The organism is Streptomyces sp. NPDC006174, assembly GCF_040614075.1.
GTDB lineage: Bacteria > Actinomycetota > Actinomycetes > Streptomycetales > Streptomycetaceae > Streptomyces.
On record NZ_JBEXTJ010000016.1, the window covers coordinates 113,097 to 170,767 of the forward strand.

General features: G+C 70.9%; 47 protein-coding genes (1 of these 47 only partly in view). 32 read left to right on the forward strand and 15 right to left on the reverse strand.

The annotated features are described in order from the left end of the window. The 6 genes from dxr to ABZ267_RS29705 form a co-directional block, all read left to right on the forward strand. Positions 1 to 336 carry the 3' end of a 1-deoxy-D-xylulose-5-phosphate reductoisomerase gene (gene dxr, locus ABZ267_RS29680; RefSeq protein ID WP_356752806.1) on the forward strand. The gene continues 918 nt to the left of window position 1, outside the view, so 336 of the gene's 1,254 nt are visible here — the last part of the coding sequence; its start codon lies off the left edge, out of view; the stop codon is at positions 334 to 336. Beyond that, positions 333 to 1,643, forward strand: coding sequence for a site-2 protease family protein (locus tag ABZ267_RS29685; protein WP_356752808.1), 1,311 nt, complete (start codon positions 333 to 335; stop codon positions 1,641 to 1,643). Before dxr ends, ABZ267_RS29685 begins: the two co-directional genes overlap by 4 nt. 175 nt (positions 1,644 to 1,818) lie before the next feature. Beyond that, a complete protein-coding gene (gene ispG, locus ABZ267_RS29690) occupies positions 1,819 to 2,973 on the forward strand; it encodes a flavodoxin-dependent (E)-4-hydroxy-3-methylbut-2-enyl-diphosphate synthase (protein ID WP_356752810.1) in 1,155 nt (384 codons plus the stop codon). A 166-nt stretch (positions 2,974 to 3,139) separates the two neighbouring features. Further along, positions 3,140 to 3,982 (forward strand): GNAT family N-acetyltransferase, encoded by an 843-nt coding sequence (locus tag ABZ267_RS29695; protein WP_356752900.1) that lies wholly within the window; start codon positions 3,140 to 3,142, stop codon positions 3,980 to 3,982. 73 nt (positions 3,983 to 4,055) lie between these two features. Next, a complete protein-coding gene (locus ABZ267_RS29700) occupies positions 4,056 to 4,628 on the forward strand; it encodes a GNAT family N-acetyltransferase (protein ID WP_356752812.1) in 573 nt (190 codons plus the stop codon). Between the two features lie 69 nt (positions 4,629 to 4,697). Then, complete coding sequence (locus ABZ267_RS29705) at positions 4,698 to 6,401, forward strand: proline--tRNA ligase (protein WP_356752814.1); 1,704 nt, start codon at positions 4,698 to 4,700, stop codon at positions 6,399 to 6,401. 61 nt (positions 6,402 to 6,462) lie between these two features. On the opposite strand, the gene ABZ267_RS29710 is transcribed toward ABZ267_RS29705, so the two are convergent. Genes ABZ267_RS29710 through ABZ267_RS29720 form a run of 3 tightly spaced genes read right to left on the reverse strand, consistent with a single transcriptional unit; the run spans position 6,463 to position 8,438 of the window. Beyond that, complete coding sequence (locus ABZ267_RS29710) at positions 6,463 to 7,380, reverse strand: aminoglycoside phosphotransferase family protein (protein WP_356752816.1); 918 nt, start codon at positions 7,378 to 7,380, stop codon at positions 6,463 to 6,465. A 30-nt stretch (positions 7,381 to 7,410) separates the two neighbouring features. Beyond that, positions 7,411 to 7,923 (reverse strand): ferritin-like domain-containing protein, encoded by a 513-nt coding sequence (locus ABZ267_RS29715; protein ID WP_356752818.1) that lies wholly within the window; start codon positions 7,921 to 7,923, stop codon positions 7,411 to 7,413. After that, entirely contained in the window at positions 7,920 to 8,438 is a 519-nt protein-coding gene (locus ABZ267_RS29720) for a hypothetical protein (RefSeq protein ID WP_356752819.1), read from the reverse strand. Before ABZ267_RS29720 ends, ABZ267_RS29715 begins: the two co-directional genes overlap by 4 nt. 176 nt (positions 8,439 to 8,614) lie before the next feature. On the opposite strand from ABZ267_RS29720, the gene rimP reads away from it, so the two are divergent. From rimP to ABZ267_RS29770, 10 genes are all read left to right on the forward strand, one after another. Further along, the gene (rimP, locus tag ABZ267_RS29725) at positions 8,615 to 9,118 is read left to right on the forward strand and encodes a ribosome maturation factor RimP (RefSeq protein ID WP_356752821.1); all 504 of its coding nucleotides are present in this window, start codon (positions 8,615 to 8,617) and stop codon (positions 9,116 to 9,118) included. Between the two features lie 2 nt (positions 9,119 to 9,120). Then, the gene (gene nusA, locus ABZ267_RS29730; RefSeq protein WP_356752823.1) at positions 9,121 to 10,161 is read left to right on the forward strand and encodes a transcription termination factor NusA; all 1,041 of its coding nucleotides are present in this window, start codon (positions 9,121 to 9,123) and stop codon (positions 10,159 to 10,161) included. 113 nt (positions 10,162 to 10,274) lie between these two features. Next, positions 10,275 to 10,553, forward strand: coding sequence for a YlxR family protein (locus ABZ267_RS29735; protein ID WP_356752825.1), 279 nt, complete (start codon positions 10,275 to 10,277; stop codon positions 10,551 to 10,553). 148 nt (positions 10,554 to 10,701) lie between these two features. After that, the gene (infB, locus tag ABZ267_RS29740) at positions 10,702 to 13,842 is read left to right on the forward strand and encodes a translation initiation factor IF-2 (RefSeq protein WP_356752827.1); all 3,141 of its coding nucleotides are present in this window, start codon (positions 10,702 to 10,704) and stop codon (positions 13,840 to 13,842) included. 177 nt (positions 13,843 to 14,019) lie between these two features. Further along, on the forward strand, positions 14,020 to 14,313 hold the full coding sequence (locus ABZ267_RS29745) for a DUF503 domain-containing protein (RefSeq protein WP_015611818.1): 294 nt from the start codon (positions 14,020 to 14,022) through the stop codon (positions 14,311 to 14,313). Positions 14,314 to 14,349: 36 nt separating this feature from the next. After that, a complete protein-coding gene (gene rbfA / locus ABZ267_RS29750; RefSeq protein WP_356752829.1) occupies positions 14,350 to 14,820 on the forward strand; it encodes a 30S ribosome-binding factor RbfA in 471 nt (156 codons plus the stop codon). After that, entirely contained in the window at positions 14,817 to 15,716 is a 900-nt protein-coding gene (gene truB / locus ABZ267_RS29755) for a tRNA pseudouridine(55) synthase TruB (protein ID WP_356752831.1), read from the forward strand. The genes rbfA and truB overlap by 4 nt, the downstream gene beginning before the upstream one ends. Positions 15,717 to 15,936: 220 nt before the next feature. Next, positions 15,937 to 19,566: a serine protease gene (locus ABZ267_RS29760; RefSeq protein WP_356752833.1), complete on the forward strand. Its 3,630-nt coding sequence runs from the start codon at positions 15,937 to 15,939 to the stop codon at positions 19,564 to 19,566. Positions 19,567 to 19,613: 47 nt separating this feature from the next. After that, positions 19,614 to 20,570 (forward strand): bifunctional riboflavin kinase/FAD synthetase, encoded by a 957-nt coding sequence (locus tag ABZ267_RS29765; protein WP_356752835.1) that lies wholly within the window; start codon positions 19,614 to 19,616, stop codon positions 20,568 to 20,570. Positions 20,571 to 20,619: 49 nt separating this feature from the next. Then, positions 20,620 to 21,729: an XdhC/CoxI family protein gene (locus ABZ267_RS29770; RefSeq protein WP_356752837.1), complete on the forward strand. Its 1,110-nt coding sequence runs from the start codon at positions 20,620 to 20,622 to the stop codon at positions 21,727 to 21,729. Here ABZ267_RS29770 and ABZ267_RS29775 read toward each other — a convergent pair. The 9 genes from ABZ267_RS29775 to eccE all read right to left on the reverse strand — a co-directional run bounded on the left by ABZ267_RS29775 (position 21,719) and on the right by eccE (position 33,552). Continuing rightward, on the reverse strand, positions 21,719 to 22,708 hold the full coding sequence (locus ABZ267_RS29775) for an ABC transporter ATP-binding protein (RefSeq protein WP_356752839.1): 990 nt from the start codon (positions 22,706 to 22,708) through the stop codon (positions 21,719 to 21,721). The genes ABZ267_RS29770 and ABZ267_RS29775 overlap by 11 nt on opposite strands. Beyond that, a complete protein-coding gene (locus ABZ267_RS29780) occupies positions 22,705 to 23,757 on the reverse strand; it encodes an ABC transporter ATP-binding protein (protein WP_356752841.1) in 1,053 nt (350 codons plus the stop codon). The genes ABZ267_RS29775 and ABZ267_RS29780 overlap by 4 nt, the downstream gene beginning before the upstream one ends. Then, positions 23,754 to 24,683 carry an ABC transporter permease gene (locus tag ABZ267_RS29785; protein WP_356752843.1) on the reverse strand — a complete coding sequence of 310 codons (930 nt, stop codon included), beginning with the start codon at positions 24,681 to 24,683 and terminating at the stop codon, positions 23,754 to 23,756. Before ABZ267_RS29785 ends, ABZ267_RS29780 begins: the two co-directional genes overlap by 4 nt. Further along, positions 24,680 to 25,771: an ABC transporter permease gene (locus tag ABZ267_RS29790; protein ID WP_356752845.1), complete on the reverse strand. Its 1,092-nt coding sequence runs from the start codon at positions 25,769 to 25,771 to the stop codon at positions 24,680 to 24,682. The genes ABZ267_RS29785 and ABZ267_RS29790 overlap by 4 nt, the downstream gene beginning before the upstream one ends. A 3-nt stretch (positions 25,772 to 25,774) precedes the next feature. Further along, complete coding sequence (locus tag ABZ267_RS29795) at positions 25,775 to 27,652, reverse strand: ABC transporter substrate-binding protein (RefSeq protein WP_356752847.1); 1,878 nt, start codon at positions 27,650 to 27,652, stop codon at positions 25,775 to 25,777. Between the two features lie 196 nt (positions 27,653 to 27,848). Continuing rightward, positions 27,849 to 30,878 carry an SCO5717 family growth-regulating ATPase gene (locus tag ABZ267_RS29800; RefSeq protein WP_356752849.1) on the reverse strand — a complete coding sequence of 1,010 codons (3,030 nt, stop codon included), beginning with the start codon at positions 30,876 to 30,878 and terminating at the stop codon, positions 27,849 to 27,851. A gap of 243 nt (positions 30,879 to 31,121) precedes the next feature. Then, positions 31,122 to 31,355, reverse strand: a complete 234-nt coding sequence (locus ABZ267_RS29805) for a DUF397 domain-containing protein (protein ID WP_356752851.1) — start codon at positions 31,353 to 31,355, stop codon at positions 31,122 to 31,124. Between the two features lie 95 nt (positions 31,356 to 31,450). Next, on the reverse strand, positions 31,451 to 32,161 hold the full coding sequence (locus ABZ267_RS29810; RefSeq protein WP_356752901.1) for a hypothetical protein: 711 nt from the start codon (positions 32,159 to 32,161) through the stop codon (positions 31,451 to 31,453). Between the two features lie 50 nt (positions 32,162 to 32,211). Then, a complete protein-coding gene (gene eccE / locus ABZ267_RS29815; RefSeq protein WP_356752853.1) occupies positions 32,212 to 33,552 on the reverse strand; it encodes a type VII secretion protein EccE in 1,341 nt (446 codons plus the stop codon). A gap of 184 nt (positions 33,553 to 33,736) precedes the next feature. Here eccE and eccB point away from each other — a divergent pair, with 184 nt between their 5' ends. The 7 genes from eccB to ABZ267_RS29850 all read left to right on the forward strand — a co-directional run bounded on the left by eccB (position 33,737) and on the right by ABZ267_RS29850 (position 40,907). Further along, positions 33,737 to 35,263: a type VII secretion protein EccB gene (eccB, locus tag ABZ267_RS29820; protein ID WP_356752855.1), complete on the forward strand. Its 1,527-nt coding sequence runs from the start codon at positions 33,737 to 33,739 to the stop codon at positions 35,261 to 35,263. 14 nt (positions 35,264 to 35,277) lie between these two features. Then, a complete protein-coding gene (gene mycP, locus ABZ267_RS29825) occupies positions 35,278 to 36,537 on the forward strand; it encodes a type VII secretion-associated serine protease mycosin (protein ID WP_356752857.1) in 1,260 nt (419 codons plus the stop codon). A 191-nt stretch (positions 36,538 to 36,728) separates the two neighbouring features. Next, the gene (locus ABZ267_RS29830) at positions 36,729 to 37,178 is read left to right on the forward strand and encodes a hypothetical protein (protein WP_356752859.1); all 450 of its coding nucleotides are present in this window, start codon (positions 36,729 to 36,731) and stop codon (positions 37,176 to 37,178) included. After that, positions 37,175 to 38,854: a hypothetical protein gene (locus tag ABZ267_RS29835; RefSeq protein WP_356752861.1), complete on the forward strand. Its 1,680-nt coding sequence runs from the start codon at positions 37,175 to 37,177 to the stop codon at positions 38,852 to 38,854. Before ABZ267_RS29830 ends, ABZ267_RS29835 begins: the two co-directional genes overlap by 4 nt. 28 nt (positions 38,855 to 38,882) lie before the next feature. Further along, on the forward strand, positions 38,883 to 40,136 hold the full coding sequence (locus tag ABZ267_RS29840; protein ID WP_356752863.1) for a S8 family serine peptidase: 1,254 nt from the start codon (positions 38,883 to 38,885) through the stop codon (positions 40,134 to 40,136). Positions 40,137 to 40,209: 73 nt separating this feature from the next. After that, positions 40,210 to 40,572 carry a WXG100 family type VII secretion target gene (locus ABZ267_RS29845; protein ID WP_356752865.1) on the forward strand — a complete coding sequence of 121 codons (363 nt, stop codon included), beginning with the start codon at positions 40,210 to 40,212 and terminating at the stop codon, positions 40,570 to 40,572. Positions 40,573 to 40,607: 35 nt separating this feature from the next. Further along, positions 40,608 to 40,907, forward strand: coding sequence for a WXG100 family type VII secretion target (locus tag ABZ267_RS29850; RefSeq protein WP_356752867.1), 300 nt, complete (start codon positions 40,608 to 40,610; stop codon positions 40,905 to 40,907). Between the two features lie 177 nt (positions 40,908 to 41,084). On the opposite strand, the gene eccCa is transcribed toward ABZ267_RS29850, so the two are convergent. Further along, positions 41,085 to 45,062, reverse strand: coding sequence for a type VII secretion protein EccCa (gene eccCa, locus ABZ267_RS29855; RefSeq protein ID WP_356752869.1), 3,978 nt, complete (start codon positions 45,060 to 45,062; stop codon positions 41,085 to 41,087). Between the two features lie 304 nt (positions 45,063 to 45,366). Between eccCa and eccD the strand changes: the two genes are divergently transcribed. The 6 genes from eccD (at position 45,367) to ABZ267_RS29885 (ending at position 52,581) form a co-directional block, all read left to right on the forward strand. After that, positions 45,367 to 46,869: a type VII secretion integral membrane protein EccD gene (eccD, locus tag ABZ267_RS29860; RefSeq protein WP_356752903.1), complete on the forward strand. Its 1,503-nt coding sequence runs from the start codon at positions 45,367 to 45,369 to the stop codon at positions 46,867 to 46,869. Positions 46,870 to 47,055: 186 nt separating this feature from the next. Then, complete coding sequence (rpsO, locus tag ABZ267_RS29865) at positions 47,056 to 47,346, forward strand: 30S ribosomal protein S15 (RefSeq protein ID WP_015611843.1); 291 nt, start codon at positions 47,056 to 47,058, stop codon at positions 47,344 to 47,346. A gap of 290 nt (positions 47,347 to 47,636) precedes the next feature. Then, a complete protein-coding gene (locus tag ABZ267_RS29870) occupies positions 47,637 to 49,853 on the forward strand; it encodes a polyribonucleotide nucleotidyltransferase (protein ID WP_356752905.1) in 2,217 nt (738 codons plus the stop codon). Next, the gene (locus ABZ267_RS29875; protein ID WP_356752871.1) at positions 49,850 to 51,229 is read left to right on the forward strand and encodes a pitrilysin family protein; all 1,380 of its coding nucleotides are present in this window, start codon (positions 49,850 to 49,852) and stop codon (positions 51,227 to 51,229) included. The genes ABZ267_RS29870 and ABZ267_RS29875 overlap by 4 nt, the downstream gene beginning before the upstream one ends. 18 nt (positions 51,230 to 51,247) lie before the next feature. Beyond that, entirely contained in the window at positions 51,248 to 52,000 is a 753-nt protein-coding gene (dapB, locus tag ABZ267_RS29880) for a 4-hydroxy-tetrahydrodipicolinate reductase (RefSeq protein ID WP_356752873.1), read from the forward strand. An 11-nt stretch (positions 52,001 to 52,011) separates the two neighbouring features. Then, positions 52,012 to 52,581, forward strand: coding sequence for a hypothetical protein (locus ABZ267_RS29885; RefSeq protein WP_356752875.1), 570 nt, complete (start codon positions 52,012 to 52,014; stop codon positions 52,579 to 52,581). 83 nt (positions 52,582 to 52,664) lie between these two features. Here the strand turns inward: ABZ267_RS29885 and ABZ267_RS29890 are convergent, their stop codons facing one another. Both ABZ267_RS29890 and ABZ267_RS29895 read right to left on the reverse strand, forming a co-directional pair. Next, positions 52,665 to 53,216, reverse strand: a complete 552-nt coding sequence (locus ABZ267_RS29890; protein WP_356752877.1) for a hypothetical protein — start codon at positions 53,214 to 53,216, stop codon at positions 52,665 to 52,667. 126 nt (positions 53,217 to 53,342) lie between these two features. After that, positions 53,343 to 53,582, reverse strand: a complete 240-nt coding sequence (locus ABZ267_RS29895) for a hypothetical protein (RefSeq protein ID WP_356752879.1) — start codon at positions 53,580 to 53,582, stop codon at positions 53,343 to 53,345. Positions 53,583 to 53,779: 197 nt separating this feature from the next. Here ABZ267_RS29895 and thyX point away from each other — a divergent pair, with 197 nt between their 5' ends. The 3 genes from thyX (at position 53,780) to ABZ267_RS29910 (ending at position 57,395) form a co-directional block, all read left to right on the forward strand. After that, the gene (gene thyX, locus ABZ267_RS29900) at positions 53,780 to 54,517 is read left to right on the forward strand and encodes an FAD-dependent thymidylate synthase (protein WP_356752881.1); all 738 of its coding nucleotides are present in this window, start codon (positions 53,780 to 53,782) and stop codon (positions 54,515 to 54,517) included. A gap of 152 nt (positions 54,518 to 54,669) precedes the next feature. Continuing rightward, positions 54,670 to 55,569, forward strand: coding sequence for a 4-hydroxy-tetrahydrodipicolinate synthase (dapA, locus tag ABZ267_RS29905; protein ID WP_258469055.1), 900 nt, complete (start codon positions 54,670 to 54,672; stop codon positions 55,567 to 55,569). Between the two features lie 140 nt (positions 55,570 to 55,709). Next, positions 55,710 to 57,395 (forward strand): ribonuclease J, encoded by a 1,686-nt coding sequence (locus ABZ267_RS29910; protein ID WP_161265105.1) that lies wholly within the window; start codon positions 55,710 to 55,712, stop codon positions 57,393 to 57,395. Positions 57,396 to 57,671 lie beyond the last annotated feature (276 nt).

Genomic DNA, 57,671 nt, shown 5'->3' on the forward strand with positions numbered 1-57,671 from the left:
CCGGCCTTCGACTGGTCGAAAGCGTCCACGTGGGAGTTCTTCCCGCTGGACACCGAGGCCTTCCCGTCGGTCGGCCTGGCCCGCCATGTCGGTACGCTCGGCTCCACGGCACCCGCCGTCTTCAACGCGGCCAACGAGGAATGCGTCGACGCCTTCCTCGCCGGACAGCTGCCGTTCAACGGAATCATGGATACGGTCACCGCTGTGGTGACCGAACACGGCACCCCCGCCCCGGGAACCCCGCTCAGCGTCGCGGACGTCCTCGAAGCGGAAACCTGGGCCCGCGCACGGGCCCGGGAACTCTCGGCGAAAGCGACAGCGGAGGCGCGCGCATGAGTCTGACCTCGATCCTGCTGACGGTCCTGGGGATCGCCGTCTTCGTCGTGGGCCTGCTGTTCTCCATCGCCTGGCACGAGCTGGGCCACCTCTCCACGGCCAAGATGTTCGGCATCCGGGTCCCGCAGTACATGGTCGGATTCGGCCCGACGCTCTGGTCGAAGCAGAAGGGCGACACCGAGTACGGCATCAAGGCCATCCCGGCCGGCGGTTACATCCGCATGATCGGGATGTTCCCGCCCGGCGCCGACGGCCGGCTCGAAGCCCGCTCCACCTCACCGTGGCGCGGCATGATCGAGGACGCCCGCTCCGCCGCGTACGAGGAGCTCGAACCCGGCGACGAGAAGCGGCTCTTCTACACGCGCAAGCCGTGGAAGCGCGTCATCGTGATGTTCGCCGGCCCGTTCATGAACCTGATCCTCGCCGTCGCGATCTTCATGGGCGTCGCGATGACCTTCGGCTTCCAGACGCAGACCACCGAGGTCGCGGGCGTCCAGCAGTGCGTCATCTCGCAGAGCGAGAAGCGCGACACCTGCAAGGGCACCGACCCCGTCTCCCCGGCCAAGGCCGCGGGCCTCCAGGAGGGCGACAAGATCGTCGCCTTCGGCGGGCAGAAGGTCGACGACTGGGCGACGCTCTCGGACCGCATCCGCGACACCATCGGCCCTGCCACCATCACCGTCGAGCGCGGCGGCCAGGAGGTCACCCTCAACGCCGTCCTGCGCGAGAACGCCGTCGCGAAGAAGGACGGCAACGGCGAGGTCATCCCGGATCAGTTCATCAAGGCCGGCTACCTGGGCTTCGCCGCCCAGACCGAGATCGTGCCGCTCGGCTTCGGTGACTCCGTCGTACGCATGGGCGACATGATCGAGAACGGTGTCGACGCGATCATCGCGCTGCCCTCCAAGATCCCGGACCTGTGGAACGCGGCGTTCAGCGACGGCCAGCGCGCCGACGACTCACCGGTCGGCGTGGTCGGTGCCGCGCGCATCGGCGGCGAGGTGATGAACCTCGACATCCCGGCGCAGAACCAGGTCGCGATGATGCTGTTCCTGCTGGCGGGGTTCAACCTGTCGTTGTTCCTGTTCAACATGCTCCCGTTGCTTCCACTCGACGGGGGGCACATCGCCGGTGCGCTCTGGGAGTCGCTGCGGCGCAATCTGGCCAAGGTCTTCCGGCGCCCGGACCCGGGCCCGTTCGACGTGGCCAAGCTGATGCCGGTCGCCTATGTGGTCGCCGGACTCTTCATCTGCTTCACGCTGCTGGTCCTGGTGGCCGACATCGTGAATCCGGTCAAGATCAGCTGAGCCTCCGCCACGGGAGCCCCAGGGTGACCACCGGGCACACGCGTCGTGTCCGGTCGGTCACCATCTGGTTGACTTGTCCGTACGGTGCGTGCGCCCCGGCTCCGGTGCCGTAACCTCGAAGCCTGGAGCCCGCCGACATCGGGACCTTGATCCACACCTTGGGGATGCACAGCGCATGACTGCGATTTCTCTCGGAATGCCGGCCGTTCCGACCAAGCTCGCCGACCGAAGGGTCAGCCGACAGATCCAGGTCGGCACGGTCGCGGTCGGCGGCGACGCACCCGTCTCCGTGCAGTCGATGACGACGACGCGTACGTCGGACATCGGTGCCACCCTCCAGCAGATCGCCGAGCTGACGGCTTCCGGCTGCCAGATCGTGCGGGTGGCCTGCCCGACCCAGGACGACGCCGACGCGCTCGCCACGATCGCGAGGAAGTCGCAGATCCCGGTGATCGCCGACATCCACTTCCAGCCGAAGTACGTCTTCGCCGCGATCGACGCGGGCTGCGCGGCGGTCCGCGTGAACCCGGGCAACATCAAGCAGTTCGACGACAAGGTCAAGGAGATCGCGAAGGCGGCCTCCGAGACCCGCACGCCGATCCGGATCGGCGTCAACGCCGGCTCCCTGGACGCGCGGCTCCTGAAGAAGTACGGCAAGGCCACCCCCGAGGCGCTCGTCGAGTCGGCCCTGTGGGAGGCGTCCCTCTTCGAGGAGCACGGCTTCGGCGACATCAAGATCTCGGTCAAGCACAACGACCCGGTCGTCATGGTCAACGCCTACCGCCAGCTCGCCGCCCAGAGCGACTACCCGCTCCACCTCGGCGTCACCGAGGCCGGACCGGCGTTCCAGGGCACGATCAAGTCGGCCGTCGCGTTCGGCGCGCTGCTCTCCGAAGGCATCGGCGACACCATCCGCGTCTCCCTCTCGGCCCCGCCGGCCGAGGAGGTCAAGGTCGGACTCCAGATCCTGGAGGCGCTCAACCTCAAGCAGCGCCGCCTGGAGATCGTCTCCTGCCCGTCCTGCGGCCGCGCCCAGGTCGACGTCTACAAGCTCGCCGACCAGGTCAGCGCCGGTCTGGAGGGCATGGAGGTGCCGCTGCGCGTCGCGGTCATGGGCTGTGTCGTCAACGGCCCCGGCGAGGCCCGTGAGGCCGACCTCGGTGTCGCCTCCGGCAACGGCAAGGGCCAGATCTTCGTCAAGGGCGAGGTCATCAAGACCGTGCCCGAGTCGAAGATCGTCGAGACCCTCATCGAGGAAGCGCTGAAGATCGCCGAGCAGATGGAGAAGGACGGCATCGCCTCCGGCGAGCCCCAGGTCTCCATCAGCTGACCTGCGCCTTTCCGGGTCCTCACCGCCCCGTCGAGCCTCGCGCCCGGCGGGGCGGTGGCGTATCCACGGTCTGTTCAGGAGCCCGCTTCCGGACCCGGGCAGCGTTCTCCAGGCTTGTTGGGTACAGTGCGGAAATCAGCAGACCGCATGGTGAGGCCCCCTCGTGTTGACGCAGACCACCACCCGGGTCCTCGAACCCAGCGACCTCGGCGCAGCGCTCGCCATCCTGGAGAGCGAGCCCGTGGCCAACGCCTTCGTCACGTCCCGCGTGCAGGTCGCCGGGCTCGACCCCTGGCGTCTCGGCGGCGAGATGTGGGGCTGGTACGCCGACGGCAGGCTCCGCTCCCTCTGTTACGCCGGTGCCAACCTGGTCCCCATCTGCGCCGGGCCCGAAGCCGTACGCGCCTTCGCCGACCGGGCCCGCCGGGCCGGCCGCCGCTGCTCCTCGATCGTCGGGCCGGCCGAACCCACCGCGCTGCTCTGGCGGCTGCTCGAACCGGGCTGGGGACCCGCCCGCGAGGTCCGCGCCAACCAGCCGCTCATGGTCACCGAGAGCCCGTCGGCCGACATCACTCCCGACCCGCTCGTCCGCCGCATCCGCAAGGACGAGACCGAGGTCCTGATGCCGGCCTGCATCGCGATGTTCACCGAAGAGGTCGGCATCTCTCCGCTCGCCGGCGACGGCGGTCTCCTCTACCAGGCCCGCGTCGCCGAACTCATCGGCGCCGGCCGCTCCTTCGCCCGCATCGACGACGGCAAGGTCGTCTTCAAGGCGGAGATCGGCGCCGCCACCACCCAGGCCTGCCAGATCCAAGGCGTCTGGGTCGCTCCCGAACACCGCGGCAAGGGCCTCTCCGAGACCGGCATGGCCGCCGTCCTGCGCTACGCCCTGGCCGATGTCGCGCCCGTCGTCAGCCTGTACGTGAACGACTACAACACCGCCGCCCGCAAGGCCTACCGCCGCGTCGGCTTCCGCGAGACCGGCACCTTCATGAGCGTCCTTTTCTGAACAGCCCGTACGGGAGGTGCTTCCCGGCCTCCGCCCGTACCGGCCCGACCGCCCCGGCCAGTAGGGTTCGCGCATGGCACCAGTCACCGCGCACGGCCCCGCGGACCCCGGCATCGCGGTCGGCCCCATCGACCTGGCCGCACGCGTCGACGAAGCCCTCCACGTCCAGGCCGCCGCCTTCGGGCTCAGCCAGGACGAGATCGACGTACGCCGCCACATCGTCCTGCGCCACCTCGACCACCCCGAGGCCCGCGCGCTCGGCGCCCTCACCTCCGACGGACGGCTCGTCGGCTTCGTCTACGGACTGCCCAACGACCGCGCCCACTGGTGGTCCACCGTCGTCGAGCCCTACCTCCGCGCCACCGGCTCCGACGGCTGGCTCGACGACTCCTTCGTCATCACCGAGCTGCACGTCCACCCCGACCACCAGCAGCACGGCATCGGCCGCACCTTGATCACCAGCATCACCGACGGCGTCCCGCAGCCCCGCTCGATCCTCTCCGCGATCGACAAGGACAGCCCGGCCCGCTCTCTGTACCGCGCGCTCGGCTACCGCGACCTGGCCCGCCAGGTGGTCTTCCCCAGCGCTCCGCTCCCGTACGCGGTGATGGGCGCGCCTCTGCCGCTCCAGCGGCCCCGGGCCTGAATGGATTTCCGCCTGCCCGCACCCCCCGGCTAACCTCGGGCTCACCACCCTTGCGAGCAGGAGTTCATCATGGCCCAGGTCCAGCGCATGTCCCGATTGATGATCAAGACACTGCGCGACGACCCGGCGGACGCCGAGACGCTCAGCCACAAGCTGCTGGTCCGCGCCGGGTACGTGCGCCGCAACGCGGCCGGCATCTGGTCCTGGCTGCCGCTCGGCAAGAAGGTCCTGGACAACATCTCCAACGTCGTCCGCGAGGAGATGGACGCCATCGGCGCCCAGGAGGTCCTCCTCCCCGCACTCCTGCCCAAGGAGCCCTACGAGGCGTCCGGCCGCTGGGAGGAGTACGGCGACCTGCTCTTCCGCCTCCAGGACCGCAAGGGCGGCGACTACCTCCTCGGCCCGACGCACGAGGAGATCTTCACCCAGACCGTCAAGGACCAGTGCACGTCCTACAAGGACCTGCCGGTGATGCTCTACCAGATCCAGACGAAGTACCGCGACGAGGCCCGCCCCCGCTCCGGTGTGCTCCGTGGCCGCGAGTTCCAGATGAAGGACTCGTACAGCTTCGACACCACCGACGAGGGCCTCGCGCACTCCTACGCGCTGCACCGGGCCGCGTACATCAAGATCTTCGAGCGCCTCGGCCTCGACCACCGCATCGTCTCCGCCGTCTCCGGCGCGATGGGCGGCTCGGCCTCCGAGGAGTTCCTGGCGCCCGCCGCCGCCGGTGAGGACACCTTCGCGGACTGCCCGAACTGCGACTACGCCGCCAACACCGAGGCCGTGACCTTCGCGCTCGCCCCGGTCGACGGCTCGGCGCACGGCGCGGTCGAGGAGCTGGACACCCCCGACACCCCGACCATCGAGACCCTCGCCGCGCACCTCGGCGTCCCCGCCTCGGCCACGCTGAAGAACCTGCTGGTCAAGGTGGACGGCGAGATCGTGGCCGTCGGCGTCCCCGGCCACCGCGAGGTCGACCTCGGCAAGCTCGGCGAGCACCTGGCGCCCGCCGTCGTCGAGCTGGTCACCGCCGAGGACTTCGTCGGCCGTGACGACCTGGTACGCGGCTACGTCGGCCCGCAGGGCCTGGAGAAGGTCCGCTACCTCGCCGACCCCCGCGTCGCGCCCGGCACCGCCTGGATCACCGGCGCCAACCAGGACGGCAAGCACGCTGCGAGCGTCGTCGCGGGCCGTGACTTCGAGGTCGACCAGTACCTGGACGTCGTCGTGGTCCAGGAGGGCGACCCCTGCCCCAAGTGCGGTACCGGCCTCACCCTGGACCGCGCCATCGAGATCGGCCACATCTTCCAGCTCGGCCGCAAGTACGCCGACACCTTCCAGCTCGACGTGCTCGGCCAGCAGGGCAAGCCGGTCCGCGTCACGATGGGCTCGTACGGCATCGGCGTCTCGCGTGCCGTGGCCGCGCTCACCGAGCAGACCGCCGACGACAAGGGCCTGTGCTGGCCCCGCGAGATCGCGCCGGCCGACGTCCACGTGGTCGCCGCGGGCAAGGCCCTCCAGACGGAGCTGGCGCTCGACGTCTCGGAGAAGCTCAACGCGGCGGGCCTGCGCGTCCTGGTCGACGACCGGCCCGGCGTCTCGCCCGGCGTCAAGTTCACCGACTCCGAGCTGATCGGCGTGCCGAAGATCCTGGTCGCCGGCCGCCGCTCCGCCGACGGCGTCCTGGAGCTGAAGGACCGCCGCACCGGCGAGCGCGAGGAGCTGACCGTCGACGAGGCGATCGCGCGCCTCACGGCCGACCTGGCCTGATCAGCCGCTGAGAAAGGCCCCCGCGCACGATTGCGCGGGGGCCTTCGCCGTACGGGAAGTGCTACAGCCAGCCCGCGAACTCCAGGTTGACCTCGCCCATCTGCCGCCGTCCCTCGGCCAGCGCGCGGGTCCCCGACTCGACCGCCCGGAACAGCGTCCAGCCGTGCAGCCGCGCCTGGTCCACCTCCAGCGACTCCGCCAGCCTCTTGACCCGCCGCCGCGCCGTCACCGGACCGCCCGGCGAGGCGATCAGATCCTCCACCCGGTCCCGCACCAGCCGCGCCAGGTCGTAGGCCCGCTCGCCGACCAGCGGCTCGGGACCCACCGTCAGCCACGGCGCGCGCTCGCCGGAGAGCACCTTGCTCTGGCGGAAGTTGCCGTGCAGGAGCAGGAGTTCGGGCGCGGCCTCCACCAGTTCCGTACGGGCCGCGAGCGCCGCGTCCACCAGCGGCGCGAGCGCCGGATCGGCCTCGGCGGCCGCCCGCATGCCCGCCGTCTGCCGCCCGGTCCGCTCGGCCACGGTCTCGAAGGGATGGCCGGCGGGCGGCTCCACCCAGAGCCGTCGGACCGTGCCCGCCGCCTCCAGGAGCGCCTTGGCCTCCGGCAGCGAACGCAGCGACACCTCGTGGTGCAGCCGCTCCAGCAGCAGCGCACCGGACGCGTCGAGAGCGGAGTCCTCCAGCAGCTTCACCGAGCCCCAGCCGTTCCAGTGCGCCAGCGCCGCCCGCTCCTGCTCCGGCTCTGCGCGCGGCGGAGCGATCTTCAGCGCGGCCGGGGTCCCGTCGGCGCGCCGGACCAGGAGCACCAAGGCGCTGCGGCCGCCTGGGGCGGCCACCCGCTCCACGCCGAGGTCCGGCCCGGCGGCGTCGACCGCCTGTTCGGTGAGCGTGGGGAGGCGGTCCAGCCAGTCGGCCGCCGCGCCGTCCCCGTACATCTCGCCGAGCGCGCGCACCAGGCGCTGCGGCGGTTCGAAACCCATACGTCCGTTGTTCCCTTTCCGGTTCCTCGGTCAGCCTTCGGGCGTGTCCGCTCCCGCGGCCTCCACCGGGCCCGTCTTCTCGGCCGGACCGGCGCCCGGAGCCCGCTCGGCGAGCCCCGGAAAGGCTACGTTGCCGCCCCGCCAGCGGGCCGCTCGCACGGCCGCCTCCCGCAGCGCGCCCGCCGCGTCGGCGCGCGCGGGCCCTTCGGTGGCCCGTACGAGATCGGAGCAGGCGCCCGCCACCCGGTCCTCCAGGACGGCGGCGAGCCGCAGTGCCGACGCGGTGTCGGTAACCGCGAAGGGCAGAGCGTACGCGGCGTCGGCGGCGACCGGCGCACCGCCCAGGTCACGCACGCGCCGCATGAGCGCGTCCCGGCGCGCGCGGTGGCCGTCGTACGCCGCGCTCGCCTCGGTGCGCCGCTTCCCGGCGATCCGGCCGCCGAGCACCCCGTACCCGTAGACGGCCGCGTGTTCGGCGGCCAGCGCGGCCTGGGTGGCGGTGAGCGCGGGGGAGGAGGTCTCGTCCTCGGAGGGCAGGGTCATGACGAGGTCTCCTTGGCCAGCTCGGTCAGCAGGTACGCGTGGACCGCCGCGGCCGCGGCCACCGAGGCCAGCAGCCGGGCCAGCTCCGGTTCGGCGCTGAGCAGCGCCTCGGCGTGCGCGTCGGCCCGGCGGCGCTCGGCGGCGGCCAGCTCCTTCACCGCGGCCTTCGCGTCGGCGGAGACCGGACCGGGCGAGGGCGGTGCCGCGGCCTTGCTGCCCTTCACCGACAGGGCCTTGGTGTGTTCCCGTACGGCCGTCCGCAGGGGCGCCAGGCCCTCCGCGAGCGCCGGGTGGGCCTCGGTGGCCAGGTCGTAGTGGGCGAGCGTCAGCGCGGCGGTGTGCGCCGCCGCCGTCCGCAGCCTCCGCTCCACCCGGACCGCTTCGGCCTCGGTGCGGACGGGACCGCTCCGGCCTGTGCCCTTGTCGTCGTCCCCGCAGCCGGTCAGCACCGCACCCAGTGCGAAAGCCCCCGTCGCGGTGAGCGCCCCCCTGCGGGTCGTCCCCGTGCGCCGCACGTTTCTCCTTCGGGCCGGGACCGATCCTGACAGGATCTGTCCTGAACTGATCACCGCAGGCGAGCGTACCCGCGGTGACAGGGCGGGCGGACGGCAACACCCCTGGCGACCGGATACCCTTTGACCTGACACGCGACGATCCCCACAACAGCACACGCGGCCGAGGAGTCACCCGGATGAGCACCACCCAGAGCGAGAGGCTGCGCGGGTTGCTGGAACCGCTCGTCAGCGCGCGGCAGCTGGACCTCGAGGAGATCGAGGTGTCCCGGGCCGGCCGACGTGGAGTGCTGCGGGTCATCGTGGACTCCGACGAAGGCGTGGAGCTGGACGCCTGCGCGGAGCTGAGCCGCGCGATCTCCGAGAAGCTGGACGAGACCGACGCGATGGGCGAGGGCGAGTACGTCCTCGAAGTCAGCTCTCCCGGCGCCGAGCGCCCGATGACCGAGCCCCGCCACTACGTACGCGCCACCGGCCGGCTGGCCAGGTTCCACCTCGCCGCCGACGGCTCCGGTGAGCTGGTCGCCCGCATCCTCGCCGTCGACGAGGACGGGCTGGACCTCGAAGTGCCCGGCGTCAAGGGCCGCAAGCCCACGTCCCGCCGCCTCGCCTTCGACGAGATCGCCAAGGCGCGCGTGGAGATCGAATTCAACCGCAAGGACAAGAAGGAAGAGGAGGCGTAGCCGTGGACATCGATGTGAAGCTTTTGAAGGGCTTGGCGCAGGACAAGGAGATCCCCTTCGACGTGCTCGTCGCGGCGATCGAGTCGGCGCTCCTCATCGCGTACCACCGCACCGACGGCAGCCACCGCCGGGCGCGCGTGAAGCTCGACGAGAACGGCCACGTCACCGTGTGGGCCAAGGAGGACCCGGCCGACCTCGAAGAGGGCCAGGAGCCCAAGGAGTTCGACGACACCCCCTCCGGGTTCGGCCGGATCGCCGCGACCACCGCCAAGCAGGTCATCCTGCAGCGGCTGCGCGACGCCGAGGACGACCGCACCTTCGGTGAGTACGCGGGCCACGAGGGCGATGTCGTCACCGGCGTCGTCCAGCAGGGCAAGGACCCGAAGAACGTGCTGGTCGACATCGGCAAGATGGAGGCCATGCTGCCGGTCCAGGAGCAGGTGCCGGGCGAGGAGTACACGCACGGCCTGCGCCTGCGTACGTACGTCGTACGGGTCGCCAAGGGCGTCCGCGGCCCCTCCGTGACGCTCTCGCGCACCCACCCGAACCTGGTGAAGAAGCTCTTCGCGCTGGAGGTCCCGGAGATCGCCGACGGCTCGGTGGTCATCGAGGCCATCGCCCGCGAGGCCGGCCACCGGACCAAGATCGCGGTCCGCTCCACCCGCTCCGGCCTCAACGCCAAGGGCGCCTGCATCGGCCCGATGGGCGGCCGGGTGCGCAATGTCATGGCCGAGCTGCACGGCGAGAAGATCGACATCGTGGACTGGTCGGACGACCCGGCCGAGATGGTCGCCAACGCGCTCTCGCCCGCCCGGGTGAGCAAGGTCGAGGTCGTCGACCTCGGCGCCCGCTCGGCCCGCGTCACCGTGCCGGACTACCAGCTGTCGCTGGCGATCGGCAAGGAGGGCCAGAACGCCCGCCTCGCCGCCCGCCTCACCGGCTGGCGCATCGACATCCGTCCGGACACCGAGACGGACGAGGAGCGCGAGACCGCCGACCGCGAGCGGGCCGAGCGGGCCCGGGAGCGCTCGGAAAGGCGTTGACCCGGAGCCGCTCCAGGGAATAGATCTTGGCCGTACGCCGCTGAGATCACGACAACATCCGTTCGATTTTTGCCCCAAAGGGGTGAGGTCGGTACGGGGAGGTAGACTTAAACGTGTCTGGCCGGACGCAAGCTGGCGCTTGTCCCGAGCGAACCTGTGTGGGATGCCGGGAGCGAGTGGCAAAGAGCGAGCTGCTGCGCATCGTGGTGGACGAGGGCGCCTGCGCCCCTGATCCACGCGGTACGCTGCCCGGCCGGGGTGCTTACGTGCACCCCACCTCTGTCTGTCTCGACCTGGCGGTTCGCCGCCGGGCGTTCCCCCGGGCCTTCAAGGCCAGGGGGCCGTTCGACACCGCGGCACTGACGCGGTTCGTCGAGCGGGTGACACCGTAGGAAAGTGAACGGCACGGGACCCCGTGCGGTCAGGTACCTCGCGAGTTGGAAGTAGGTCGAGATTGCGATGAGCACTCGATGAGTACGCGATGAGTACGCCCATGAAGTAGCGACGGTCCGGCGGTAACCCGGACCTAAAAGGAGCGAAGTGGCTAAGGTCCGGGTATACGAACTCGCCAAGGAGTTCGGCGTCGAGAGCAAGGTCGTCATGGCCAAGCTCCAAGAACTCGGTGAATTCGTCCGTTCGGCGTCCTCGACGATCGAGGCGCCGGTTGTACGCAAGTTGACCGACGCACTGCAGGGACCCGGCGGCAACGCCGGCAAGTCCGCTGCCAAGCCTGGCGCGCCCCGCAAGGCGACGCCCGCAAAGCCCGCAGCGCCCTCCCCGGCCGCCGCGGCACGTCCCGCTGCCCCGAAGCCCGGCGTACCGGCTGCCAAGCCGGCCGCTGCCGAGGCCCCGGAGACCAGCGCCCCCGCGGCGCCCTCCGCGCCGTCGGCGGGCCCCCGTCCGGGCCCGAAGCCCGCGCCGAAGGCGGCCCCGGTGACCCCGGTCCCGGCCGCCGAGTTCTCGGCACCGGCTCCGGCCCAGCCGGCCGCCCCCCAGCAGCCCCAGGCCCCGCGTCCCGCGGCCGCCGCCCCGGGTCCCCGCCCGGCCCGTCCGGCTCCGGCCGGCGGTCAGCGTGACGGTGGCGCCCGCGACGGTGGTCAGCGTGACGGCGGCCGTGGTGGCGAGCGTGGCGGCGACCGCCCCGCACGTCCCGCCGGCCAGGGCGCACCGCGCCCCGGCGGCGCCCGTCCGGCCGGTCCCCGTCCGGGCAACAACCCCTTCACCTCCGGCGGTTCCACCGGCATGGCGCGCCCCTCGGCGCCCCGTCCCGGCGGTGCCCCGCGCCCCGGTGGCGGCTCGGAGCGCCCCGGCGCCCCGCGTCCCCAGGGCGGCCCCGGCGGCGCCCCGCGCCCCCAGGGTGGTCAGGGTCAGGGCGGTGCCCGTCCCGCTCCGGGCGGCATGCCCCGCCCGCAGGCTCCGCGTCCCGGCGGCGGTCCCGCCGGTAACCGGCCGAACCCGGGCATGATGCCGCAGCGTCCCGCTGCCGGCCCGCGTCCCGGTGGCGGCCCCGGCGGTGGCCGTGGTCCCGGTGCCGGTGGCGGCGGTCGCCCCGGTGGCGGCGGCGGTGCCGGTCGTCCCGGTGGCGGTGGCGGCGGTTTCGCCGGTCGTCCCGGTGGCGGTGGCGGCGGCTTCGCAGGCCGTCCGGCCGGTCCCGGTGGTGGCGGCGGCGGTGCCGGTCGTCCCGGTGGCGGCGGCGGCTTCGGCGGTCGTCCCGGCTTCGGCGGTCGTCCGGGTGGTCCCGGTGGCCGTGGTGGCACGCAGGGTGCGTTCGGCCGTCCCGGCGGTCCGGCGCGTCGTGGCCGCAAGTCGAAGCGGCAGAGGCGCCAGGAGTACGAGGCCATGCAGGCCCCGTCGGTCGGCGGCGTCATGCTGCCTCGCGGCAACGGACAGGCCGTCCGGCTGTCGCGCGGTGCCTCGCTCACCGACTTCGCGGAGAAGATCAACGCCAACCCGGCGTCGCTCGTCGCCGTGATGATGAACCTCGGCGAGATGGTCACGGCGACGCAGTCCGTCTCCGACGAGACGCTCCGGCTTCTCGCGGACGAGATGAACTACGTCCTGGAGATCGTCAGCCCCGAGGAGGAGGACCGCGAGCTGCTCGAGTCCTTCGACATCGAGTTCGGCGAGGACGAGGGCGGCGAAGAGGCCCTGGTCTCCCGTCCGCCGGTCGTGACCGTCATGGGTCACGTCGACCACGGTAAGACCCGACTGCTGGACGCGATCCGCAAGACGAACGTCGTTGCGGGCGAGGCCGGCGGCATCACGCAGCACATCGGTGCGTACCAGGTCTCCTCCGAGGTCAACGGTGAGGACCGCAAGATCACCTTCATCGACACCCCGGGTCACGAGGCGTTCACCGCCATGCGTGCACGTGGTGCGAAGTCGACCGACATCGCGATCCTCGTGGTGGCGGCCAACGACGGTGTGATGCCCCAGACGATCGAGGCGCTGAACCACGCCAAGGCGGCCGAGGTGCCGATCGTGGTCGCGGTCAACAAGATCGACGTCGAGGGTGCCGACCCGACCAAGGTGCGCGGTCAGCTCACCGAGTTCGGTCTGGTGGCCGAGGAGTACGGCGGCGACACGATGTTCGTCGACATCTCCGCCAAGCAGGGCCTCAACATCGAGGCGCTCCTGGAGGCCGTCGTCCTCACCGCCGACGCCTCGCTCGACCTGCGGGCCAACCCGAACCAGGACGCGCAGGGTATTGCGATCGAGTCCCACCTCGACCGCGGTCGAGGTGCCGTCTCGACCGTCCTGGTCCAGCGCGGAACGCTGCGCATCGGCGACACGATGGTCGTGGGCGACGCCTACGGCCGAGTGCGCGCCATGCTCGACGACAACGGTCAGAACGTGCAGGAAGCGGGTCCCTCGACCCCCGTCCTGGTGCTCGGTCTCACCAACGTCCCGGGCGCCGGCGACAACTTCCTGGTCGTCGACGAGGACCGTACGGCCCGTCAGATCGCCGAGAAGCGTGCCGCTCGCGAGCGCAACGCCAACTTCGCCCGCAAGGGTGTCCGGTTCTCCCTGGAGAACCTGGACGAGGCGCTCAAGGCCGGTCTGGTCCAGGAGCTCAACCTCATCATCAAGGGCGACGCGTCCGGTTCGGTGGAGGCTCTCGAGTCCTCGCTGCTCCAGCTCGACGTCGGTGAAGAGGTCGACATCCGGGTCCTGCACCGCGGTGTGGGTGCGGTCACCGAGTCGGACATCAACCTGGCGACGGGTTCCGACGCCATCGTGATCGGCTTCAACGTGCGCGCCGCAGGGCGTGCCGAGCAGATGGCCGAGCGCGAAGGCGTGGACGTCCGGTACTACTCGGTCATCTACCAGGCGATCGAAGAGATCGAAGCGGCCCTCAAGGGCATGCTCAAGCCGGAGTACGAAGAGGTCGAGCTCGGTACGGCGGAGATCCGCGAGATCTTCCGCTCGTCCAAGCTGGGCAACATCGCCGGTGTGCTGGTCCGCTCCGGCGAGGTCAAGCGCAACACCAAGGCGCGCCTGCTGCGCGATGGCAAGGTCATCGCGGAGAGCCTCAACATCTCCGGTCTGCGCCGCTTCAAGGACGACGTCACCGAGATCCGCGAAGGCTTCGAGGGCGGTATCAACCTCGGAAACTTCAACGACATCAAGATCGACGACGTCATCGCGACGTACGAGATGCGCGAGAAGCCGCGAGGCTGATCCGCAGGGATTCGGCCGGGTTCCGGGAGTCCGCTCCCGGAACCCGGCCACCACGGTCGGGGCCGGTCGACGGGTCGTATTTCCGTCGATCGGCTCCGGCCGTTCCGGTACGGTTCTGATGTCTCCGCCAAGCGCTGGCGGGGCACGAACCCGAACCGGCGGGACATCCGGACACACATGTATGTGGGGACCCTGTCCTTCGATCTGCTCCTCGGCGACGTACGGTCGTTGAAGGAGAAACGCTCCGTCGTCCGTCCGATCGTCGCCGAACTCCAGCGCAAGTACGCGGTGAGTGCGGCGGAGACCGGCGGGCAGGATCTCCACCGCAGGGCCGAGATCGGCCTCGCCGTGGTCTCCGGTGACACCGGACACCTGACGGACGTGCTGGACCGGTGCGAGCGGCTGGTGGCCGCCCGCCCCGAGGTGGAGCTGCTCTCGGTGAGACGGCGGCTGCACAGTGACGAAGACTGACACGCAAGCCAAATCAGAAGGAAGAGTGACGGACCGGTGACCGACAACGCGCGGGCCCGCAAGCTGGCCGATCGCATCCAGGTCGTGGTCGCGGAGACCCTGGACCGGCGAATCAAGGATCCGCGGCTGGGATTCGTGACGATCACGGACGCCCGGGTCACCGGCGACCTGCGGGAGGCCACGGTCTTCTACACGGTCTACGGCGACGACGAGGAGCGCGCGGCCTCCGCCGCGGCGCTGGAGAGCGCCAAGGGCGTCCTCCGCTCCGAGGTCGGCCGGCAGACCGGGGTCCGGTTCACGCCGAGCCTGGCCTTCGTCCCGGACGCCCTCCCGGACAACGCCCGCACCATCGAGGACCTCCTCGACAAGGCGCGGGCCAAGGACGCGGAGGTGCGCGAGGTCTCGACGGGCGCCAAGTACGCCGGTGAGGCCGACCCGTACCGCAAGCCCGAGGACGACGAGGACGAGGCTTCCTCCGGCGAGAACGAGGGCCCGACCTCCGTATGACCGAGCAGACCCACACGCCGGACGGCCTTGTCATCGTCGACAAGCCGTCCGGCTTCACTTCGCACGACGTCGTCGCCAAGATGCGAGGCATCGCCCGCACCCGCCGCGTCGGCCACGCCGGAACGCTCGATCCGATGGCGACCGGAGTCCTCGTACTCGGCGTCCAGCGGGCCACCAAGCTGCTGGGCCACCTCGCGCTCACCGAGAAGGAGTACCTGGGCACGATCCGGCTCGGCCAGGACACCGTCACCGACGACGCCGAAGGCGAGATCACCTCGTCCACCGACGCGTCCGGCGTGACCCGCGAAGGCATCGACGCGGGCGTGGCCGAGCTGACCGGCGCGATCATGCAGGTGCCGTCCAAGGTCAGCGCCATCAAGATCGACGGCAAGCGGTCCTACGCGCGGGTGCGCGGCGGCGAGGAGTTCGAGATCCCGGCCCGCCCGGTGACCGTCTCCTCCTTCCGCGTCTACGACGTCCGCGAGGCCGTCGCCGAGGACGGCACCCCGGTCATGGACCTGGTCGTCTCCGTCGTCTGCTCCTCGGGGACGTACATCCGCGCGCTGGCCCGCGATCTCGGCGCCGGACTCGGCGTCGGCGGCCACCTGACCGCGCTGCGCCGCACCCGCGTCGGCCCGTACGGACTGGACGCGGCCCGCACACTGGAGCAGCACCAGGAGGAGCTGACGGTGATGCCGGTCGCCGACGCGGCCGCCTCGGCCTTCCCGCGCTGGGACGTCGACGAGAAGCGCGCCAAGCTGCTCCTCAACGGCGTACGGCTGGACATGCCGGCGTACCCGCCGGGTCCGGTCGCGGTCTTCGGTCCGGACGGGACCTTCCTGGTGCTCGTGGAGGAGGAGAAGGGCAAGGCCAAGAGCCTCGCCGTCTTCGCCTGATCCCCGGCCATGTGGAGCGTGGTCCCCGGATCACATGGAGCGGGCACCCACCCCCCACCGGTGCCCGCTCCACCTTCCCCACCCCGGGACCATCTCTGCTCCGCCAGGACACGCCTATTCACCCTGATGGACGGGCGCTCGGAGTGAATGCCGGGGGCGCGGGGGGCGCGTTCCCGGTCCGCGCTACTCCGTGCGATCACCGGCGGCCTACCGTCGGACCATGGGCAGTGGGGACCGGTCGACGCTGGTGAGAATCTGTGATCAGGCCGGCCGGCCGCGCGGGACGGGCTTCGTCGCCGACGAGCGCGGCACGGTCGTCACCGCCCACCAGGCCACCGCCGCGTCCGGCCCGTACGTCCTGCACGGCACCGAAGGCCGCACCTGTTCCGTCGGCCCCGACGACATCACCGCGCTCCCGGCCCTCGGCCTCGCGCTCCTGCGTACGGGAGGCTCCGGCACGCTCGACGTGGAGCCGCTGCCCATCGCCGTACGGGAGCGGATCGAGCCCGGACGTTACGTCGGGATCGCCGCCCACGGCCGCCGCGAGGCCCGTGTCCTCGGCACGGCTCCCGCCACCTGCACCGCCCCGGACGGCACCGGCCATCCCGTTCCGGCCGCCTTGGAGCTGGCCCTCGGCACCGACGGCCGCGACGCCCTGCGCTCCGGCGGCGCGGCGATCGGCGGACCGGTCACCGACCCGGCCACAGGCGCGGTCCTCGGCCTCCTCTGCACCGCTCTCACCACTCCGTACGAGGCCGCCGGACTCGCTCTGCCGATCCCGCGCGGCGCCGACGCCACCCTCGACGCCCTCCTCGTACGCAACGCCACCGCCGCACCCGCCTACGGCCCCGACCTCAACCTCGCCGGCGCCCTCCAGCTCACCGCCACCTCCGTCGGCTCGGCGGACGGGCCCACGGCACACACCGCACCGGTCGTGCGCGAGGACATCCACGCGGAGCTGGCCGCCTTCGAAGCCGGTACGGGCACGGTCCTGGGCCTCGTCGGCGGACCCGGCACCGGCCGCACCACCGAGCTCGCCGCCCTCGCCGCCCGCCGCGCCGACGCCACAACCCCGGCGCCCACGCTCTGGCTGCGCGGCGCCGACCTGCTCGCCGACGACACCTCCGTCGGCGACGCCGCCGACCGTACGCTGACCCGCTCGGCCCGGATCGTCACCGCGGCCGGAGCCCTCGGTGACATGGCCACGGCCACCGCCGAACGCATCGCCCGCCTCGCCGCCGACGCGGGCCAGCCGCTCCTCGTCGTCCTGGACGGCCCCGAGGAGATGCCGCCGCTCCTGGCCCACCGGCTCGCCGAGTGGACCGCGGCCACCGCCAGCTGGCTGCGCGAGCACGGCGTCCGGCTCGTCGTCGCCTGCCGTCCCGAGCACTGGGAGACCGCCGGCACCCTCTATCCGCCCGGTGCCCTCCACCGCCCCCGCCGCCCCGCACGGGCGCTGCCACCGTCCCTGCGCCTGGCCGACTTCACGCCCGACCAGGCATGCCGGGCCAAGGAGCGCCTCGGCATCCCGCCGCACGCCCTCGCGCCCGGCCACGACCGGCACCCGCTCACGCTGCGGCTCCTCGCCGAGGTCCGCGAGGCCCTGCCGCCCGGCGTCCCGGGCCGCCCCGACACCGAGGACGTCTTCGGTGCCCACCTGGACCTCATGTGCGTACGCATCGCGGTCCGGATCGCGGCCGCCGCCGGTGAGCAGCCGCGCGGCACCGCCGTACGCCGGCTCGCCGCCCGGGTCGCGGGCCAGGTCCACGAGGCGGCCCGGCGGTGTCTGGGGCCGGGACAGGGAGAGTTGGACCGGGAGGCGTTCGAGGAGGTCTTCCCGTGGCGCACCGGGTGGGCCTCGGCCGTGCTGGCCGAGGGGCTCCTGGTGCCGGCCGGGGCCGGTTACCGCTTCGCCCACGAGGAGCTCGGCGACTGGGTGCAGGGCGCGCACCTGGACCTGGACGCGGCGCTGCGCTCGCTGGTGCACCGATGGCACCGGGGGAGCGGCGAGGCGGTGCGTCCGCCGAGCACCGGAGGTGAGCCGCGCTCGCTGCCCGTGCCCCGGCACCGGATCGGGCCGGTGATCCAGGCGATGGTGCTCCTCGGCCGCCGCCAGGGCACCGCCGCGCTGGCGCACCGGATGGCCGACCTGATCGAGGCGCTGGACCGGCTGTGGGCCGAGGAAGGGCCGCACGGTGATGCCTCTCGCGGCCCGCGCCACGAGGGCGCCGAGGACCCGGCGGGCACAGGGCACCGCCTCCGCCGCCCGCACGACGAGGACGCCGCCTGGTGGGCCGCTCATCTCCTCGGCGGCAGTCTGCTCCGGGTGGCCGACGCACGTCCGTACCTCGGTGTCCTGCGGGTCCTCGCCGGGCGCATCACCCGGCGTCCGGCCGCCGCCACCGGTCGGCCGGCGGGACCGGGAGCGTACGGAGAGTTCGGGCCCCGGTTCTGGCGGCGGCTGCGGCTGCCCGAGGAGGACCGCATCGACCTGCTCCGCCGCCTCGTGCCTGCCGACGGCGTGCCGCGTACCGACGGTGACGAGCGGTACCTCGACGCCGTGGCCCGCCGCCTCGCCCTCGCGCCGGTCGCCGTGCAGCCGCTGCTCTGCCGCTGGTTCACCGACGAGCGCCCGCTGCTGGCCGTCGGGCCCGACGCGCCGGACGTGCCTCTGCGTCCCACCGTGGCCGCCGCCGCGCAGGCCCTGCTCCACGCGCGCCGCGATCTGGCCGTCGACGAGCTGGCCGACGCGCTGATCGCCACTCCGCACCAGCGGGCCGGTGAGCTGCTCGCCGCCCTCGCCGAGGACGAGCCCACCGCGCTCTGCCGGGCCGTCGAGCGCTGGGCCCGCGACGAGGACCGTCCGGCCCGCCGCTCGGCCGCCGCCCGGTACGCCGGACTCCTCCAGCCGCGGATCACCGCCGACGGCGACCGGGCGCTGCTCGGGTCCGCCGCCGAGATCCTGCTGGAGCGCCGCGAGGACGCCGACCTGCACGCGGCCGCCCTCACCCTCCTCGTCCGGGACCCGAAGAGCAGGGTCCGCCACCTCCCGCAGGCCCTCCGCCTCTTCGCCCACGGCGACCCCCGCCTCCCGGTGGAGCTGCTCGCCGAGGTCTTCCCGCTCCACCCGGAGCCGGTCCTCGCCGCTCTCCGCGCCCGCCTGGCCCGCCCCGACGACGGCGCGGCAACGGTCCTGCGGGCCCTCGCCGGACTCGACACGCCCGCACTCGCGCTGCACGTCGCCGGGCTCGTACGCGAGTACATCGACGCCCACCCCGAGGACGGCACCCACGCCGCCGAGTACGTGGACCTCCGCCTCGAACACGGCCCCGCCGCCCGCGCCCTCCTCCTGCCCCTGGTCACCGGCCTGCTCCGGGACCGGCCCGCTCCGCCACCGGTCCGCGCCGCGCTGGCCCGGGTCCTCGCCGGAGCCGGGTCCACCGCCTCAAGGCCGCTGCGGGCCGAGCTGCTGGAGGTCCTGCTGGAGTTCGAGCAGTCCACCGGACGCCACCCGGACGTCCTGGACGCCCTCCTCCAGGCCGCGGCGGCAGGTGCGGGAGCCCGGCCGGAGGTCCGTACGCGCGCGCTCGTCCACCGCACCGGCATGCTCCTCGTCCGCACCCCGGAAGGCGCCGCCCGCTTCGACCGCCGCCTCGTCGAACTCGCCCGGGACGTGCCCGGATTCGGCGCCCTCGTCATCCGCTGGCTCGCCGACGCCCCGCAGGAGTGGGCCGCGGTGGTCGGTCCCAGCGCCCGGCGCACGGTGGAGGCGTTGGAGACATCACGTCGGGCGATGCCGATGCCGATGCAGGCGGCGGGGCGTGAGCATGGCAGTCTTAGACCTGCGTAATCGACATACATACACACGTACACAGGTTCGGGCGAGGAGCGGTCACAGTGCAGCGCTGGCGTGGCTTGGAGGACATCCCCCAGGACTGGGGACGCAGCGTCGTCACCATCGGCTCCTACGACGGCGTACACCGCGGACACCAGCTGATCATCGGCCGTGCCGTCGAGCGCGCCCGTGAGCTGGGCGTTCCGTCCGTCGTGGTCACCTTCGACCCGCATCCCAGCGAGGTCGTCCGCCCCGGCAGCCACCCGCCGCTGCTCGCCCCGCACCACCGCCGCGCCGAACTCATGGCGGAGCTGGGCGTGGACGCGGTGCTGATCCTGCCGTTCACCGCCGAGTTCTCGAAGCTGTCGCCCGCCGACTTCATCGTGAAGGTCCTCGTCGACAAGCTCCACGCCAAGGCCGTCATCGAGGGCCCGAACTTCCGCTTCGGCCACAAGGCCGCCGGAAACGTGGCCCTGCTGACCGAGCTCGGCGCCACCTACGACTACACGGTCGAGGTCATCGACCTCTTTGTGACCGGCGCGGCCGGCGGCGGCCAGCCGTTCTCCTCCACGCTCACCCGCCGCCTGGTCGCCGAAGGCGATGTCGCCGGCGCCGCCGAGATCCTCGGCCGCCCGCACCGGGTCGAAGGCATCGTGGTGCGCGGCGCACAGCGCGGCCGCGAGCTGGGCTTTCCGACGGCCAACGTGGAGACACTTCCGCACACCGCGATCCCGGCCGACGGCGTCTACGCGGGCTGGCTGGAGGTGGACGGCGAGTCGATGCCGGCCGCCATCTCGGTCGGCACGAACCCGCAGTTCGACGGCACCGAGCGCACGGTGGAGGCGTACGCGATCGACCGCGTCGGCCTGGACCTGTACGGCCTGCACGTGGCCGTCGACTTCCTCGCGTACGTACGCGGCATGCTCAAGTTCGACACGATCGACGACCTCCTGGTGGCGATGGCCGCCGATGTGAAGCGGTGCAGCGAGCTGGTTGCCGCGTACGACCGCACCCACTGACGTACGTCCTGGCCGTGCGCCGGGCCGCCGGGCGGCGGATGCTGACAGGGTGCGCGACCTCCTGCCCGACCTCCGCTCCCGCTGCGCCGCCGGTACGCCGCTGGCCCTGGCGACCGTCGTCGCCGTCCACGGCAGCGCGCCCCGCGCCCCCGGTGCGGTGATGGCCGTCGATGCGGCGGGCACGGTCCTCGGCAGTGTCTCCGGCGGCTGCGTCGAGAGCGATGTGTACGAGGTGGCCCGCGAGGTGCTCGCCGGTGCGGAGCCGCGCGTGGTGGCGTACGGGATCAGCGATGACGAGGCGTTCGGCACCGGGCTGACGTGCGGCGGGACGATCGAGGTGCTGGTGCGCGCGTACACCTCCGAGGCCGAGCTGGCCGATCTCGCGGCGCTGCTCGACCTGATCGCGGCCGATGTGCCGGTCGCGGAGGCCACCGTCCTGTCCGGCGCGGCGGAGACCGGCGCCCGGATGGTGGTCCGCGCCACCGGCGTACAGGGCACGCTCGGTTCGGAGGGGCTCGACGCCGCGGTGGCGGACGACGCGCGCGGGCTGCTGGAGCAGGGCCTGACCGGCATCCAGTGGTACGGAGCGCACGGCCGGCGCCGGATGCAGGAGGTGTCCGTCTTCGTCCGGACGTACGCGCCACCGCCGCGCATGCTCGTCTTCGGCGCCATCGACCACGCGGCGGCCACGGCGCGCATCGGCTCGTTCCTCGGCTACCGGGTCACCGTCTGCGACGCCCGGCCCGCCTTCGCCACGCGCGAGCGCTTCCCGACCGCCGACGAGGTCGTCCGCGCCTGGCCGCACGACTACCTGGAGGCGACCGAGGTCGACGCGCGCACGGTGATCTGCGTCCTCACCCACGACCCGAAGTTCGACGTGCCGCTGCTGATCGCCGCGTTGCGCACCCCGGCCGCGTACATCGGCGTCATGGGCAGCCGCCGCACCCACCACGACCGCCTCGCCCGCCTCCGTACGGCCGGAGTGGACGAGGCCCACCTGTCCCGCCTCGCCTCACCGGTGGGCCTCGACCTCGGAGCCCGTACGCCGGAGGAGACGGCGGTCTCCATCGCCGCCGAGATCATCCAGCACCGCTGGGGCGGCACGGGCCGGCCGCTCGGCGAGCTGACGGGCGCCATCCACCACGGGGTCAGCTCTTAGCGCCGCACGCCGCCGCCCAGTGGCATGCCACCTGCGGGTCTCCGCCGCCGTTCAGTACCGGTAGGTTCACCGTCCGGCAGGCCTCCGCCACGCCGGCCCGCTCCGCCTCGCCCGAGGCGAGGATCTGGCAGCGGACGTGGAAGCGGCAGCCGGACGGCACCTTCGAGGGGTCCGGAGGTTCGCCGGTCAGGACGACCGGTTCGGTCTCCGCCTCCGGGAGGACGGACAACAGTGCCTGTGTGTACGGGTGTTGAGGGGTCGTGAGCAACTGTTCGACCGGGCCCGTCTCGACGATCCGGCCGAGGTACATCACCGCCACCCGGTCCGCGATGTTCCAGGCCAGGCCGAGGTCATGGGTGACGACGAGCGCCGAGAGGCCCAGTTCGTCCCGGAGGCGCAGGAGGAGGGCCAGGATCTCGCCCCGTACCGACGCGTCCAGCGAGGCCACCGGCTCGTCCGCCACGATCAGCTCCGGTTCCAGGACCAGCGCGCCGGCGATCACCACGCGCTGGCGCTGGCCGCCCGACAGCTCGTGCGGATAGCGCAGGAAGAAGCGCTCCGGCGGCCGCAGCCCGGCCCGGGAGAGGGCCTCCGAGACGGCCGCCCGCTCATCACCCGCGTACCCGTGGATGCGCAGGCCCTCGGCCACCGCGTCGTACACCGTGTGGCGCGGGTTGAGCGAGCCGCTGGGATCCTGGAGCACCAGCTGCACACGCTTCCGGTACGCCTTGAGCGCCCGGCCCGCGTAGTCGAGCGGCGCACCGGCGAAGGTGACCCGGCCGGCGGTCGGCGGGACCAGGCCGAGCAGCGAGCGGGCCAGTGTCGTCTTGCCGCACCCCGACTCACCGACCAGCGCGACGATCTCGCCGGGCCGGATGTCGAGGTCGACGCCGTCGACCGCGCGGGCGGTGGCGGCGCCGCGCCGGCCCGGGAAGGAGACCTTCAGGGCCTCGGCGCTGAGGAGAGGGGCCGTGCTCATGACGTGCTCCTTGAATCGTCGGCGGCCGGCACGTCCACCAGCACGCAGGCCGCCCGTCGCGCGCCGCCGGCCTCCCGCAGCTCCTGGTCCTCCGTGGCGCAGGAGTCCAGCGCCACCGGACAGCGCGGATGGAACGTACAGCCGTCCGGCAGCGCCGCCGGGTCCGGGGGGTCGCCCGGCAGGCCGCGCGGGGCCCGCCGGGAGGAGAGGTCGCCGATCTTCGGGAAGGCGGCGGAGAGCGCCTTGCCGTACGGATGGCGGGCCTCCGTGTACACCTGCCGGGCCGGGCCCTCCTCGACGACCCGGCCCGCGTACATCACCGAGAGCCGGTCGCAGGTGTCCGCCAGCACCGCCAGGTCGTGGCTGATCATGATCAGGCCGACGTCCTGGTCGGCCACCAACTGCTCGATCAGCCGGAGGATCTGGGCCTGGATCATCACGTCCAGGGCCGTCGTCGGCTCGTCCGCGACGATCAGGCGCGGATCGCAGGCCAGCGCCATCGCGATCATCACGCGCTGGCGCTGGCCGCCGGACAGCTCGTGCGGATAGGCCTGTGCGCGGGCGGCGGGCAGGCCGACCTGTTCCAGCAGCTCTCCGGCGCGCCTGCGGGCGGCGGCCGGAGTGGCCTTGCTGTGCAGCAGGATCGGTTCGGCGATCTGGTCGCCGACCCGGTGCACCGCGTTCAGCGAGTGCATCGCGCCCTGGAAGACGATCGACGCGCCGGCCCAGCGGACCGCCCGCAGCCGGCCCCACTTCATGGTGAGGATGTCCTCGCCGTCGAGCAGGATCTCGCCGGTGAGCTCGGCCGATGCGGGCAGGAGCCGCAGCAGTGCCAGGGCCAGCGTCGACTTCCCGCAGCCGGACTCCCCGGCGATCCCGAGCTTCTGCCCGGCCTCGACCCGGAGATCGACGCCTCGTACGGCCGGGACCGTACCCCCGTACGTGACGGTCAGGTTCCGCACCTCCAGGAGCGGCGGATCACCGACCGGCTTCGAGAGGTCCGGTGAGGAGGACGGGTCCGGGTTGGTCGTGGTGGTTGTTGCCGTCAACGGGACACCCCCAGCTTGGGGTTGAGCACGGACTCGATGGCGCGGCCGCAGAGCGTGAAGGCGAGCGCGACGACGGCGATGGCGAGTCCGGGCGGAGCGAGGTACCACCAGTTGCCGGAGCTGACCGCGCCGGCCTCACGGGCATCCTGGAGCAGCCCGCCCCAGGAGACGATCGTCGGATCGCTGAGACCGAGGAAGGCGAGGGTCGCTTCGGTGAGGATGGCGGTGGAGATCACCAGCGTGGTCTGGGCGAGCACCAGCGGCATGACGTTCGGCAGGACGTGACGGGACATGATGTGCCGGTGTCCGCCGCCGAGCGCCCGTGAGCGTTCGATGTACGGGCGGGACTCGACGGACAGCGTCTGCGCCCGGACCAGGCGGGCCGTGGTCGGCCACGTCGTGACCCCGATCGCCAGGATCGTCGTCCAGATCGACCGGGAGAGGACCGTGGCCAGAGCGATGGCCAGGACCAGCGTCGGCATGACCAGGAACCAGTCGGTGACGCGCATGATGACGGTGGCGTACCAGCCCTTGAAGTGGCCCGCCGTGATCCCGATCAGCGTGCCGATCGCCACGGAGAGGAAGGCTGCCAGCAGGCCGACGGTCAGCGAGACCCGCGTGCCCCAGAGCATCAGGGCCAGCAGGCTGCGGCCGAACTGGTCGGTGCCGAGCGGGAACTGGCCGCTCGGCGCCTCCATCGGGCCGCCCGGCGCATCGGTCACGCTCTTCGAGTCGGCGCCCGCCAGCAGCGGAGCCGCCAGCGCCAGCAGCGCGATGACCATGAGCACGGCGAGGCCGACGAGACCGGCGCGGTGCGTGCGGTACTGCTGCCAGAAGCGGAGTGCGGCCCGCCGCCGCCGGGCCCGTGCGAGAGCGCGCGGGCCCTCCGTCCGTACACCTTCGGGTTTGTCGGTCGTGACAGTCATCGGCCCACCCGGGGATCGAGCAGCGGATAGATCACATCGGCCAGCGTGTTCATCAGGATCACCGCGGAGGCGAACACGAAGAACAGCGCCTGCACCAACGGCAGGTCGGGCACGCTCAGCGCCTGGTAGAAGAGGCCGCCGAGTCCCGGCCAGGAGAAGACCGTCTCCACCAGGATCGCGCCGGCCACCGTCGTACCGAGGTTCACGAAGAGCAGCGTCACCGTCGGCAGCATCGCGTTCGGCACGGCGTGCTTCCGGCGTACGAGGTCGTCGCGCAGCCCTTTGGCCCTGGCCGTGGTCAGGTAGTCGCTGCCCATCTCGTCCAGCAGTGAGGAGCGCATCACCAGCAGCGTGCGCGCGTACTCCACCGCGACGAGCGTGATGACCGGCAGCACCATGTGGTGCGCGATGTCCAGGACGCGGTCGAAGCCGGTGGTCGTGCCGGACTCCATGCCGCCGGTCGGGAAGAGCCCCGGGATCGGGCCGATGCCGACCGACAGCGTGATGATGAGCAGCAGGCCGAGCCAGAACGAGGGCACCGAGTACAGCGTCAGCGCGAAGGCGGTGTTGGTCCGGTCACCGGCAGAACCGTTACGCCAGGCGGAGCGGGCGCCGAGCCAGATGCCGAGCAGCGTGTAGATCACGAAGGCGGTGCCGGTCAGCAGGAGCGTCGCGGGCAGCGCCTCGGAGATCTTGTCGATGACCGGGGCCCGGAACTGGTACGACGTACCGAAGTCACCGGTCAGGGCCTTGCCGCAGTACTGCGTGAACTGCTGCCAGAGCGGCAGGTCGAGGCCGAACTCCCGGCGCATCGCCGCGATCTGTTCGGTCGACACCTGACGGCCGCCGGTCATCTGCTTGACCGGGTCGCCCGGGATCAGCCGGAAGAGGAAGAAGCTGGTGACGAGGACGGCGAAGAGGGAGACGGCCGCACCGGCCAGCTTGCCCGCCGTGTAGCGGAGGTAGGCGGCCGTGGAGCGGGAGCGCGGGGAGCGGGCCGACGGCCCGGCCGGAGCCGGGCCGCCGGACGCGGTGCTCTCCACGCCTGCCGCGCCTTTGACCAGCGCGGGAGTGGATTCTGAGCTCATGGACTATTCACGGTCTTCCGCGGTGGAGCGGCGACGCATGGCGAACAGCAGTCCGCCACCGGCGAGGACGACGACGGCGATCCCGACCCCGACGAGCACTCCGGTGGAGGAGCCACCGGAGTCGGAGGAACCGGACGAGGATGCTCCGGCGGCCGGGACCGCCGACCACCAGCTCCAGTAACCGTCCTGGCCGTAGATGTTGCCCGCGGCCGCGGGCATGGTGGTGATGGACGTGATGTGGTCGGTGCGGTAGGCCTCGACGGCATTCGGGTACGCCATGACGTTCATGTACCCGGTGTCGTACAGCCGCGACTCCAGTTGCCGCACAAGAACCGCCCGCTTGGCGGGGTCGTACTCCGCCAGTTGCTTCTTGTAGAGCTCGTCGTACTGCTTGTCGCAGATGAAGTTGTCGGTCGCGGCCGACTCCTTCGCCTTGGACGGCAGCGCGGCGCAGGTGTGGATGGAGAGGACGAAGTCGGGGTCCGGATTGACGGACCAGCCGTCGAAGGCGAGGTCGTACTCACCGGCGTACCAAGGGTCGGAGACGTTGTCGAGGCAGTCGACCTTCAGTCCGATGCCCTGCTCGCCCCACCACTCCTGGAGATACTTGCCGATCGCCTTGTCGTTGGGGTCGGTGGCGTGGCAGAGGATACGGAAGTTCAGCGGCTTGCCGTCCTTGCCGACGCGCTTGCCCGTGCCGTTCTTCTTGTAGCCGGCCTCGTCCAGCAGAGCGGAGGCCTTCGCCGGGTCGTAGGCGAGCTTCTGACCGGCCGACGGCTTCCAGAAGTAGTCGGAGAAGCGCGGCGGGATGTATCCCTCGCCTTCCACGGCGTGGCCCTGGAAGACCTTGTCGATGATGGTCTTGCGGTCGACCGCCATGAACAGCGCGTGCCGCACCTTCTGGTCCAGCAGCGCCGGGTGGCCGTCGCCGAACTTCTTCCCGTCCTTGGTACGGGCTCCGGGGTTGACGGCGAGCGCGAAGAAGCGGCGGCCCGGCGCGTCGTTGACCTTGATGTCCGGCGCGTTCTCCAGCGAGGCGGACTGGGCCGGCGTCAGGCTCGGGCTGCCGGCGACGAAGGACACCTCGCCCTTGCGCAGAGCGGCGACGGCCGCGTCCTGGTCCTTGTAGTAGCGGAAGACCAGTTCGTCGAACTTGGGCGAGCCGCGCCAGAAGTCCTTGTTGGCCTTGAGCTTCACGAAGCTGTCGACCTTGTAGTCCGTCAGGATGAACGGGCCGTTCCCCACGACGGGGAAGTCCTTGTCGTTGTTGAACTTGGCGAAGTCGTCGACCTTCTCCCAGACGTGCTTCGGCACGATCGGCACGTCCAGCGCGGCCATCGTGGCCTGCGGCTCCTTGAGCTTGATGACCAGCTTGTCCTTGCTGGGAGCGGTCACCTTCTCGAAGTTGCCGACGAAGCTGCCGTTGGAGGTGGCCGCGCCTTCGTCGGTCATCATCGTGTTGAACGTCCAGGCCGCGTCCTCGGCGGTGGCCTGCTGCCCGTCGGACCACTTGGAGTCCGGCCGGATCGTGTACGTCCACGTCAGCTTGTCGGCGGACGGCTCCCAGGCGGTGGCCAGGCCCGGGATCGCCTTGTTGTCCTTGGCGTCGTAATTGGTCAGGTAGTCGTACATGAGCCGGTGGATGCTCGTGCTCAGCAGCCGCTGGGCGAGGAACGGGCTCAACGAGTCGACGCTCTGCGCGACGGCGACCGTGAGCGTCGTCTTCCCGTCGTCGGCGCGGGCCTCGGAGGGCGCGGGCGCGAGCGGATTGCCCGGGACGACGGCCCCGGCGGTGAGCGCCAGAGCGGCCGCGCCCGAGGCGAGCAGGGTGCGCAGGCGCCTGCCGGGCCGGGCGGTGCGGGAGGAGACTCTTGTGACCATGGACGGGGACCTCGCGTCATCACTCGCTTGAGAAGGCGGGTTGATCTCTGGTTCGCCAGCTGGTGAAGCGAAGGTTTATCAGCGGTCGTGAGGCTCGTCAACGGTCCGTCAAACCGCGTGTGGGCTGGGAAAACAGCGATGAGGGCCCGTACCGCGCGAGCGGTGCGAGCCCTCATTGGTGTAGACCTCTAACGCCTTACTGGTGAGGAGCCTGCGGCGGCTGCGGAGGCGTCTGCCGCCACCTCGCCGGATCCACCGGACCCTGCGGATCGGGCTGGCCTGCCGGGTTGTCCTGACCACCGGGCTGACCACCTGCCGGACCCTGCGCCGGCGCGGCCGGAGCCGGTGCACCCGACTGGCCCTGCGGTCCACTCGGCCGGCCCTGCGGCGGAGGCGGCTGCTGCCAGCCGTTCTGCGGTCCGGGCGGGCCGGGCTGCGGGGGGTAGGGCTGCGGTGCGCCGGGCTGACCGGTCGGCTGATATCCCCCGTACGGCGGCTGTGGCTGCGGCTGCTGGACGGGGTAGGGGTGCTGGTCGGGCTGGTGCTGGGGCGGATGGCCCGGCTGTGCCTGGTGGGGCTGCTGGCCTTGGTGCGGCTGCTGTCCCTGCTGGGCGGGGTACGGCTGGTGCTGGTGTGGGGGCTGTGGCTGCGGCTGCTGGTAGGGCTGGCCGGGGGCGGGCTGCTGAGGTGCGTACGGCTGCTGGCCGCCGGGACCGGTCGGCTGCTGCTGGGGCGGGTACGGGTGCTGGTGCGGCGCCTGGGGCTGGTGTGGGGCGTGGGGCTGCTGGCCTTGGACCGGCCGGCCCTGCGGCATCGGTTGGCCGGGGATCTGCTGGCCCGGTCCCGGGTAGCTCTGCCGGCCCGGCATCGGCGGCGCGTACTGCGGGGGCGGGTTCTGGCCGTCCGCCGTCCACAGGCCCTGCTGCTGCTGAGCGCGCGCGAAGTCCTCCGCGACGAGGGCCGAGAGGTTGAAGTACGCCTCACGCGTCTTCGGCCGCATCATGTCCAGGTCGACCTCGGCGCCTGCCGCCAGGTGCTCGTCGAACGGGACGACCACGACACCGCGGCAGCGCGTCTCGAAGTGCTGCACGATGTCGTCGACCTTGATCATCTTGCCGGTCTCGCGGACGCCCGAGATGACGGTGAGCGAACGCTGCACCAGGTCCGCGTACCCGTGCGCCGAGAGCCAGTCCAGCGTGGTGGAGGCGCTGGAGGCACCGTCGACCGAGGGCGTGGAGATGATGATCAGCTGGTCGGCGAGGTCCAGCACGCCGCGCATGGCGCTGTAGAGGAGGCCGGTGCCCGAGTCGGTGAGGATGATCGGGTACTGCTTGCCGAGCACGTCGATCGCGCGCCGGTAGTCCTCGTCGTTGAACGCGGTGGAGACCGCCGGGTCCACGTCGTTGGCGATGATCTCCAGGCCGGAGGGCGCCTGCGAGGTGAACCGGCGGATGTCCATGTACGAGTGGAGGTACGGGATCGCCTGGACCAGGTCGCGGATCGTCGCCCCGGTCTCGCGCCGCACCCGGCGCCCGAGCGTGCCCGCGTCCGGGTTGGCGTCGATGGCGAGGATCTTGTCCTGCCGCTCGGTGGCCAGCGTCGAGCCCAGCGCGGTCGTGGTCGTGGTCTTGCCGACACCGCCCTTGAGGCTGATGACGGCGATCCGGTAGCAGGAGAGCACCGGCGTACGGATCAGCTCCAGCTTCCGCAGCCGCTCGGCCTCCTCCTTCTTCCCGCCCAGCTTGAACCGGGAGGCGGCGGAGGGGTTGCGGCTGCTCTTCGCCTTCTGCTTGCCGCGCACGAGCCGGTCGGAGGAGAGCTCGACGGCTGCCGTGTACCCGAGGGGCGCGCCCGGCACGGAACGCTCGCGCTGGTCGTGCGTGACCGGGGTCGGCCAGGCGCCACCGGCGCGCGGGTCGAGGGGCTGGCCCGGGTCGCTCTGGTGTCCCGGCTGTTGCCGGCCCTGCTGCTGGGCGTGCGGCGGCTGGGGCTGGCCGTGCTGTTGCCGGCCTTGCTGTTGGTACGGCTCCGGCTGCTGCGGGACAGGCAGGTTGGGGGAGGCCTGCGGGGGGAGCGGGGCCGACTGCTGGGCCTGCGGAAAGCCGTAGCCGCTCGGTGCGGCCTGCGGGGGCAGCTGCTGGTGCTGCTGTTGCTGCGGGAAGCCGTAGCCGCCGGCGCCTTGGGGAGCCTGCGGCGGCTGGGTCGCCTGCGGGAAGCCGTAGCCGCCAGGGGCCTCGTTGGGCGGGACCGGGGCGGGCCACTGTGCCGCGGGCTGCGGGGCGGTGGGCTGCGGAGCGGCCGGCTGGAAGGCGGGCGGCAGCGGCGGCAGCGCGCCGCCCTCGGCCGGCGCGGACCACGGAACCGGCGCCGCGGACGGCTGCGGTACGGGAAGCGCGGCGGGCGGAGCGTCCTGGGGAGTGGCGTCCTGCGGTACGGCGGCGGCCTGGGAGCCAGCCTCGGCGTCGGGAGCGGGAGCGCTGTCGCCGTCCGTGCCGCTGCCGCTGTCGGTGTCCGTACCGCTGGTGCTCCTGACGCTGCCACTGTCCGCGTCGGCCGGGCCATCAGGGGCGGCCGGGTCCGGTACCTCAGCGGAGTCCGCGTGCTCCGGAGCCTCCGTGGCGGCCGAACCCGCTCCCGTACCGTCGAGGCCCGAAGAGCCCGACTCCGTACGGGAGGAAGCCGAGCCCGACTCCGTACCGGACGAGCCGGAACCCGACGCCGTACCGGACAGGTCCGCACCCGGCTCCGCACCGGCGGCGTTCGCCGCCGCCTCGCGCTCCGCGATCTCCCGCTTGAGGGCGGCCGGGGAGAAGCGCATCGTGGCGCCGCTCTCCACATCGCCGCCGCCGAACGGGCCCGGGTCATCGGAAGCCGCGGCGGACGCGGTCGGAACAGGCGCCTCCGCGGCCGCAGGCACAGCGGACTCGGCGGGCGTGGGCGGCGGCGTGGCCGTGGGCGGTGCCGGGGGAGCGGGGGTCCAGTTGGGGTCGAACCCGGGCTGGGACGGCTGCTCCGGAACCGAGACCGGGGTCCCGTGCGGCGGCGGAGGCGGTGCCAGGTGCGAGCCCGCGCCGCCCGAAGAGTCCCCCGCCGCGTTCTGCGTGTACCAGGCGGGAGGGGTGTAGTCGATGGTGAACTCACCCGTCATCTCGGCGGGATCCGCGTCGGACGACTCGTCGACGGGCGTGTTCCATCCGCCGCGGATCTCGTCCCGATCGCTGTTCACTATGCCTCCTGGTGTGGTCGAGCACCCTTGTGCCGTGGTGGGTGGGGGCGACCGGTCTCATCGGGCCCGGTACGCCCGGCTCTCCCCCCTGCGACGCGCACAACCCGCTCGCAGGTTTTCTCATGCCGCGCCCCACCCACCCTAATCGCCATGGGGCGCACTCCGGCAGGCCGTACCGCCCGGCAAAGAACGGCGAAGGGTGGCGGCCGGGCCCGGCCGCCACCCTCGTACCGTCCATGGCGCCTACTTGAGGTCGAACTCACCGTCGCGAGCGCCCAGGACGAACGCCTGCCACTCCGCCTCGGTGTACCGCAGGACGGTGTCCGGGTCCAGCGAGGAGCGCATGGCGACCCCGCCGCCGGGCAGATGCGCGATCTCGACCCGCTCCTCGACATCCTCGGTGCCGGGTGCGCTCAGCCACTCCACGCCCGAGATGTCGAGAGCGTAGAGCTCGTCCTTTTCCTGCTGGGTGCCCATTCCGGCGTCCCTTCCGATCGAACGGTCGAACTGTGTCGTTGCGTGGTCCATGCTCTCTGGTCGGAGGAGCGCATGTGGTGCGAACGGGAGAGGAATCAGTCCATCCGGCGAGCTGTGCCCAGCAGACCGGTCTCCGCGTCCGTCGCGCTCGTCATCACCCAGTGGTGCTCGCGGCCCGCCACCCAGAGCGTCACCCCGTCGGCCAGCGTCGGCAGCGCCTCGCTCTCCGCCGGTGCCAGTCCCAGGATCCGGCCGATCTGCCGCGCCTCGTCGGGCGAGACCCGCTGGATGCCGACGAGCGCCGATGAGCGCATCAACCGGGGTGCCACGGGGCTGAGATAGGGGAGCAGCGTCAGCACGGACTGCCAGGGTGAGGAGACCACCCGGCCGCGCGGCGGCCGCATCCCGCAGTCGCGGACGACCACCACGGGACCGCCGACCGTGGCGCCCGTCGGCGGGACCCGTCCCACGTCGTACAGCGAGACGCACTCCAGCCCGGCGCCGGCCGCCTGCGCCAGCGTCGTCCAGGCCTGGACCCGGCCGGTCTCGACCGCCACCCGGGCGCCCGTTCCGGCGGCGCGCAGCGCCAGCACCTGCGCCGTCCACAGGCCGCCGATCAGCGTGACGTCGTACGGGACCGGCCGGTGGAACCCGATCAGCTGCGGGCGGCCCTCCGCGTCCTCGCCGATGATCACGCCGTCGTCGCCGACCGGCAGCGACAGCGCGCCGAGGTGGTCGGTGGTCACGGTGTGGCCCGCGTGGCGGGGGCCGAGCAGTCCGCGCCTGGCCCCGGTCCGCTCCGTCACTCCGCGCGCCACCGCTGCTCCGCCTCTCCTCGATCCGCTCCTCGACCCGATCACCGGGCTCCTCCCAGCGGGAGCGTCGCCAGCACACCGGGCAGCTGTTCGCGGTCCAGCCGCGCCAGGCCCACCTTCGCGTGCCGGGCGGCCTGCTCCAACGTCCTTCGTACGCCGACCAGTTCGGTGTCCGACCCGCCGGTCACCCGGACATGGCCGCTGACGCTCGTCTCGCCCTGCCGCTCACCGCGCCGCACGGTCAGGCTGAACGTCGTGGCGTACGCGGGCACCGAGGTCAGCAGCGCCACCAGCTGCGGGAGCGGCGTCGCGCCGCGGCCCAGCTCGGGCCACCGGTCCACGGCGTACGTGGTGTGCCACCGGTCGTCGCACCGCCAGACCCGCGAGGTCTCCGTCGTGCGCCGCTGCGGTGCGGCGTCCGGGCGCCCGGCGCGGCCCGAGAGCAACGGGTTGGCGCAGGCGGACGTGGCGACGGCCGAGTTGAGCTCGTCCTGGTCCAGCACCACCGCCCGGAACCCGGCGCCCGTGATCCGGCTCGCCACATGGTCCGCGACGCGCACCAGAGCGCGCTGGGCCCCTTCCATACCGCCGCCGCGCGCCTCGACGGCCTCCCGGCACAGCTCCGGATCCAGCTTCACCGCGACCCAGGTCATCCGCAGCGCCGGCGCCCCGGTCTTGTCCTGGAGCGGCCCGTACGACAGGCGGGCCACCGACTGCTGCGGCAGATGCGGCGCGGGAGCGGCCCGTACCTGCTGCACCAACTGCGCCGACTCCAGCACGATGTCGTCGACCTGGAGCGCGTCGCCGAGCAGTGACAGCGGGAGCGAACGGGCGCCGAACGCGGGCCGCAGCGCCTCACCGCTCGCCTCCACGCGTACCGCGGCGGTCAGGAAGGTGCCGTCGCCGAGCATGCCGACCGTGCGGTGGTTCCGGTCGACGTGGATGTGGGGCCCGAAGCCGGGCACGTTCTCCGCGACCGGAGCGAGCATCGGCTCGGTGTCGGCGCCCGCAGCCGAGGCGGCCCGCCGCCGTGCCTTCATGGCCAAGGCGCTCGCCAGCCACTCCTGGAGCGCGCGGCCCCGGCGGCGTACCACCGCGAGCAGCACCAACAGGACGACGAGCACGCCGGCGGGCACCAGCCACGCACCGCCGAGCGCCGCACCCACGACGGCCACCGCGAGCGCCGCCTCGATGATCACCAGCTGCCGTCGCAGCGGCCGCACCCGGCCGGTCCGCGCGGTGGCGCGCAAGGTGGTGGCCGCGGGGGTGTTCGACGTGGTGGCGGGGGGCGTGGCGGCCGGCTCGTTGCTGCGTTGCCGACGGGAAGGACCGGAGGCCCGGCGGTCGGACCGACCGGTACGCTCGCGCGTAGCTGCACCCATTGCCGCGTTGCCCCCTCGTGTCCCGTATTCGCCGTTTTCCGTACGGGCGTTGACCGGTTGGTCACCCTACCTGAGCAGTGGGGGGCCGAGCCCCTGCGGGCATAGTAGGGGCCCGGTGCGACACCAGGGGCCGACGGTGCGTGTGGCACCCTGGTCGACCATCGGGGAGAAGGGGCAGCGGAACATGGCATCACGGCGGGATGAGCTCAACGCCTACACCTTTGCGAAGCGGAGGTTGATCGCACAGTTCCTGCAACCCAACCCGACCGGCTCCGAGGAAGGCGCACCGCGCCCGCTGCGCGCGGTCGTGCCGGGAGCGATCATCGGCGTCGTCGTCCTCGCCGTCTTCGGCGCCTGGGGCATGTTCAAGCCGGTGGCCCCCAAGAACTGGGACAACCCCAACGAGAACGTCATCATCGCCAGCAAGTCCACCACCCGTTATGTGGTGTTGACGACCGACGGCAAGAAGCAGCTCCACCCCGTCCTGAACATGTCCTCGGCCAAGCTGCTGCTCGCCCAGGACCAGGGCAAGGTCGTCAACGTCGACGAATCCGTCCTGGACAACGGCACGATCCCGCACGGCGCGACGCTCGGCATCCCGTACGCCCCCGACCGGCTGCCCGACCCCAAGGACGCCGGATCCGCCAAGCGCTGGGCGGTCTGCGAGCAGCCCGGCGAGGGCGGCCGGGCCATCCAGAAGGCCGCGTTCGTCTTCGCCGAGCGCGAGGAGAAGAAGACCGAGGGCACGTCGAAGCTGCGCGGCGGCGAGATGATGTACGTCGAGGGACCCGACCGCACCCGCTACCTGGTGGACGCCGCGGGCAAGGCGTACCCGGTCACCGACGACGAACTGCTGCTCCGCACCCTGGTCGACCAGAACGCCAAGGCCCAGCGGGTCTCCGCCCAGTGGCTGGCGACGCTGCACCGCGGCGACCGGATCACCTTCCCGACGTTGGACGGCGTCCCGGGTGAGCCCGCCGACGTTCCGGGATCTCTGGACACCGACGCGAACCGGGTCGGCATGGTGCTGGCCGCCACCGCCGGAACCAGGACCCAGCAGTACGTCGTCCTGCCCGACAGGGTCGCGCCGGTCTCGGACTTCATCGCCAAGCTCCTGCTCAGCAGCCGCGACCTGGACAAGCTCGGCCAGGCGGGCCAGGAGAAGCCGGTGGGCGCCTCGGCGTTCTCGCCGGGCCTGGCGTTCGGCGCGGACAAGGACTGGCCCGTCCACGAGCCGAAGCCCGTCAACTCGCCGGACGCCACGAAGGGAAGCCGGAACACCGTGTGCAACGTCCTGCGCGACGTCGACGCCGACAACGGCGCCACCACCCTCTCCACCTGGGTCGGTACGAGCTTCCCGGCGACGCTCCCCACCGGCTCCTCCAGCGCCTACGTCACGCCCGGATCCGGCGAGTTCTTCCGTCAGTTCCAGGGCTCCAAGACCGACGTCGGCTTCCTCTTCCTGGTCACCGACACCGGACTGCGCTACGCGATGCAGTCCAACAGCGACAGCGGACAGGACGACTCCGGCATCGGCGAGTCCGGCTCGGAGAAGGAGCGGCAGCAGCGCCGCCAGGAGGCCCAGCAGGCCCAGAACCTGCTCGGCTACAAGGACGTCGACCCGACGCCGGTCCCGGCCGCCTGGTCCACGTTCCTGCCGACCGGCCCGCGCCTCTCGACGGGCGCGGCGAGCCAGCCGCAGGGTTCGTGAGGAGCGGTACGCAGATGACGCGCCCCACGCTCCCGCCCGCCCTGGCCAGGCGCCTGGTGACCGCGACGGCGGCCACCGGATTCCTCCTGGTCGCCCTCCCGGCACCCACGGCCGCCGCGGACGACACGACCCAGTGCACCTTCGGCGGAGAGATGTACCCGGGCCGCCCTTGGTCGCTGCAGCGCGTCCTCATGGACGAGCTGTGGAAGCAGTCCACCGGCAAGGGGGTCCGGGTCGCCGTCATCGACACCGGCGTCGACGTGAAGAACCCTCAGCTGACCAGCGCCGTGGACGTCGAGGCCGGCAAGAACTTCCTGCCGAAGAAGCTCAAGACCGAGGACGGCCGCGAGATCGAACGCGGCAAGGAGAACGGCACCACCGACACGGTGGGCCACGGCACCAAGGTCGCCGGCATCATCGCCGCGCGCGAGGCGAAGGGCACGGGCTTCACCGGCCTCGCTCCCGGCGCGACGATCATCCCGATCCAGCAGAACGACGCCGACGGCAACGGAACGGCCCAGTCCCTGGCCGACGCGATCCGCTACGCCGCCGACACGGCGAAGGCCGACATCATCAACATCTCCCAGGACACCGCCGACGCCGTCGAGCCGACACCGCGCCTCAAGGAGGCGGTGGACCACGCCTTGGGCCAGGAGATCGTGGTCATCGCCTCGGCCGGCAACGACGGAGTGGACGGCAAGGCGAAGCTGACCTATCCGGCCTCGTACGAAGGAGTCCTCGCCGTCGCCTCCTCGGACCGGAACAACGAACGCGCGTACTTCTCCCAGGGCGGCCCGTTCGTCGGCATCGCAGCCCCCGGCGTCGACATGATCTCCACCGTCCCCGGCGGCGGCCACTGCGCCGACAACGGCACCAGCTTCTCCGCCCCGTACGTCGCCGGGGTCGCCGCACTGATCAAGGCGAAGCACCCCGGCTGGACGCAGCGGCAGATCGTGGCGCAGATCCAGCAGACCGCGGAGCGCTCGGTCGCGGGCCACGACCGCCACGTGGGCTGGGGCGTCGTCGACCCGGTACGCGCACTGACCGAGGACGACGAGCCCATCGAACGCCCGGTCGCGAGCGAAGGCATGAGCAAAGGCGAAGCCCCGACCACGGCCCAACTCCAGCTCGGCGAAACGGCCGACGAACGCAACGCCCGCCTGGCGACGTACGTCGTCGTGGGCGGCGGCGTCCTGGTGGCCGCGATCGCCGGTGCGGCAGTGGCCGTACGGGACACACGACGCCGTACGAGGCGGACGTCGGGCGGCGGCTGAGGGGCAGGAGCGCCGGCCGACGCATGGGAGCGGCGGCCTGACACATGAGAACGACGGCTCGACGAATGAGACAAGTCACGTGGTCGCCAACCCAATTGGCCCGGTGCCAGGCAGTGACTAGAGTTACCGGTTGAGATGGGCTCGGATCGCATCGATGCGATAGCAACGCGGAACGATCCGAGCAAACGGGGATGCATAACGGGGAGGACGGCATGGGGACCGGTCCAGGTGACCTCAGGCGCGGTGTAGGCGCGCTGGAGACGTTCAAGAAGCGGGTGGACGCTCTGCTCGCGGACCTGGAGGGCTCGGCGGCAGGCAAGTCGAAGGTGGCGGCCCAGACGGTGTCGCGCGCCTCCTTGAGCGGCCCGAACGCCCGCTTCGCGGAGGCGGACGGCCTCTACACCCAGTACAACCGCGTACACGAGTCCCTGGTCTCGCTCTCCCGGTCGCTGGGCGACCAGATCGAGTACCTGAGCCTGGGCGTGCACGCGGCGGCGGTCGGCTTCGACAACGTGGACGACGAGACGCGGCGGCGCTTCCACGAGATCCAGACGCGGATGGACCGGGAGCGGGACGAAGCCGCCCAGCAGAAGAAGCGCAGCGACGACGACGGGTTCGATTCCGGGTGGGGAGCGAAGTGAGCGACGAGAAGCAGCCGGAACTGACCCCTGCCGAACAGCAGAAGCAGGACGAGGGCCGCGTCACGACCCAGCTGGTCGTCACCGACGCGACGGAGCTGGGCCGAGAGATCCTGAGCCTCTTCGCTCTAGGAGGAGGAGGCGGCGGCAGAGCAGGCCGTACCTCGTTCGAGGGACATGACCTCAACGCCATCATCGACCTGGTGGAGAACGCCAACCCGGCGGACATGGAGAACGCGGGCAAGGCGCTCTGGGACGCCAGGGACGCGATCCAGCGTGCGTCGAAGGAGCTGAGCGACTACATCAACGGGGTCGACTGGCAGGGCGAGTCCGGTGAGGCGTTCCGCAAGTGGGGCCTGGGCCTGGCCACCCACGCCGAGAAGCTCGGCGACTTCGCGGACGCCGCGGGCACCCAGATCACGGTGGCCGGTACCGGCCTGGCGTCGGTACGGAGTTCCATGCCGCCGCGCGACCGCCGGATGATCCAGACGGACGTGGACGACATTCTGTTCCCGGCCCGGACCGAGACCAACCCGCAGTACGCGGCGGCTCTCACGGTGGAGAAGAACCGCCAGGAGGCCATCAATCAGATCAACCGGCTGGCGTCTTACTACGCGGTGTCGGAGGAGGTGCTGGCGGGGCAGGAACCGCCGCGGTTCGACAAGCAGCTTGGGATCGATGTGCCCAGGCCGCAAGGCAGGAGGGAAGGGACGCCCGCCGAGGGCGCACCTAGGGGTGCAGACGGTCTTGGCAATGCACCGGTACCGAGTTCCCCGGTGCGTGTGGTCACAGGGGGACTTGAAACGACGGCCACCTCCAACGGCCGACACGTGGGCGAGGACTTGGGCCCCGCACCCGTGCTGCAGAAGAGCACATCCACAGAGATCAACAGTGTTGCGACCCCGACCGCCCCGACGATGACCACGGGCACCGCTCCCACCCCGTCGGCGACCGGCGGCTCGGTACCAGTCAACACACCGGTGCCGCCGATGGCGCCCAGTTTCGGCAAACAGGTTTCGGGGAGTTCCTCGCGAGCCACGGGTTCACCGGCTGCGCCCCGGTCCGCGACCCAGGCCGGAACGGGTCTGGGCAAGGCATCCTCCACGGGCGCGAGCGCGACAGCCAGGGGTGCCACCGGTACGCCCATTGGCCGGCCAAGTCCGATGACAGGTGGACCGTCAGCAACGGGGCGTTCCATCGGAGGCGCACAGCTGCCAACGGCCGGTCAGTCCGGCGTGATGGGTGGCCGTCCCATGCCCGCCCACGGCGGCACCGTCGCACCCGGTGGTGCTCGTACGGGACAGGGCAGCGGCATCGTGGGCGGAACTCCGCAGCGTGCCACCTCCGGGGTGTCCGGGACTGGCGGGGCTCGTGGAGTACCGCGAGGAACGGTGATCGGCGGACCCGGTGCGAGAGGCAGTGCGGCGCGCTCCGGCCAGCGTGGCGCGCCCGTCTCAGGTGCCAACGGAGTGGTCGGCGCTCCACGAGGGACATCGGGCTCCGGGTCCAATGGCTTCACCGCCGGTGGAGCAGGCCTGGTCCGTGGCCCTGCCGATCGTCGGAAGAATGACCAGAAGGACGAGGGGAACACCGGGTCGACGCGCCCGGACTACCTGACGGAAGACGAAGAAACATGGGCGGCCCGACGGCGCGGAGCCGTGCCGCCGGTGGTCGAGTAGCAGCCCCAGGGAAGGTTCGGAAGTCGGGATGACAGCACAAAAGGGCTGGCCTCAAAGGCGTGCACTCGGTGCATTGGCGGTGGCTGCTTCGTGGAGCGTCATCTTTGTCGGAGCGGCACAACCTGCCGCCGCTGCGGACGTGCAGTCCAAGCAGTGGTACCTCAGTGCGTTGCAGGCTGAGGAAATGTGGAAGGTCACGACTGGCGAAGGCATCAATGTTGCTGTCATCGACACAGGTGTCAACCCGAACACTCCCTCCCTGAAAGGGCAGGTTCTCAAGGGCTTTGATGCCACAGGGGCCGCCGGGGATGAGAACGATGACTACGATGGGCACGGCACGAACATGGCCGAGTTGATTGCCGGTACAGGAGCCGGTGGCGGCCTAAAGGGACTCGCCCCGGGCGCGAAGATCATCCCCATGCGTATCACCGACACGGAATTTCAGAATAAACACTCTGTCAATGCTCGCGATACTGAAGATGCCATTCGGGCCGCTGCTGACAGCGAAGCGAAGATTATCAGTATGTCCTTCGGGAGCCTGTACTCCACGAGGGGCGAGCGTGAGGCGGTCAAGTACGCCGAAGGCAAGGGGAAGCTGTTTTTCGCTGCGGTCGGTAACGATGGAGCGGGGAGCAACAAAGAAGAGTATCCGGCTGCCTACCCTCAAGTGGTGGGTGTCGCATCAGCGGATCGGAACGGGAAGGTGGCGGAGGATTCACAGAACGGGAACATGGTGGATATCGCAGCTCCCGGAAAAGAAATTCCGCGATGGTGCGACAACTCTTTCCAGAGTTACTGCTATGGCAGTAGCGGGACCAGCGCTGCCACCGCCATCGCCTCCGCCTCCGCCGCCCTCGTCTGGTCCGCCCACCCCGACTGGACCGCCAACCAGGTCCTCAACGTCCTCTTCGACACGGCCGGAAGGGACTGGGAGAAGGGCACTCTCAGTAAGTACCTCGGCCACGGCCTCATCCGCCCCGCCATGAACATCCTCAAGGGCAAGGGCGACCCCGGAGACCCCGACATCAGCCCCCTCACCGAGGAGCGGACCGGCGGCTCCCCGGCCTCGCCCGCCTCCTCCTCCGCACCCTCCGCCCCCACCGGCGAACAGCCCGCCCAGAACGAGAACGCCGACCAGGTCGACGAGACCGTCGCCGCAGGCGAGAGCGAGGCCGCGTCCGACGACGGCCTCCCCCTGAGCCTGATCTTCGGCGGGATCGCGGTCGTCGCCGTACTCGGCGGTGTGGTCTTCGCCGTCGTGCGCAGACGCGGCGCGGCCTGACCTCAGATTCCTCACATGTACCGGCCGGCGATCCATGCCGGCTTGCAGGACCCACCGGAACGAAAGGAAAGCCATGTCGGCAGACCAGAAAGTCTCAGCTGAAGCCCTACTCAGGCTCGAAGGCCAGCTCTCCGAGAGGTTCGACTCGGTAAAGGGCCAGCTCAAGCAGTTGCACGCGACCATCGACAGCCTGGAAGGTGCCTGGAAGGGCATCGGGGCCGGCCACTTCAACCAGAAGCAGTCCGAGATCAACAGGAGCATGGTCGGCATCGGCAACGAGCTGCTGCGCTTCCAGGAGGCCATCAAGGCCGCTCGTACCATCTCGGGCGACAACGAGGATCAGATCAAGGCGGCCCTCATGGGCGTGGACGTCGTCGACGGCTACTCGGGCGACGCCGCGGCCACGGCCCGTACCTCGAACCTGAACAACTTCTGACCGATATTTCCGCAACTCGACTGAAGGAGGACCACATGGCCACCAACGACGGTACGACGGTCGTCACTTATGCCAGCCTCGATCTCGCGGCCGCGTCGATCGATCGCCAGGCCAAGCAGCTCGACCAGGACCTCCAGGCGATCAAGAGCATGATCGCCTCGGTCTCGGAGCTGTGGGAGGGCGAAGCCAAGACGGCCTACCGCACCGCGCAGGACCGGTGGGACCTGCAGGCGACGGGCATCAAGGAGAACCTCGCCCAGATCTCCCGCGCCGTGCGTGACGCGGAGACGGCCTACCGCAGCGGTGACAAGCGCGCGGCGGCCAACTTCCAGTAGCCGGTTGCCACTAGCGGTTCCAGGCTGGAAGAAGCAGCCCGCAAGGCAGCAGCACCATCAGGGTGGACACGCGCGGGAGGTGTCCACCCTGACGCATGCCGATACGTCAGCACAGCCAATGCGGACGCACAAAGGGGGCGCCGAACACCCGGCGCCCCCACCTGCACCCGCAGCCCGCTATTGCCCCCCGTCCACCAACCCCGTCTGCACCAGCGGGTTCCCACGCCGCCGCGTGACGAAGACGCCCCGCCCCGCCGGCATCGGCCGTGGCCGCACGCCGCCCAGGACGTCGCCTTCCATCGGGTCGCCCGACAGCAGCACGCCCTGCGCGCCCAGCTCCGTCATGCGCTGGAGGAACGGGTCGTACAGCGCCCGGCTCGCGCCCGCCGTGTTGCGGGCGATGATGAAGCGGACGCCCACGTCACGCGCGAACGGGAGCAACTCCGTCAAGGACGAGAGCGGGTTGCCGCTCGACGTGGCGACCAGGTCGAAGTCGTCGATGATCACGTAGACCGTCGGGCCGCGCCACCAGCTGCGGTCCCGCAGTTCCTGGGCCGTGACGTCGGCGGACGGCGTGCGGCGCTTCATCAGGTCGTGGAGCGCGACCATGTGGTGGTCCATGTTGTTGGACATGGGGATGTACTCCGCCAGGTGCGACGCCGGGGTCACATCCAGCAGCGAGCGCCGGTTGTCGATGACGAAGAGCTTGCAGACGTCACCGTCGTACCGCTCGGTGAGCTGCTTGATGACCAGCCGCAGCAGGTTGGACTTGCCGGACTCGCTCTCGCCGAAGATCAGGAAGAACGGGTCGTGGTCGAAGTCGACGAAGACCGGTGCCAGGTTGTTCTCGTCGATACCGATGGCGATCCCGCGCTCCGGAACGGCGTGGCCCGGCGGGAGTTCGGCCGCCGGCAGCGAGCGCGGCAGCAGCCGTACCTGCGGCGCGGGCGGAGCCGTCCAGTGGCGGGAGACCTCGGCGTTCATCGCGGCCGTCGCCTCGGAGAGGTCGCTGTCGGAGTTGATGCCGTCGATGCGCGGCACCGCCGCCATGAAGTGCAGCTTCTCCGGCGTCAGCCCGCGACCCGGCACGCCCGCCGGGACGTTGACCGCGACCTTGCGGTCCAGCTCGGAGTCCATGACGTCGCCGAGCCGCAGCTCCAGGCGGTTCATCAGGTGGTCCTTCAGACTGGCCCTGACCTCCATGGACCGGGACGCGGTGACGACCAGGTGGATGCCGTAACCGAGGCCCCGCGCCGCGATGTCCACGACGGCGTTCTCCAAGGCGTCGTAATCCGTACGGAAGTTGCCCCAGCCGTCGATGATCAGGAAGACGTCACCCCACGGCTGGTCAGTCACCGAGATCTCGCCGCGCGCCCGCATCCGGCGGAAGGTGGCGATGGAGTCGATACCGGCGCTGCGGAAGTACTCCTCGCGCCGCGACAGGATGCCGTACACCTCGGCGACCGTACGGCGCACGCGCTCCGGGTCCAGTCGCGAGGCGACGCCGCCGACGTGCGGCAGGCCCGCGATGGACGACATGGAGCCGCCGCCGAAGTCCAGCCCGTAGAACTGGACTTCCTGCGGGGTGTGCGTGAGCGCGAAGCCCGCGATGAGCGTACGGAGCAGCGTCGACTTGCCGGACTGCGGACCACCGGTGATCTGCATATGGCCGGCCGCGCCGGAGAAGTCCCGGTACAACGTGTCGCGCCGCTGCTCGAACGGCTTGTCGATCACACCGAGCGGTACGACGAGACGCCCCGACCCCTCGAACCCGTGCTGCGTCAGTCCGCGTCCCGGCACCGCCGAGAGCCCCGGCAGGATCTCGTCCAGCGACGGCGGGTTGTCCAGCGGCGGCAGCCACACCTGATGGGCCGAGGCGCCGCGTCCCTCCAGCCGCCGCACGATCACGTCCAGCACCGTGTCCGCCAGCGCGTCGTCGTCCTCCGCCCGCTGATCCGGCACCCCGGCCACGGCCTGCGGACTCGGCTGCACGTACCGCACCGGCACCGGCGCCGCCGTGAACGCGACCGGTTTCCGGTCCACCGGCAGCGGCCCGCCGGACGAGGCCGCCTGCCGGCCTCCCGCCCGGTACACCCCGGAGACGTACGCGGCCTTGAACCGCACCATCTCCTCCGTACCGAACTTGAGCAGCCCGGAACCGGGCACGTTCGGCAGGTGGTACGCGTCCGGCACGCCGATCGCCGCCCGTGACTCGCCCGCCGAGAAGGTCCGCAGACCGATGCGGTACGAGAGGTACGTCTCCAGGCCGCGCAGCCGTCCCTCCTCCAGGCGCTGCGAGGCCAGCAGCAGATGCACGCCCAGCGACCGGCCGATGCGCCCGATCTGCACGAACATGTCGATGAAGTCCGGCTTCGCCGTGAGCAGTTCGCTGAACTCGTCGATGACCAGGACGAGTGACGGGATCGGCTGCAGCGGCGCACCGGCCGCGCGCGCCTTCTCGTAGTCGTGGATGTTGGCGTAGTTGCCCGCGTCGCGCAGCATCTCCTGGCGGCGGTTGAGCTCACCGCTGATGGAGTCGCCCATGCGGTCCACCAGCGTCAGGTCGTCCGCCAGGTTGGTGATCACCGCGGCCACGTGCGGCATCTGCGCCATACCGGCGAAGGTCGCACCGCCCTTGAAGTCCGCGAGAACGAAGTTGAGGGTCTCCGAGGTGTGCGTCACCGCGAGGCCGAGCACCAGCGTGCGCAGCAGCTCCGACTTTCCGGAACCCGTCGCTCCCACGCACAGCCCGTGCGGGCCCATGCCTTCCTGCGCCGCCTCCTTGAGGTCCAGCATCACCGGCGCGCCGCCCTCACCGACACCGATCGGTACGCGCAGCCGCTCCGCCTGGGCGCGCGGACGCCAGGTCCGGCTCACCTCGATGGAGGCCGCGTCCCCGAGGTTCAGCAGATCGGTGAACTCCAGGTTTGCCAGCAGCGGTTCGTCGTCGTCCCCGCCCGTCGCCATGTGCAGCGGCGCCAGCTGACGGGCGAGCGCCTCCGCCGCCTCGTAACTCAGCAGGTCCGGCACCCCCTCGTAGACGAGGCCCTGTCCCGACTCCAGCTGCAGCGACTGCGGCTGCACCACGACGGAGAGCCCGCCGCGCGCCCCGGTCACCTCGCCCGGCACCACCTCGATCACCGTCACGCCCTGCAGCCCCTCGGCCGAGGCCAGCACCGACATCGGCGGCACCGAATCGCCGTCCAGGACGACCACGATGTGCGGCTGCTCCAGGAGCGGCTGGCCGCCGGGCTGGAAACGCGGCCGGCCGTCGAGCCGGGCCGCCAGCTGCTGCTCCAGCTCCAGCACACCGCCGGTGATCAGACGCCGGCTGCCGGCGCCGTCGGTCGCGCTCCCGTCCTGTACGTGAGGGAGCCACTTCGCCCACTCCCACTGCGGCGCCGCCGAGGCGCCCGCCGCGATGCCGATCACCAGGTCCTCGGGCGAGTGCAGCGAGGCCAGAGCGCCGACCATCGCCCGCGCCGAGGAGCGCGCGGACTCCGCGTGGCCGCTGATCGTCACGTGGTAGAAGGCCCGCAGCGACACCGCCATCGGCAGGCCGTCCAGCGTGGAGTGCGTCGTCAGGAACTGCTGCATCGCGCCGGCCGTCAGCGGCTCCAGCTCCTCCACCGGCGCCGTCTCGGGTGCGATGAGCGGCGTCGCCAGCTCCTGGCTGCCGAGCCCGATCCGTACCTGCGCGAAGTCCGCGTCACCGACCCGCCGCTCCCACACCCGGCTGCCCTCGGCGACCAGCGCCCACAGCTGCTCGGGAGACGGGTGCAGATAGAACTGCGCGTCACGCTGCTTGCGCGCGGTCTTCACCACCGTGCGCCGGGTCTGCGTCAGGTACTTCAGATAGTCCCGCCGCATGTCCGCGAGCTGGCCCTGCGTGCCCCGCCGGAAACGCACCATCATCGCGATCGCCATGGCCACCGTGGAGGCGATCATGATCACGCCCATGATGCGCATGACCGGGTTCGGCGTCATGAAGAAGAAGACGACCGAACCACCCATGCCCAGCATCGGCAGGAGCTGCATGAGCATGCCCTCCTGCTGGCCCCGGGGGAGCTCCGGCGGAGGTTGCAACTGCACCTGTTCGCCCGGCACTTCGGAGGGCAGGGCCCGCGGTGGGCGCTTGACGACGATCTGGCTCACAGCTCACCAATTCCCTTGCCGGACGGAAGTGTTCCTATCGGCGCCCCCGTGGCGACGGGCTCCATCCGCGCGATGGATCCTACTGGCGGAGCGGGGGCCGCATGGCGGTAGGGTGTCGCGATGCGTATACGCATCCGCTAACTACCGCAAGAAGGCGGTCATTCGGGGCGCGGGGCGGGATCCACCGTCCTGAGGGGTGTTTCCGGCAGAGGCTCCAGAACGGCGCAGAGCGGTTCCGACGCAACCGCGGTCACCTGGGAGCGCCGCCGGAAGTCCAGAGCAACAGGGGGAGCAGCAGGTGACAATGACGGCCCACACGGCAGCCACCACGACCGGCCAGCCGAGTCACGGGGTCGCCTCCGGCAACGGCACGGGCTTCTGCCGGGTCACGGTCGTCGCACCCGACGGCCGGGTCGACGTGGCGTTGCCCGAGGACGTGCCCGTCGCGGACCTCTACCCCGAGATCCTCAGGCTCTCCGGACAGAGCCCCGCGCCCGGCGCACCGGTCGGCTACCACCTCGTACGCCGCGACGGCACCGTCCTGGACAGCGCCCGTACGCTGGCCGGCCACCGCATCCTCGACGGCGAACTCCTCTCGCTGCGGCCCTTCGCCGAATCGCTGCCGCCGGCCGTCTTCGACGACGTCTCCGACGCCGTCGCCTCCGCCGTGGCCAAGGACCGCACGCTCTGGGGCGACTCCCTCATGCGCGGCGCCGGCCTCTTCGGCGGCTCCGTCCTGCTCAGCCTGCTCGGCTTCGTCCTCTGGACCGCCGACCCGCGCCACGACATGCACGGGCTGCCCGGCATCCTGGCCGCCACCGCCGCCGTACTCCTGCTCGCTCTCGCCTGCGTACGCGCACGGGTCTACGACGACCGGGGCTCGGCCATCGCGCTCGGCACCGGCGCGATGGTGAACGCCGCGGTCGCCGGCTCCGGGCTGCTCTCGCTCAGCGCGGGCCAGGGCGTGGGGCGGCTGCAGTTCCTGCTGGCCTGCGCCGCCGTCCTGGTGGTCGCGGTCATCCTCATGGTCACCGCACCCGGCGGCGACGGCCCGTTCGTCGCGTTCGTCTTCGCGAGCGCCACCGGCGTCGTCGTCACCTTCATCGCGATCAGCGCCGAGCTGGCGCCCATTGAGGCCGCCGCCGTCTGCGCACCCTTCGCCGTCGGAGCCCTCGCCTTCCTGCCCGGCCTCTCCACCCGCTTCGCCCGCCTCCCGATCGGCTTCGAACCGCCGCGCTCCGCCGTCGGCGACTACGGCACCTCCGAGCCGGCGCCGCAGGGCCCGGTCGACGCCGTACGGATCGCCGCCCAGGCCCGTCGCGGCCACGAGCTGCTCCTCGGCCTGGTCGGCGGCTGCGCGCTGGTCGCCGTGGCCGCCGCCGCGGTGCTCGGCTTCTCGGACAACCTCTGGGGCCAGCTGCTCGCGCTGGCCACCGGCATCGCCATGCTGATGCGCGCCCACCTCTTCCGCTACACCGCACAGGTCGGCTGCACGCTCGCCGCCGGCCTCGGCTCCCTGGTGTTCCTCGGCCTCGGCCTCTCCCTCAACCCGCCGCTCACGCCGGTCCGCGACGCGCTGCGCGGCGACAGCGCCGCACTGGACATCCGTACGGTGTGGCTCGCCGCCGCCGTCGCGGGCGTCGCCGCCCTGATCACCGCCATCGGCCTGATCGTGCCGCGCAAGGGGGTGACGCCGTTCTGGGGCCGCTTCCTGGAGATCGCCGAGACGGCCGTCCTGCTGACGCTGCTGCCGCTCTGCCTCGCGGTCTTCGACGTCTACCGCTCGATCCGGGCCCTCACCAGCTGACCGCCGTACCGGCCGTCCGGGCGTGACCCGAATGGCTGGTACTCTGACCAGTGGCCGTTTGTGTACGCCTCTCCGGATCATCCTGGGGACTGCGCTCATCGGACCTTCGCCTCCGAGTCACGGAAGCTCTCCTGAGAACAAGACCAGGGGCACTCGTGGGCGCTTCGAACATCAAGAGGAGTACGCGTGCCGCTCGACGCCGCTACGAAGAAGCAGATCATGTCCGACTTCGCGCAGAAGGAAGGTGACACCGGATCCCCCGAGGTCCAGGTCGCCATGCTCTCGCGCCGGATCTCGGACCTGACGGAGCACCTCAAGACGCACAAGCACGACCACCACTCCCGTCGTGGCCTGCTGATCCTGGTCGGCCAGCGTCGCCGCCTCCTGCAGTACCTGGCCAAGAAGGACATCCAGCGCTTCCGTGCGCTGGTCGACCGCCTCGGCATCCGCCGCGGTGCGGCCGGCGGCGCCAAGTAAGTACGCCGTGGAGAGGGAGCGGTTCCCGCGTCTGAGGGGACCGCTCCCTTTGCCGTACGTGCGTAACCGGTGTCAAGCTCAGTAATCTGGACACCGGAACACCACGCAACACCAGCACAACACCAGGGAGAGGCGCAGTGACGCCGCCGCCGGTCCTCGGTAGTGGCCTCCGGGAACATGCCCGGGAGCTTCGATCGAAGACCGGCCCGCACACACGGTGCGCCTCTCCCGCACCGTCCTCCGCCATACGGGCGAGAGGACGAAAGACGACGAGTATGGAGAAATCACTAGTGGAGAACGAGACCCACTACGCCGAGGCCGTCATCGACAACGGCACCTTCGGCACCCGCACCATCCGCTTCGAGACGGGCCGCCTGGCCAAGCAGGCCGCCGGCTCCGCCGTCGCGTACCTGGACGACGACACCATGGTGCTGTCGGCCACCACCGCTTCCAAGCGGCCCAAGGAGAACCTCGACTTCTTCCCTCTCACGGTGGACGTCGAGGAGCGGCAGTACGCGGCCGGCAAGATCCCCGGCTCCTTCTTCCGCCGAGAGGGCCGGCCCTCCGAGGACGCGATCCTCACCTGCCGCCTGATCGACCGCCCGCTGCGCCCCTCCTTCAAGAAGGGCCTGCGCAACGAGATCCAGATCGTCGAGACGATCATGGCGCTCAACCCCGACCACCTGTACGACGTGGTCGCGATCAACGCCGCATCTTGCTCCACCATCCTGGCGGGCCTGCCCTTCTCCGGCCCGATCGGCGCCACCCGCGTCGCCCTGATCAAGGGCCAGTGGGTCGCGTTCCCGACGCACACCGAGCTCGAGGACGCCGTCTTCGACATGGTCGTCGCCGGTCGCGTCCTGGAGGACGGCGACGTCGCGATCATGATGGTCGAGGCCGAGGCCACCGAGAAGACCATCCAGCTGGTCAAGGACGGCGCCGAGGCCCCCACCGAGGAGATCGTCGCCGCCGGTCTGGACGCCGCGAAGCCCTTCATCAAGGCGCTCTGCAAGGCCCAGTCCGACCTCGCCTCCAAGGCCGCCAAGCCGGTCGGCGAGTTCCCGGTCTTCCTGGACTACCAGGACGACGTCTTCGAGGCGCTCGCCAAGGCCGTCACCTCGGAGCTGAAGCAGGCGCTCACCATCGCCGGCAAGCAGGACCGCGAGGCCGAGCTGGACCGCGTCAAGGAGATCGCCGCCGACAAGCTCCTCCCGGCCTTCGAGGGCCGCGAGAAGGAGATCTCCGCCGCGTACCGCTCGCTGACCAAGAACCTGGTCCGCGAGCGCGTCATCAAGGACAAGGTCCGCATCGACGGCCGTGGCGTCACGGACATCCGTACGCTCGCCGCCGAGGTCGAGGCGATCCCGCGCGTGCACGGCTCGGCGCTGTTCGAGCGTGGCGAGACCCAGATCCTGGGCGTCACCACCCTCAACATGCTCCGCATGGAGCAGCAGCTGGACACCCTTTCCCCGGTGACCCGCAAGCGTTACATGCACAACTACAACTTCCCGCCGTACTCCGTCGGTGAGACCGGCCGCGTGGGTTCGCCCAAGCGCCGCGAGATCGGCCACGGAGCGCTCGCCGAGCGCGCCATCGTGCCGGTGCTGCCCTCGCGCGAGGAGTTCCCGTACGCGATCCGCCAGGTCTCCGAGGCGCTGGGCTCCAACGGCTCGACGTCCATGGGCTCGGTCTGCGCCTCCACCATGTCGCTGCTGAACGCCGGTGTGCCGCTCAAGGCCGCCGTCGCCGGTATCGCCATGGGCCTGATCTCGCAGGAGATCGACGGCAAGACCCACTACGTCGCCCTCACCGACATCCTCGGTGCGGAGGACGCCTTCGGCGACATGGACTTCAAGGTCGCCGGTACGAAGCAGTTCGTGACCGCGCTCCAGCTCGACACCAAGCTCGACGGCATCCCCGCCTCGGTCCTGGCCGCCGCGCTGAAGCAGGCCCGTGACGCGCGTCTGCACATCCTGGACGTCATGAACGAGGCCATCGACGTCCCGGACGAGATGTCCCCGAACGCCCCGCGGATCATCACCGTCAAGATCCCGGTGGACAAGATCGGTGAGGTCATCGGCCCCAAGGGCAAGATGATCAACCAGATCCAGGAGGACACCGGCGCCGACATCACGATCGAGGACGACGGCACGATCTACATCGGTGCGCAGCAGGGCTCGCAGGCCGAGGCCGCCCGCGCCACGATCAACGCCATCGCCAACCCGACCATGCCGGAGGTCGGCGAGCGCTACCTGGGTACGGTCGTCAAGACGACCACCTTCGGCGCGTTCGTCTCGCTCATGCCGGGCAAGGACGGCCTGCTGCACATCTCGCAGATCCGCAAGCTCGCCGGTGGCAAGCGCGTGGAGAACGTCGAGGACGTGCTCGGCGTCGGCGCCAAGGTCCAGGTCGAGATCGCCGAGATCGACTCCCGCGGCAAGCTCTCCCTCATCCCCGTCATCGAGGGTGAAGAGGCTGACGAGACGAAGGACGACACCGACAAGTGACGTCCCGTAGTTCCGCGACGACGGCCCGCACCTCTTCGGAGGCGCGGGCCGTCGCCCGTACCCAAACGCTTCTCCAGGGCAAGGACGGCATCGGCACCGTCCGCCGGACCGTCCTCCCCGGCGGTCTGCGGATCGTCACCGAGACCCTGCCCTCCGTCCGGTCCGCCACCTTCGGCATCTGGGCCAACGTCGGTTCACGCGACGAGACGCCCACGCTGAACGGCGCGACCCACTACCTCGAACACCTCCTCTTCAAGGGCACCGCGAAGCGCACCGCCCTCGACATCTCCTCCGCGATCGACGCGGTCGGCGGCGAGATGAACGCCTTCACGGCGAAGGAGTACACCTGTTACTACGCGCGGGTCCTGGACACCGACCTGCCGCTCGCCATCGACGTGGTCTGCGACATGCTGACCGGCTCGCTGATCGCTCCCGAGGACGTCGACGCCGAGCGGGGCGTGATCCTCGAAGAGATCGCGATGACCGAGGACGACCCGGGCGACTGCGTGCACGACCTGTTCGCGCACACCATGCTCGGCGATACTCCGCTCGGCCGTCCGGTCCTCGGCACCGTCGACACGATCAACGCGCTGAACCGGGGCCAGATCGCCCGCTTCTACAAGAAGCACTACGACCCCACGCACCTGGTCGTCGCCGTCGCCGGCAACGTCGACCACGCCACGGTCGTACGCCAGGTCCGCAAGGCCTTCGAGAAGGCCGGCGCCCTCTCCCGTACGGACGCCGTCCCGATGGCTCCTCGCGAGGGCTCCCGCACCCTGCGCACCGCCGGCAAGGTCGAGCTGCTCAACCGCAAGACCGAGCAGGCGCACGTGGTCCTCGGCATGCCGGGCCTCGCGCGCACCGACGACCGCCGCTGGGCGCTCGGCGTCCTCAACACGGCCCTCGGCGGCGGCATGAGCTCGCGCCTCTTCCAGGAGGTACGGGAGAAGCGCGGCCTGGCCTACAGCGTGTACTCGTACACCTCGGGCTTCGCCGACTGCGGCCTCTTCGGCGTCTACGCGGGCTGCCGGCCGAGCCAGGTCCACGACGTCCTGAAGATCTGTCGGGACGAACTGGACCGGGTCGCCACGCACGGCCTGGACGACGACGAGATCACCCGCGCCATCGGCCAGCTCTCCGGCTCCACGGTCCTCGGCCTGGAGGACACCGGCGCGCTGATGAACCGTATCGGCAAGAGCGAGCTGTGCTGGGGCGAGCAGATGTCGGTGGACGACATGCTGGCCCGGATCGCCGAGGTCACTCCCGACGACGTACGGGAGGTGGCGGGCGAACTCCTCACCCACCGGCCCTCGCTCTCGGTCATCGGCCCGCTCAAGGACAAGCAGGCGGACCGCCTGGAAGAAGCGGTCTCCTAATCCCTTAAGGAAGACAAGATGAGCAAGCTGCGCGTAGCCGTTCTCGGTGCTCAGGGCCGGATCGGCTCCGAGGCCGTACGAGCGGTCGAAGCCGCCGACGACCTGGAGCTGGTGGCGGCCCTGGGCCGGGGCGACAAGCTGGAGGCCCTCGCCGAGGCCGGCGCCCAGGTCGCCGTCGAGCTGACCACCCCGGCATCGGTCATGGGCAACCTCGACTTCTGCGTCCGGCACGGCATCCACGCCGTCGTCGGCACCACGGGCTGGACCGACGAACGGCTCGCGCAGCTCACCACCTGGCTGGAGAACTCTCCGGAGACCGGTGTCCTCATCGCACCGAACTTCTCCATCGGCGCGGTTTTGACCATGAAGTTCGCGGAGCAGGCCGCCCGCTACTTCGAGTCGGTCGAGGTCGTCGAGCTCCACCACCCGAACAAGGTCGACGCGCCTTCCGGCACCGCCACCCGCACGGCCCAGCTCATCGCGGCGGCCCGCGCCAGGGCCGGCAGCGCACCTCAGCCGGATGCCACCGCCACCGCTCTGGACGGCGCGCGCGGCGCGGACGTCGACGGCGTCCCGGTCCACGCGATCCGCCTCCGCGGCCTGCTGGCGCACCAGGAAGTGCTGCTCGGCGGCGAGGGCGAGACCCTCACCATCCGCCATGACTCCCTCCACCACAGCAGCTTCATGCCGGGCATCCTGCTCGGTGTCCGCCGCGTGGTGACCGCTCCCGGCCTCACGTTCGGCCTGGAACACTTCCTCGACCTGAACTGACTGAGCCCACCATGCGCGCAAAGATCACCTACTTCGTCACGGCCGCCGTCCTGGTCTTCTACTTCGTCCTGGTCGGCAGCCGCGGCCTGCTGCTCATCCGGCACGGCACGCTGGTCACCGTCACGTTCGGCGTAGCCGTGCTGATCCTGCCGGTGATCGGCGTCTGGTTCCTCTGGAAGAACACCCAGTTCGTCCGCCGCGCCAACGCGCTCGCCGCCGAACTCGACGCGGAGGGCGGCCTCCCGGTCGACGACCTGGCCCGCACCCCGTCCGGCCGCATCGACCGCGACGCCGCCGACGCGGTCTTCACGAAGCGCCGCGAGGAGACGGAGGACGCCCCGGACGACTGGCGTGCCTGGTTCAGGCTGGCGGTGGCCTACCAGGACGCGAGAGACACGCCCAGGGCCCGCAAGGCGATGCAGAGGGCGATCGCCCTGCACAGGCACCCTCGCCAGGCGACACCTCCCACCGCGGGCGCACCCTCCGGTCCGGCTGATGCGCCCGCGCCTTCAGGTTCGTCCGCACCCTCTCCAGCCCGTCCGGCGTTTGAGGACACCAAATCAAGCCCGTCCGGCGCTTGAGGACATCTTTCACGCCGTACGCAGATGAGCCCGGGACCGACAACCGGCCCCGGGCTCATCCACGTGCAGGCAGTGGCAACGGCTCACCCGTGCCGGTACTCATCCGCCCAAGCCTCCACCGCATCCGTGGCCCGCTCGAACGCCTCTTCGCGCCCGAGGAAGTCCGCGTTGTGGTCGGAGGCCAGCGGCGGCAGGGTCTCACCGTTCTGCCGCACCACGATCAGCGCCTGGCCCTGCACCGTACGAGGCAGCCCCAGCCACTTCACCGGCTGCTGGACCGTACGGACGGAGGCAGTGGCTCCCCACGGCACCGTGGTGGTCCGGAAGAACCCGACACGCCGCACACCATGCCGGCTGACCCAGGCACCGACCCGCAGGAGCCTCAGCGCTCCAACGATCAGCGCACCGGCCAGCAGCAGACAGACCAGAGCCCCGGAAGGCGCTCCGGCGAAAGCGGTGATCATCGCCGCGAGAAGTACGAACGAGGCCAGCAACAACAGTCCGGCCGCCGCCGCGACCCGCCACGGGCCGGGGCGGTAGGGCCGCCGCCAGCTGTCGTGGTCGTCGAACGGCAGCGCAACGTCGTCCGCGCTCGCATCGAATGCGCGGTCGGCCGTCAGAAAGGGCAGGGGCACGACTCATCCTCACTCACAAGCACGCTCGATTGCTGTGCCCGGTGAGGCTACCGAGGCGGCCCCCGGCCCGACCACCCCAGGGGGTCCGTACGAGTAAAAAGGGCCCGGCGACCCCCGGGACGTGGCTCAGCGGCCCTGGGACGCCTCGGACTGCTTGCCGTGCGAGGCGGACGGCCTGGAGTCGAGCGCCGGAAGACCCAGCAGCAGCGACCCCACGAGCCCGGCGACCACGGTCAGCCCGACGAGGGAGCGGCCCAGCAGCTCGGGAACGCTGGCGCGCTGGGAGGGAGGGGGAGTGACATTACTGCGGAATCGGTCGGACTCGGCAACGAACGAGAACGGGACGGATTCACGCCGGCGGAACATGAGGAAACTCTCCTTGATCTCAGTGGCGGGTGCTGCTAATGAGTCAGACGTACGAACGGCCGGATCGGTGCCCGAATCGCCGTACTTCTTCGATGAACTCCACGAACGGCTGCCCGACACCGCCGCGTGCATGCGTCGCCCACCCGGCCCGTAAAGTGGTCGCCGCCCGAGCGCCGCCCCTGGAAGGACCCCCGCCGGTGACCGACACCCCCGAACCCGCAAAGCCCCACTTCCGCAGCGATGTCACCGTGGAGCTGGTGAAAAGCGCCGCGGGCGACGCGGACGTGCTGTTCGCCGCCCGGGTCTCCACCGCCGGCGAGCAGTCGCTGGAAGAGGTCACCAAGGACCCGGAGCGGTCCAAGGGGCTCATCAACTACCTCATGCGGGACCGGCACGGCAGCCCGTTCGAGCACAACTCGATGACTTTCTTCATCAGCGCCCCGATCTTCGTGTTCCGCGAGTTCATGCGGCACCGCGTGGGCTGGTCGTACAACGAGGAATCGGGCCGCTACCGGAACCTGGAGCCGGTCTTCTACGTCCCCGGAACCTCCCGCAAGCTGGTCCAGCAGGGCCGCCCCGGCAAGTACGAGTTCGTCGAGGGCACCGAGGCCCAGTTCGACCTCACGACCCGCGCCATGGAGGAGTCCTACCTGGCCTCCTACGCCGCCTACCAGGAGATGCTGGCGGAAGGCGTGGCCCGCGAGGTGGCCCGCGCGGTCCTGCCGGTCGGCCTCTTCTCCTCCATGTACGCCACCTGCAACGCACGCTCCCTGATGCACTTCCTCGGCCTGCGTACGCAGCACGAGCTGGCGACGGTCCCGTCCTTCCCGCAGCGCGAGATCGAGATGGTCGGCGAGCAGATGGAAGCCCACTGGCAGCAGCTCATGCCGCTCACTCATGCGGCCTTCAACAAAAATGGACGAGTAGCCCCGTAGGCGGTGTCCGTATTGCGGCGTTTCGAGAAGTTCATCTAGGCTGATCAAACGGACCCGGCACTGCTTGAACCCCCGAGCAGGCAGTGCCGGGCTCCTCTTTCCCGGTCCCCCTAGAGGGGACCACGCGCTGAGCAGCGAGTAGCGTGTTACCCATGGCTCCGATCTCCACTCCGCAGACCCCCTTCGGGCGGGTCCTCACCGCTATGGTCACGCCTCTCACGGCGGACGGCGCTCTCGACCTCGACGGCGCCCAGCGGCTCGCCGCCCATCTGGTGGACGCAGGCAACGACGGGCTGATCGTCAACGGCACCACCGGTGAGTCCCCGACCACCAGTGACGCGGAGAAGGACCAGCTCGTACGGGCGGTGCTCGAAGCGGTCGGCGACCGGGCGCACGTCGTCGCCGGTATCGGGACCAACGACACCCGGCACAGCGTCGACCTCGCCCGCACCGCCGAGCGCACCGGCGCCCACGGCCTCCTCGCCGTCACGCCGTACTACAACAAGCCGCCGCAGGAAGGCCTCCTGCGGCACTTCACGGCCATCGCCGACTCCACCGGCCTGCCCGTGATGCTGTACGACATCCCCGGCCGCAGCGGGGTCCCGATCGACACCGAGACCCTCGTACGGCTCGCCGACCACCCGCGGATCGTCGCCAACAAGGACGCCAAGGGAGACCTCGGCCGCGCCAGCTGGGCCATCGCCCAGTCCGGCCTCGCCTGGTACTCCGGGGACGACATGCTCAACCTGCCGCTCCTCTCGGTCGGCGCGGTCGGCTTCGTCTCCGTCGTCGGCCACGTCGTCACCCCGGACCTGCGGGCGCTGGTCGAGGCCCACCTCGGCGGCGACGTCCAGAAGGCCACCGAGATCCACCAGAAGCTGCTCCCGGTCTTCACCGGCATGTTCCGCACCCAGGGTGTGATCACCACCAAGGCCGCGCTGACGCTCCAGGGCCTCCCGGCCGGACCACTGCGCCTGCCCCTGGTGGAACTCACCGCACAGGAGACGGCCCAGCTCAAGATCGACCTGGCCGCCGGCGGGGTACAGCTGTAACCACAGACTTCACAACTGAATGAAGAAGACGAGCGAGGCACCTCGCGAAGAGCACGACCCCAAGACAACAGCAAGTGCACGAATGACATGCGCGCCACGTGCCTCATTGGTACGTGGCGCGTGTGGTTAAGGAGAGTCTTTTGAGCCATCCGCACCCTGAACTCGGCACCCCTCCGAAGCTCCCGAAGGGCGCCCTGCGGGTCACTCCGCTCGGCGGCCTGGGCGAGATCGGCCGCAACATGACGGTCTTCGAGTACGGCGGCCGCCTGCTCATCGTCGACTGCGGCGTCCTTTTCCCGGAGGAGGAGCAGCCGGGCATCGACCTGATCCTTCCGGACTTCACCACGATCCGGGACCGCCTGGACGACATCGAGGGCATCGTCCTCACGCACGGCCACGAGGACCACATCGGTGGTGTCCCGTACCTGCTGCGCCTGAAGCCGGACATCCCGCTCATCGGCTCGAAGCTGACTCTCGCGCTCATCGAGGCGAAGCTCCAGGAGCACCGCATCCGCCCGTACACCCTCGAAGTCACCGAGGGCCAGCGCGAGCGCATCGGCGTCTTCGACTGCGAGTTCATCGCGGTCAACCACTCGATCCCGGACGCCCTCGCGGTCGCCATCCGCACCCCCGCGGGCATGGCCGTGGCCACCGGTGACTTCAAGATGGACCAGCTCCCGCTGGATGGCCGCCTCACCGACCTGCACGCGTTCGCACGCCTCAGCGAGGAGGGCATCGACCTCCTCCTCTCCGACTCCACGAACGCCGAGGTCCCGGGCTTCGTACCGCCCGAGCGGGACATCTCCAACGTCCTGCGCACGGTCTTTGCCAACGCGCAGAAGCGCATCATCGTGGCGAGCTTCGCCAGCCATGTGCACCGCATCCAGCAGATCCTGGACGCGGCTCACGAGTACGGCCGCCGGGTGGCCTTCGTCGGCCGCTCGATGGTCCGCAACATGGGCATCGCCCGCGACCTCGGCTACCTCAAGGTCCCCGCGGGCTTGGTCGTCGACGTGAAGACGCTCGACGACCTCCCGGACGACGAGGTCGTGCTGGTCTGCACGGGCTCGCAGGGTGAGCCGATGGCGGCCCTCTCCCGGATGGCCAACCGCGACCACCAGATCCGGATCGTTCCCGGCGACACGGTGATCCTGGCGTCGTCCCTCATCCCCGGCAACGAGAACGCGGTCTACCGCGTGATCAACGGCCTGACCCGCTGGGGCGCCAACGTCGTCCACAAGGGCAACGCCAAGGTCCACGTCTCGGGCCACGCCTCGGCCGGCGAGCTGCTGTACTTCTACAACATCTGCAAGCCGAAGAACCTGATGCCGGTCCACGGTGAATGGCGCCACCTGCGGGCCAACGCCGAGCTGGGAGCCCTCACGGGCGTACCCAAGGACCACATCGTCATCGCCGAGGACGGCGTCGTCGTCGACCTCATCGACGGCAAGGCCAAGATCGTCGGCAAGGTCCAGGCCGGTTACGTGTACGTCGACGGCCTCTCCGTCGGCGACGTCACCGAGACCTCCCTCAAGGACCGCCGCATCCTCGGCGACGAGGGGATCATCTCGGTCTTCATCGTGGTCGACAGCTCCTCCGGCAAGATCGTGGGCGGCCCCCACATTCAGGCCCGGGGCTCCGGCATCGACGACAGCGCGTTCGTCGGCGTCACCCCGAAGATCCAGGAAGCCCTGGACAAGTCGGCCCAGGACGGCGTGATGGAGCCCCACCAGCTCCAGCAGATGGTCCGCCGCGTCGTCGGCAAGTGGGTGTCCGACACCTACCGCCGGCGCCCGATGATCCTCCCGGTCGTCGTCGAGGTCTGACCCTCCTGACCAGCCCGTACGGGAGCGGGGCCCCTCGATTTGCATCGGGGCGCCCCGCTCCAGTACGTTTACGGCTCCGGCTGACCGGGAAGCACCGCGCGCACTCGTGCGCCGGGCCACTCCGACGGGGCGGGAATTCCGACTCAGAATCTCTGATAAAGTCGGATCCGCCGAAAGGCAAGGCCACTCCACAGGCCACCGGAAATCGAATTCGGACCGGAAACGGAACGAAAAAGAGTCTGGTAAAGTTGGAACCGCTGGAAAGGGAAAACGCGA

Coding starts and splice junctions, on each gene's coding strand:
- ABZ267_RS29830 (WP_356752859.1), top strand. CDS start 36,729: ATGCATAACGGGGAGGACGGCATGGGGACCGGTCCAGGTGACCTCAGG.
- eccD (WP_356752903.1), top strand. CDS start 45,367: ATGACGGCCCACACGGCAGCCACCACGACCGGCCAGCCGAGTCACGGG.
- ABZ267_RS29705 (WP_356752814.1), top strand. CDS start 4,698: ATGGCCCAGGTCCAGCGCATGTCCCGATTGATGATCAAGACACTGCGC.
- truB (WP_356752831.1), top strand. CDS start 14,817: ATGACCGAGCAGACCCACACGCCGGACGGCCTTGTCATCGTCGACAAG.
- ABZ267_RS29850 (WP_356752867.1), top strand. CDS start 40,608: ATGGCCACCAACGACGGTACGACGGTCGTCACTTATGCCAGCCTCGAT.
- ABZ267_RS29845 (WP_356752865.1), top strand. CDS start 40,210: ATGTCGGCAGACCAGAAAGTCTCAGCTGAAGCCCTACTCAGGCTCGAA.
- ABZ267_RS29715 (WP_356752818.1), bottom strand. CDS start 7,923: ATGACCCTGCCCTCCGAGGACGAGACCTCCTCCCCCGCGCTCACCGCC.
- ABZ267_RS29805 (WP_356752851.1), bottom strand. CDS start 31,355: ATGGGCACCCAGCAGGAAAAGGACGAGCTCTACGCTCTCGACATCTCG.
- ABZ267_RS29760 (WP_356752833.1), top strand. CDS start 15,937: ATGGGCAGTGGGGACCGGTCGACGCTGGTGAGAATCTGTGATCAGGCC.
- dapB (WP_356752873.1), top strand. CDS start 51,248: ATGAGCAAGCTGCGCGTAGCCGTTCTCGGTGCTCAGGGCCGGATCGGC.
- ABZ267_RS29840 (WP_356752863.1), top strand. CDS start 38,883: ATGACAGCACAAAAGGGCTGGCCTCAAAGGCGTGCACTCGGTGCATTG.
- eccB (WP_356752855.1), top strand. CDS start 33,737: ATGGCATCACGGCGGGATGAGCTCAACGCCTACACCTTTGCGAAGCGG.
- ABZ267_RS29710 (WP_356752816.1), bottom strand. CDS start 7,380: ATGGGTTTCGAACCGCCGCAGCGCCTGGTGCGCGCGCTCGGCGAGATG.
- ABZ267_RS29785 (WP_356752843.1), bottom strand. CDS start 24,683: ATGACTGTCACGACCGACAAACCCGAAGGTGTACGGACGGAGGGCCCG.
- rimP (WP_356752821.1), top strand. CDS start 8,615: ATGAGCACCACCCAGAGCGAGAGGCTGCGCGGGTTGCTGGAACCGCTC.
- ABZ267_RS29685 (WP_356752808.1), top strand. CDS start 333: ATGAGTCTGACCTCGATCCTGCTGACGGTCCTGGGGATCGCCGTCTTC.
- ABZ267_RS29700 (WP_356752812.1), top strand. CDS start 4,056: ATGGCACCAGTCACCGCGCACGGCCCCGCGGACCCCGGCATCGCGGTC.
- mycP (WP_356752857.1), top strand. CDS start 35,278: ATGACGCGCCCCACGCTCCCGCCCGCCCTGGCCAGGCGCCTGGTGACC.
- dapA (WP_258469055.1), top strand. CDS start 54,670: ATGGCTCCGATCTCCACTCCGCAGACCCCCTTCGGGCGGGTCCTCACC.
- ABZ267_RS29895 (WP_356752879.1), bottom strand. CDS start 53,582: ATGTTCCGCCGGCGTGAATCCGTCCCGTTCTCGTTCGTTGCCGAGTCC.
- ABZ267_RS29745 (WP_015611818.1), top strand. CDS start 14,020: ATGTATGTGGGGACCCTGTCCTTCGATCTGCTCCTCGGCGACGTACGG.
- ispG (WP_356752810.1), top strand. CDS start 1,819: ATGACTGCGATTTCTCTCGGAATGCCGGCCGTTCCGACCAAGCTCGCC.
- ABZ267_RS29885 (WP_356752875.1), top strand. CDS start 52,012: ATGCGCGCAAAGATCACCTACTTCGTCACGGCCGCCGTCCTGGTCTTC.
- ABZ267_RS29795 (WP_356752847.1), bottom strand. CDS start 27,652: ATGGTCACAAGAGTCTCCTCCCGCACCGCCCGGCCCGGCAGGCGCCTG.
- ABZ267_RS29775 (WP_356752839.1), bottom strand. CDS start 22,708: ATGAGCACGGCCCCTCTCCTCAGCGCCGAGGCCCTGAAGGTCTCCTTC.
- ABZ267_RS29790 (WP_356752845.1), bottom strand. CDS start 25,771: ATGAGCTCAGAATCCACTCCCGCGCTGGTCAAAGGCGCGGCAGGCGTG.
- eccE (WP_356752853.1), bottom strand. CDS start 33,552: ATGGGTGCAGCTACGCGCGAGCGTACCGGTCGGTCCGACCGCCGGGCC.